The organism is Roseibaca sp. Y0-43 (assembly GCF_020667835.1).
Classification (GTDB): domain Bacteria; phylum Pseudomonadota; class Alphaproteobacteria; order Rhodobacterales; family Rhodobacteraceae; genus Roseinatronobacter.
Genome location: NZ_JAFMPR010000007.1, coordinates 1 through 57,001 on the forward strand (window position 1 = coordinate 1; position 57,001 = coordinate 57,001).

Consider the following 57,001-nt stretch of genomic DNA (forward strand, 5'->3'; position numbering starts at 1 on the left):
GAAGCAGAGGAGGCGTTCTATGCAAACCTGAACACACTCGATATGGTCGCCTGAAAAATGAACAAATCACCCTCCGGTAAACCCGGGGCGGTTCAGTTTGCGTTTCATAAGCCCATGATAAGATGGGCGGATGAGCCGCGTCAGGGACAACCCTAGAAGGTTTGCAGGGTTTTGGATCGGCCTGTGCTGGATCGAGATACCCGTGTGGTCTTCGGCGTCCGTGGGTATCGCTGGGGTAGCAGGAGCGGTGTGCTTGAATGCTCCGGCGCGAGACGGGTCGAGACGATCTGCCAAGCGCAAAGCTCAAGGTTTTCAACCGGCTACGTTATGGGTTGAGCGATCCTGAGACAGCGTGCGCGGATCAACAGACCAATTGAAAATCCTCGTGTCGGTGGTTCGATTCCGCCCACGGGCACCACTTTTGAACTCACGACAATTGCAAGCTGACGTTGTTTTTCGACCATGTCCAGCTAGTGGTTGGCGCAAATTGTCCGGCTGGCCGTGCAGCGAGGCAACAGGCGAGGTTGTCTAGGCCGGGCGCTTAGATAGATACCTCTGCCAGCAGTTTGTCGCGCGTAACCTCTGATGAGGGCGCGGACAGGCGCACTTCGCCCCGGTTGATGGCGACGAAGTCATCGGCCAGGTCATAGGCGAAATCGAAGAACTGCTCGACCAGCACAATGGCGATCTCGCCTTCGTCGCGCAGCAGTTTGATGACCTCGCCGATCTGCTTGATGATATTGGGCTGGATGCCTTCTGTCGGCTCGTCCAGCAAAAGCACGCGGGGGCGGGCGATCAGCGCGCGGGCGATGGCCAGTTGCTGTTGCTGCCCGCCCGACAGATCGCCCCCGCGGCGCGTGCTCATCTGCTGTAGCACGGGGAACAAGTCGTAAATGCGCGGGGGGATGTGGTGCTGGTCGCGGGGCAGGCAGGCAAAGCCGGTTTGCAGGTTCTCGGTCACGGTCAGAAGCGGAAATATCTCGCGCCCCTGGGGGACATAGGCAATGCCCGCGCGCGCGGCCTGCGCGGCGCTCAGATGGTCGAGGGGGCGGCCATCCAGCGTGATCGTGCCGCCCGAATAGGGGTGACGGCCGGCAAGCGCCTTCAGCAGGCTGGTCTTGCCTACGCCATTCGTGCCCATGACCGCCGTGACAGCCCCCGGACGGGCCACAAGGTCGATACCGTAGAGGATTTGGCTGGCACCGTAATGCAGGGTCAGGTTCTCGACTTTCAGCATGGTTTACCGCCCCAGATAGACATCGATCACCTGTTGGTTCTGCGTGACATGGTCGAGACTTCCCTCGGCCAGAACCGACCCTTCATGCAGCACCGTCACCTTGCAGTTCAGGCGACGAATGAATTCCATGTCATGCTCGATCACCACGACCGCGCGGGTTTGGGCCGCGCGGGTCAGCAATTCGGTGGTATGTTCACGCTCTGCCGGGGTCATGCCGGCGGCGGGTTCGTCGACCAGCAAGAGGCGCGGGTCTTGCGCCAGAAGCATCCCGATTTCCAGCCATTGCTTTTGGCCGTGGCTCAGGTCGCCCGCGCGGCGCGGCAGATGGTCCGAGAGGCCGATTTCCTCGGCCAGTTCGGCAATCCGGGCGCGGGCGTGGCGGTTGGGCTTGTAGAACAGCACATCGAACGGCCCCCGCTTGTTGCGCAGCGCCATGGCCAAGTTTTCGCGCACAGTCTGGTCTTCGAACACGGTGGGTTTCTGGAACTTGCGGCCAATGCCCGCGCGGGCGATCGCGGATTCGGACATGCCCAGCAGGTTCATCGACGTCTCGCCCCAAAGCACGCGCCCCTCATCGGGCTTGGTCTTGCCGGTGACGATATCCATGAAAGTTGTCTTGCCCGCGCCATTGGGGCCGATGACCGCGCGCAGCTCCGGCTCTCCGATAGAGATGGACAGGTTGTTGATGGCACGGAACCCGTCGAACGTGACCGACACGCCAGAGACTTCGAGAAGCGCGCTCATGGTTTCCTCACAAGGTAGTCGAACAAGCCGCCAATGCCCTTGGGGAAGAACAGCGTGACCGCCACAAAGCCAAGGCCCAGCAGCACCAGCCACCAGTCGGTCCAGACGATCTCGTAAAACCCAAGGTCGATATTCGGCGCGCCGCCGCCGGTGAACCAGCTTGACAGCAGGCTGACCGTGGCCGCGCCGATGACCGCGCCGTAAAGCCGCCCACGCCCGCCGATGGCGACCCAGACGGCAAGGTAGATGGACGTGATCGGCGCGATTTCGGCGGGGTTAATGATGCCCGCCTGCGGGTAATAGAGCGCCCCCGCGATGGCAGAGACAATGGCCGTCACGGTGAACACCACCAGCTTGTAGCTTTCGACATGGTAGCCAAGGAAGCGCACGCGGCTTTCATTGTCGCGGATGGCGCGCACCACCGACCCGAACTTGCCCGACACAAGCCACGCGAACAGCAGGTAGCCCAAACCAAGTGCCAGGGCAGAGGCCCAGAAGAACCACAGCGCAATGGTCGATTGCGGCAGGTGCAATAGGCCTGGGATGTTCTGCAAACCCGACAGGCCATTGTTGCCGCGCAGCCCCGTGTCGTTCTGGAACAGGTAAAGCGACAGCGCCAGTGTCATGGCTTGGGTCAGGATCGACAGGTAAACGCCGGTTACGCGCGAGCGGAAGGCCAGCCAGCCAAAGACCAGCGCCAGCAGGCCCGGCACCAGCACGATCATCAGCAATTGCAGCGTCAGGCTGTGGGCAAAGCCCCAGATGAACGGCAACTCGGTGCTGCCCACCACGCTGAAAATCTGCGTGGCTATGGCGTCGCGTACCTCGCCCTCGGTGGCCGGGATGGGCGCGTTGGCCAGGGATTCGCGGACGATGCCCTCTGTGCGAGCATACATCAGCCACATGCCGATGCCGTAGCCGCCCAGCCCGAAAAAGGCAAAATGCCCAAGGCTGAGGATGCCGCAATAGCCCCAGACCACGTCCATCGCGACCGCGATCAGGCACAGGCACAGCGTCATGCCCAGCACCTTCAGAAATGAGGTCGAGACGATGCCCGCGCCGAACCCTTCGGAAAGCGCCGTGACGATCAGCGTGAAGACGGTGAGCAAGCCCAGAAAGCGCAAGACGGACGGGTTTTCTGACAGGAAGCCTTTGCGCGGGGCGAGGGTGACTTTCGCCATTGTGTCAGTCCTTTGCCAAAGCCAAGGTGTAATAGGTGCTGTTTGCATCTTCGGTATAGCTGCCGAAGGGCGGGCAGGTGACGAAACCGAAGCGCTCATACAGGGCACGCGCCGGGGCAAAGGCGGCGTTCGACCCGGTTTCCAGCGAAAGACTGCTCAGCCCGATCTCGTGCGCCTTGGCAATGATGGCCTGCAACAGCGCCCGCCCCACGCCCGCGCCGCGCGCGGTGGCAAGCGTGTGCATGGATTTCACCTCTCCCGCCATGTCGCTCAGGCGTTGCAGCGCACCAATGCCCAGCAAACTGTCGCCCCGCCACGCGCCCCACAGGGTGACAGACGGATCGTCCAGCTTTGCGCCGGTGAAATAGTGGCACGATCCGGCGGGCGTCACCGCCTCGCAATACCCTGCATGGCTGCGGATAAGGGCGGCCACCTCTGGCACGTTCGGATGGGTGATACGGATGTCGAGCGTCATGACTTCAATCTCCCGCCGCGCGGCCTTTGAGAGCGACAATGCCCTTGGGCCGGAACTGGATGAACAAGATCACGAACAGTACCATATAGGTTTGTGCGGCCAAGGTATTCGATGGGTTGAACCATTCGATCCCCTTTTGCAGAAAGCCGATGAGCGACGCGCCCGCAAGCGTGCCCCAGACATTGCCCACGCCGCCCACAACGACCGTCATGAAACTTTGCACGATGTAATTCGACCCCATTTCGGACGTGACCTGTGCATAAAGCCCGATGGCCACACCCGCGATGCCCGCAATCCCCGACCCAAGCCCGAAGGTCAGCATGTTGATGCGGTCGGGGTTGATGCCCATGCTCGCGGCCATTCCGGGGTTTTGCGTGACCGCGCGCACTTCCAGCCCCAGCCGGGTGCGCTTCAGGATATACAGCAAAAGGCCCAGAAAGATCAGCGCCAGCACGAAGATCGCCACGCGAATCGTGCTGATACCCACAATGTCGTTGAAGGTGATCGCCCCGCCCAGCCAGTCGGGCGCGGTCAGTGGGCGCGCCTGCGTGCCGAAGATGTTCTTGGCCAATTGTTGCAGCGCGATGGAAATGCCGAAGGTCGCCAGAAGCGTTTCCAGCGGGCGGGTGTAAAGATGGCGGATAACAGAGCGCTCCATCGCGACACCCGCGCCGAAGGTCACGAGGAAGGCCAAGGGCAGCGCGACCAGCAGGCTGATCGTGTAATCGGGGATGAAAAGCTGCACGACATAGCCCGTATAGGCCCCCATCATGATGAACTCGCCATGCGCCATGTTGATGACGCCCATCACCCCGAAGGTGATGGCAAGCCCAATGGCGGCCAGGAAGAAGATCGACGCCAGCGATAGCCCGTCCAGCACCAGATCGGCCACCTGATAGGCCGCAATCGCCTGAGAAGTGCTGTCAAGCGCGGCCTGCGCGGCGGCGGTGATCTCGGGGTCATCCAGAACGTAGCTCTCGTAGAAGACATGCGCGGCCACGGCCTGCGCGGCTTCATCCGGGGCAGCGCGGGGCGGCACGGTGCCCGCGGCTTCCAGCGCCTCATAGGCCTCTATCCGGGCGGCGGGGTCGCTCAGCCGCCCGATGGGCACACCGCCCACGCGGCCATCGACGATATTCTGCGCCAGAACCTCGCGCAGCATGGCCGGGGTCTGGGCGGGTTCGGCCAGACCGGCGGCGACCAGTTGGTCATAAGCCTCGGCCTCGGTCAGGTCGGTGCCGACCTCTAGCACGCGGGCGATATTCGCGCCCTCGGGCAGGGTGGGCGCGACTTCGGTCTGCGTGGCCGTCAGGCGCGCCAGCACGCCCCGCGCTTCGATGCTGATATCGCCGCCAAGCGCCTCGATCGCGGCCAGTTGCACGGCGCGGTCCTCGGAGAACTGCGCTTGCAGAAGCAATAACAGCCGTTCCTTGCGCGTGGCGAGCGTGGCGTCCTCTTCGCGCGCGATGCTGTCTTGCAGGGGCGCGATCTGGCTGGCATCGGGGCTGCGGCTGATCGCGTCAAGGGCGGCGGCACGGCGCACGCGCTCGGGCGCGTTCAACTCCAGCGGCACGAGGGCCGCGGCAATCACGCGCTGCACGCCCGAATTGGTGCGAATCTGTGTCACGTCACGGCTGGACACTTCGGCCACCGTCGCGCCGCTGTCGATGTCGATCAGGCGGACAAGGTCGCCTGCATCCTCGGCGTAAAAGAACAGCCCGTCTTCTGGCCGTTGCACGACCTCGCGGGCGCTGTAGCGGCGCAGGAATTCGCCGATATTGGGCTGCCCGCCCTCGATCAGGGCGGTCACGACGCTTTCGATGGTTCGCCGTGATGGGCTGGCCAGTTCCTCGGCAAACGCTTGCAGCGCGGGTTGCAGCGCGTCTTGGGCGCGGGCCGGGCCGGGCAGGGCGGCAAAGGCCAGCGCCACACAGGCCAGCGCGCGGAATATCAGGGTGCGAAGGGGCATTTCAGGTCCAGTCACAGGCAGGACGAAACCGGGCGCGCGAGCCATCTGCCGCGCGCCCGCACATGCTTAGTAGTTCGAGGTCAGCTGGACGCAGGTCGAGGTCTGCGTGTTATACATGCCGCATTCCAGCTCTTGCCAATCGCTGGTCAGCACAGAGCTTTCCGGCAGGTAGTCGGTCCAGGCATCGCCCGGCACTTCCTCGGTCTGGCTGATGATGTCGAACTGGCCATCCTCGCGGATTTCGCCGATCAGCACGGGCTTCGACAGGTGGTGATTGGGGTTCATCACGGCGGTGCCGCCGGTCAGGTTGGGAAATTCCTGCCCCCACATCGCGGCGCGCACGGCGTCCACATCGGTGGTGCCGGCTTCGGTCACGGCGTTCACCCACATGTTGAAGCCGATGTAATGCGCTTCCATCGGGTCGTTGGTCACACGCTCGGTCGTGCCGATGAAATCATGCCATGCGGCGATGAAGGCTTCGTTTTCGGGCGTATCGGCGGACATGAAGTAGTTCCACGCGGCCAGATGGCCCGCCAGCGGCCCGGTATCCAGACCCGACAACTCTTCTTCCCCGACCGAGAAGGCAACGACCGGGATGTCATCGGCGCTGACGCCTTGCGCGGCCAATTCGGTGTAGAAGCCCACATTGGCATCGCCATTGATGGTCGAGATCACGCCCACCTGCTTGCCGCCCGCACCCAGCGCCACCACGTCCGACACGATGGTCGACCAGTCGGAATGGCCGAAGGGCGTGTAGTTCACGAAGATGTCCTCGGCGGCAATGCCCTTGGACAGAAGGTAGGATTCAAGGATCGCGTTCGTGGTGCGCGGATAGACATAGTCGGTGCCCAGAAGCGCGAAGCTTTCGACGCCAAGTTCCTCAAGGAAGTAATCCACCGCAGGGATCGCCTGCTGGTTCGGGGCGGCACCCGTGTAGAACACGTTGCGCGAGGATTCCTCGCCTTCATACTGCACCGGGTAGAACATCAGCCCGTTCAGCTCTTCCAGCACCGGCAGCGCCGATTTGCGGCTGACAGAGGTCCATGACCCGAATATCACATCTACCTCGTCGACCGTCAGTAGCTGGCGCGTCAGTTCCGCGAAAAGCGGCCAATCCGATGCCGGGTCGACAACCACGGCTTCGATCTGGCAGCCCAGCAGGCCACCGGCGGCATTCTGCTGCTCGATCAGCATCAGCATCACGTCGCGTAGGGTAGTTTCGGAAATGGCCATGCTGCCCGACAGCGAATGCAGCACGCCGACCTTGATCGGCTCGGCGCAGTCCTGCGCAAGGGCGGGTGCGGCAACAAGGGCAGTGCTGGCAGCAAGGGCAGAAAGCAGAGTTCTGGGTGTCATTTATAAAGCGCTCCTATGTCCGTGCCGTGCGGTCTGTACGACCTGTTTCCACTCGATTGCACTGGGACACACACGGCAGAAGGTTTTTGTCGGCCTGTTGGTCCGGTCGCCCGGTCGCCCGGATGCGGGGGCAACAACCCCGCCAAGGCACCTTGAGCAGAGGACAGCTATGCAAAGCTGCCAAGCGGCGCGCTGGCTTGCGCCCCTGCGACTGGGACAGATCGCGCGGCGGTGGCGAAAAAAGATGCGTTGCGATGAATTTCTTTGCAGTTGCAGAAGCATCGCGCGCTGCAATGCCGCATCAGGCAGCGGTCAAGCCCCCGAATCCGGCTTTGGCCTGAGTCTTGTTCGTGGAACAGCCGAATGACGGACGCGGTTCTCTTTGTTTCCCCCTCGCTTTTCCATTTCCGATTTTTCTTGCAACACGTTGGTCCAGCGGCTTTCTTAGGCACAGGTGCCAGTTCAACAACATGTCAAAACGGAGCTTCCATGCGGTGCATGTCCTTATTGCGTTGTCTGGTAACGACGAGGCCGATGGCTGTGATTGCGCCAATTTTTCTAGGGACACGCTTGCCCTCGGCGCTTTCTTCCGTGTGCACCTGCCTGACGCTGATCTGCTTCACTTTAGCGCCCGCAGCGGCGCAAGACCGCGATCCGATGCTGATTTACCAGCAGGATGGCGCAACCTTGCGCGGCCATCTTCAATTCGGCCTGAATGCCGTTGCAGAGCGCAATCTCTACTGGGATCTTGCGGCAACGACCGCGCCAGCAAGCGGCTTCGACCCCGACACGAATTGGCTGGAGGCCTATATCAAGCCCGGTATCAGCTTCGAATACAAACTTGATGCCGGGTCTACCCTCTATGGCAAGCTTTCGGCCGTGTCGTCCTACACGCTGGGGACAGATGCGTTCGATACCGGCAATACCGGTGCCTCGACCTTGGAAGAGGCATTTATAGGCCTGAAGGGAGAGTTGGCGAACGGCCTGTCCTATGACTTTTCCTTGGGGCGTCGCGAATTGGTGCTGGGAACCGGAATGCTGATTGCAAATGGCGCGACCAGCGGTTTCGAGCGGGGCGCACTGAAATTCGGCCCGCGCAAGGCGTGGGAGATGTCCGCGATTGCGCGTCTGTCACTTGGCAACGTGACCGGCACGGCGTTCTATCTGGACCCGAACGAATTGCCGTCTACAGATGGGCAGAACGAGTTGGCTGGGGTCGACCTGCGCTACGATCATCCCGATGGTGGCTTCCTCGGGGCGACCTATGTCGACGTGTTGCGGTCGAACTCGTCTTATCCCAGTGCGGCACCGGGCGGGGTCGGGCCGCCTACGGTCACGCCCGGCGCGCGCGAAGACACCAAGACCATTGGCCTTTATGCCAAGACCAGCCCGATGGGCGGTGCCCTGGCCAACTGGACCTTCACGGGTGACATCGCGTTTCAGTGGAATGACAGGATCGATCTGAGGGCATGGGCCGGGCGCGTGACCGCCGCCTATAGCTTTGCCAACATGCCATGGTCCCCGAATCTGACGCTTGGCTACCAGACCTTTTCGGGCGACGATCCGAACACGCCGCAACTGGAGCGGTTCGATCCGCTTTACTATCAAGGCAGCCCAAGCGCTTGGGCGACAGGGTCCAAGTCGGCCTCGACCTTCATCAATTCCAACGTGAATGCCGTTACGCTGGCGCTGCGGGTAAAGCCCACACAACAGGACACCTGGACATTGCGCTACGCGCATATCCGGGCCAACGAGCTAAACAGCCCGGTCCAGTTCGGGCAGGCGACCCGTGTCACCATCAACGGGAACGTGGTGTCCGGCGTCACGGATGCCCATCTCGCCGATGACCTGTTTCTGGAATACAGCCGCGTCATCAATCGCAACACCTTTCTGACGGCCGGGGTCTCTGTCTCGTTTCCCGGCGCGGGTATCGACAATGTCATCGGTCGGCAGGCAGGGCCATGGACGGGAGGATTCGTAAATGTCGTCTTCAATTTCTAGGCTGACCGCACTGACCCTTGGCGCATGTCTTGCGACCGGACTGGCGGGCGCGGCCGGCGCACAGACAGCACCGCTAAGTGCGCAAGACTCCGACCCGACTGTTTTGGGCTGGATGCAAGGCTTCCCGCCGCCTGCGGACAAGTTGATTACCCAGCCGGACAGCAATTATTTCAGTTTTCCGAAACTGCGCTGGTCGGTCTGCCACCTTCGCGAATTCCTGCCGACGGAAGAAATTAGCCGTGGTTTGGGCGCGCCAGTGCCGCTGGAGTATCCAAGCCCCGCTGAATTCGCGGAGCTGCGCGCGCAGATAGACGCGCTGACCTTCCTGCCGATGAATTCAGACACAGAGATGACTTGGGAAGAGTCGCTCTACGCCAATTATACCGACGGTATGCTGATCCTGCATGAAGGGAAGGTCGTCTATGAGCGCTATTTCGGCTGTCTGGAAGAAGATGGCAAACACGCGATCATGTCGATGACCAAGTCGATCACCGGCTTGCTGGCAGAGATCCTTGTTGTCGAGGGCGCGCTGGACGACACACTCCTCGTGCGCGACCTAATTCCGGAAATCGGGGACAGCGCCTTCGCGACCGCCACGGTCCGGCAGGTGATGGATATGACGACGGGCGTGAAGTATTCAGAGGATTACTCTGACCCGAATGCGGATATCTGGCTGTATTCCCGCGCCGCCAGCCCGCTGCCGAAGCCCGCCGACTACGACGGTCCGGATGGCTATTGGGAATACCTTCAGCAGGTGCAGCCAGATGGCAATCACGGCGACGCATTTCACTACAAAACCATCAATTCCGACATGCTGGGCTGGATCATCAGCCGTGTGACAGGCCAGTCGGTGACAGAGCTTGCCTCTGAGCGGCTTTGGCGGTCCATGGGCGCGGAAATGGACGCATATCAGACCGTAGACGGCAAAGGCGTGCCCTTTGCCGGTGGTGGTGTCACCGCGGGCCTGCGAGACTTGGGGCGACTGGGCCAGCTTATGCTGAATGGCGGCGCAATCAACGGCGAGCGCCTGTTCCCGCAACAGGTTGTGGACAAGATCGCGGCTGGTGGCGATCCGGCGAAATTCGGCGGGTTCGCAACCATTCCGAATGGCAGCTACACCAGCCAGTGGTGGGTGTTCCACAATGACAACGGCGCATTCGCGGCACGGGGGGTGCATGGGCAGACGATCTATGTCGACCCGACGGCACAGATGGTTCTTGTGCGTTTGGCCTCTTTCCCGCGGGCACAGAACGGGTTTATAGACCCGACATCGCTGCCGGCCTACCAAGCGGTCGCCGACTACCTGATGTCACGCTGACGCGCAGGGGCCAAGAACATCCCGTTCGGGTGGACCCTGCTTTGGTCAGGGCAGGGCATATGCCCGTTCTACGCGCAGAAATGCGTGTCACCGGGCGCTGGACAGATCGTAGGCTCTAGACGTTTGTCCAAGCGCGCGCCATTCTCGGGCCTGTGAGGGCGGGCGCAGACCCGTCGCACGCCCCAGCCGGGGCTCCAACATATTCGGGAGAAACTCGCGTGACCAAACTGAAACTAGCGGTATCTTTTGCAGCCCTTGCGGCGGCGACACCCGCGCTGGCCGAAGGTGAACTGCGTCTGTTCATCTGGTCGGATTACATCACCGACGCCGCCATCGAACGCTTCGAGGCAGAGACCGGCATCGACGTGACGGTCGATGTCTATGACAGCAACGAAACGCTGGAAGCACGGCTGCTGGCCGGCTCTACCGGGTTCGACATCGTGGTTCCCACGGGCAATTTCATGGCCCGCCAGATCGCGGCAGGTGTGCACCAGCCGCTGAACAAGGACATGCTGCCGAACCTGTCGAACATGGACCCGGCATTGATGGAGCGCTCTGCCCGGTTCGATGCGGGCAACGAGCATTCCACCATTTACATGTGGGGCACGACCGGGATCGGCTACAATATCGACGCGATCGCCGAACGTCTGGGCGCGGATTACGAGGTCAATAGCTGGGATCTGGTCTTTAACCCGGAAACCGCGGCCAAAGTGGCCGATTGCGGCATCAGCTTCCTTGATTCCGCCGACGAGATGCTGCCCCCCGCGCTGGCCTATCTGGGCCTGAACCCGGAATCGCGCGAAACCGCCGATCTGGAAGCGGCGGCGGAACTGCTGGGGTCGGTGCGCGAGCATGTGCGCTATTTCCACTCGTCGCAATATATTTCCGACCTCGCCAATGGCGAAACCTGTGTCGCGGTCGGCTTTTCGGGCGACGTGTTCCAAGCTGCCGCCCGCGCCGAAGAAGCAGGGCAGGGCGTGAATGTCTGGTATGCCATCCCGCAGGAAGGCGCGCAGGTCTGGTTCGACATGCTGGTGATCCCGGCAGACGCGCCGAACGTGGAAAACGCGCATCGTTTCATCAACTACCTGATGGAACCCGACGTGATCGCAGAGATCACCAACTATGTCTGGTATGCGAATGCCAACCGCCCGTCCTGGCCGCTGGTGGACGAAGAAATCACCTCTGACCCGGCGATCTTCCCCACCGAAGAGGTGATGGCGAAGCTCTTCACCTCTGTCACTGCCGATTCGCGTACCGACCGGACGATGACGCGTCTGTGGACCACCGTTCGCACCGGCCAATAACCGCAAATAGCCCCGCCCGGCACTCCGGGCGGGGCCATTTCTGAAAGGCACGCCATGTCCAGCCAAGCCCAACCCGCTGTGGCCGCAGACCTGCGCCCGTGGACCGACCCCGATGCGACGCCCTTCATCTCGGTCAAGGGCGTGTCGAAGCGCTTCGGCACGTTCACCGCCGTCAGCGACGTGTCGCTCGACATCTACCGGGGCGAGGTGTTTTGCCTGTTGGGCGGGTCCGGTTGTGGCAAGACCACGCTCTTGCGTATGTTGGCAGGGTTTGAGTCCCCCACCGAGGGCAAGATCCTGATCGACGGCAAGGACATGGCCAATGTGCCCGCGGACCGTCGCCCCACCAACATGATGTTCCAGTCCTACGCGCTGTTTCCGCATATGAGCGTCGAAAAGAACGTAGCCTACGGGCTGCTGCGCGAAGGCAAATCCAAACCCGAAGCCATGGATCGCGTGGCCCAGATGCTGAAGCTGGTCAAGCTGGAACCCTATGCCAAGCGTAAGCCGCATCAATTGTCGGGCGGCCAGCGCCAGCGGGTCGCGCTTGCGCGCGCGCTGGTCAAGCAACCCAAGGTGCTGCTGCTCGACGAACCCTTGGGTGCCTTGGACAAGAAACTGCGCGAGGAAACCCAGTTCGAACTGATCCGCATTCAGGAAACGCTGGGTGTGACCTTCATTGTCGTGACCCATGACCAGGAAGAGGCGATGACGCTCGCCACCCGCATCGGCGTCATGACCGAGGGTGAAATCCGCCAGATCGGTGAACCGCGCGAGATTTACGAATCCCCCAACAGCCGCTTTGTTGCCGATTTCATCGGCTCGGTGAACCTGTTCGAGGGCACGGTCGCCTCCCTGAACGGGGCGCAGGCCGTGGTCGATACGGCAGACCTTGGGCCCGTCACCACCACCGCGCCAGAGGGGGTGAGCGTGGGCCAGACCGTGACCTTGGCCATCCGCCCCGAACGCTTTGCGCTGACACGCGCAGCACCCGCCGAGGGCACGCCCAACACCTGCCGCGCGATGGTGCGCGATATGGGCTATGGCGGGCATATCAGCAGCTATCGGCTGAAATTGGGGAATGGGCGCATCGTCTCTGCCACGCAATCGAACCGGCTGCGCGACGAAGACCCGATCATGTGGGACGAGGAAATCAGCATCACCTTCCCGCCCCCCGTCGTCCGGGTGCTGACGCGATGAGCGCGGGCGCGCTGGACAGGGCCGGGGCAGGGCGCTTCGCGCTGCCCTTGCCACTCAAGATCACGTTCGGGCTGCTGGTCCTGCTGGCGGCGGCGGGCGCGGTGTTGTTGCCGCAGAACGCAGCCCTTCTGCTGGGCGGCCTGGTCGCGGCGGTGTTGGTGGCCTTTGGCTTGGGCCGCGCGGCGGGCATCAGTGACCGCTGGCTGGTCATCGCCATTCCCATGCTGTGGCTGTTCGTCTTTTTCCTTGTGCCGTTTCTGGTCCTAGGCCGGATCAGCCTGTCAGAGGCGATGATCGCGCGCCCGCCCTATTCGCCCTTGTTCGAGCAAGGCGCGGATGGCTGGGAATACGCCGGCAGCTTCGGCAATTACCAGTTCCTCGCCGAGGACCCGCTCTATGCCAGCGCCTATATCTCGTCGATCCGCATCGCCGCGACTTCAACGCTTCTGGCGCTGCTCATCGGCTATCCGCTGGCCTATTTCATCGCCCGCTCGCCAGAGCCGCGCCGGTCGATCCTGCTGCTTCTGGTGATCCTGCCCTTCTGGACATCGTTCCTGCTGCGTGTCTACGCGTGGATCGGGCTGTTGCGCCGCGATGGGGTTATCAACGGGTTCCTGATGTGGACGGGGATCATCGACCAGCCCTTGGTCATGCTCCAGACCGATTTCGCGGTCTATCTGGGCATCGTCTATACCTATCTGCCTTTCATGATCCTGCCGCTTTACGCCAATCTCGTGAAGCTGGACGGCGCGCTGCTGGAAGCGGCATCCGACCTTGGTGCATCGCCCATCTTGACCTTTTTCACGGTCACGCTGCCCTTGTCGCTGCCGGGCATCATCGCGGGGTCGATGCTGGTCTTCATCCCCGCCATCGGCGAATTCGTGATCCCGGCATTGCTGGGCGGCCCCGATACGCTGATGATCGGCCGTGTGCTGTGGGATGAGTTCTTCTCGGCCCGCGACTGGCCCGTCGCCTCTGCGGTGGCGATCGTCATGCTCTTTCTGGTCGTGGTGCCCATCATGTGGCTGCAATCGGTGCAGAACCGGCAAGAGGGCGCGCAATGAGAGGGTCTTGGTTCCTGCCTGCCGCCAGCTTTCTGGGCTTTGCGTTCCTCTATATCCCCATCCTGTCGTTGATTATCTACTCGTTCAACGACAGCCAGTTGGTCACGGTCTGGGGCGGGTTTTCGACGCGCTGGTATGGCGAGTTGCTGAATGACGCGCAAATCCTTGGCGCGGCATGGATCAGCCTGAAAGTGGGCGTGTTATCCGCGACCATCGCGACCGTGATCGGCACATTGGCCGCCTTCGTGCTGACCCGCTTTGGCCGCTTCCGGGGGCGTCTGCTGATGACCGGCATGGTCACGGCCCCGCTGGTCATGCCCGAAGTGCTGATCGGCCTGTCGCTGCTCTTGTTGTTCGTGTCGATGGAATTGGCGCTGGGCTGGCCGTCAGAGCGTGGCATGGTCACTGTCGTGATCGCGCATTCGACCTTTTGCGCGGCCTATGTGGCGGTCATCGCGCAATCGCGCCTGCGCGATATGGATGACAGTCTGGAAGAGGCCGCCCGCGATCTGGGCGCGGGCCCGGTGCGGGTGTTTTTCGACATTACCCTGCCGGTGATCGCGCCCGCGCTGGTGTCGGGCTGGCTGTTGGCCTTCACCCTGTCGCTGGATGATCTGGTCATCGCGTCTTTCGTATCCGGCCCCGGCGCTTCAACCCTGCCGATGGTGATCTTTTCCAAGGTGCGGCTGGGCGTCAGCCCCGATGTGAACGCGCTGGCGACGCTTATTATCCTGATCGTCGCCGTCGCGGTCAGCGTGGCGGGCTGGGTGCTTTATCGGCAGTCAAAGCGCGGGTAATCACCCCGCGCGTTTGATGCCCGCAAACCGCGCCCGCGCGCGCGGGTCTTTGTCGAACAGCGCGGCAAGCTGTTCGGTCATGGCACCCGCAAGCTGTTCGACATCGGTAATCGTGACCGCGCGATTATAGTAGCGCGTCACGTCATGGCCGATGCCGATGGCCAAAAGCTCCACCGCCCGACGCTTTTCGACCATGGCGATCACGTCGCGCAAATGACGTTCCAGGTAGTTGGCGGGGTTCACCGATAGCGTGCTGTCATCGACCGGCGCCCCGTCCGAGATGACCATCAGGATTTTCCGCGCCTCGGGCCGTGCCAGCATCCGCTTATGCGCCCATTCCAGCGCCTCGCCGTCGATATTTTCCTTCAGCAAACCCTCTTTCATCATCAGCCCAAGGTTCGGGCGCACGCGCCGCCAAGGTGCGTCGGCTTGCTTGTAGATGATATGGCGCAGATCGTTCAGCCGGCCCGGTTGCAGGCTGCGGCCCTCGGCCAGCCATTTCTCGCGCGACAGGCCACCCTTCCACGCGCGGGTGGTGAAGCCAAGGATTTCGACCTTGACGTTGCAGCGCTCCAGCGTGCGGGCCAGCACATCGGCGCAGATCGCAGCAATCGAGATCGGCCGCCCGCGCATGGACCCGGAATTGTCCAGCAGCAGCGTAACCACGGTGTCGCGGAATTCGGTGTCTTTTTCCTGCTTGAAGGACAGGGGCGTGGTGGGGTTGGCCACCACGCGCGCCAGGCGCCCGGCATCGAGCGTTCCCTCTTCCAGATCGAACAGCCACGACCGGTTTTGCTGCGCTTGCAAGCGACGTTGCAGCTTGTTGGCCAGCCGCGACACGGCCCCTTTCAGCGGTTCCAACTGCTGGTCCAGATAGGCGCGCAGGCGTTCCAACTCGGCTGCTTCGGCCAAATCCTCGGCACGGATTTCCTCGTCATGGGCGGTGGTGAAGACCTTGTAATCCGCGCTTGCCTCGGAATGCGGCGGGGGTGGCGGCGGGTCCATGGGCGCTTCGCCCTCGGGCAGTTCCGCCTCGTCCGACATCTCGTCCTCGGCATCGTCATCGACGGCCATATCGGCTTGCGCCGCGTCCTGCGATTGGCCGTCCTCATCGGCGCTGTCGTCGTCGTTGCTGTCGTCCTCGCCTTGGCTGTCGGGGTTTTCCGGCTCTTCGGGCTGGTCTTCGCTGTCGTCCTCGGTGCCCTCGTCCTCGTCGCCAGTGTCGTCGGGGTCGTCGCCCAACTGGTCGCCAAAGCCCAGATCCTCGATCATGCGGCGGGTGAAGCGGGCAAAGGCGCCTTGGTCGGCCAGCACATCGTCCAGCCCTTCCAGCGTGCTGCCCGCGCGCTCTTCGATAAAGCCGCGCCACAGATCCAGCACATGATCGGCCCCCTCGGGCAGATCGCGGCCCGTGGCCAGTTGGCGGATCATGTAGCTGGCCGCGACGGGCAGCGGCGCATCCTGACGGTCGCGGATCTGCGCATAGCCCTTGCGCCGCGCGTCATGGGCGATGCGCGCGTCTATGTTTCCCGCCGTGCCCGGCATGTGCTGCGCGCCCACGGCTTCGCAGCGGGCATCTTCCATCGCCTGATACAGCTCGCGCGCCATCTCGCCCTGCGGCATGTAGCGGGCATGGGTCTTTGCGTCGTGAAAGCGGCGGCGCAGGGCCAGGCTGTCGGCGGTGCCGCGCGCCAGAAGCACCTCGTCGCGGGTCATGCGGCGGGTCACTTGCGGCAGGCGCATCGCATCGCCCGACAGACCCGGCGGATCGACCGAATAGGTGACGGTCATGTCACGGGCATCGGCCAGCGTGCGGGCGGTTTCCGACAAGGCTTTCTTGAACGGGTCGGCCGGGTTGTCGGAAGGCTTGCTCATGCGTCACCAAGGCGTGGGAAATCACTGTCCCCAACAGATAGACCAGCGCCCCCCGAAAGAAAAGCGCAGACCCCGCGCGGGCGCACATCGACTGTGCGCAAACCGGCCTTTCCGGGCACGCGGCCGCGGACAATATGCGCTTATACAAAACCCCACACCGGAGAGCACACCATGACCACCACCCCCCGCATTGGCGTCATCCTTGGCACCACCCGCGACAGCCGTTTCGGGCTGGCCCCCGCAGAATGGATCGTGGCCCGCGCGAAAGCGCGCGGCGATTGGCAGGTCGACCTAATCGACCTGAAAGACCATCCGCTGCCCCTGTTCAACGAAATGGCGTCGAACGCATGGATGCCCAGCCAGGACGCCGCCGCCGTGAAATGGCAAGAGACGCTGGCGCAGTATGACGGGTTCATCTTCGTCACCCCCGAATACAACCGCTCGATCACCGGCGCTCTGAAGAACGCGTTGGACCAAGCCTATAACGAATGGAACCGCAAGGCGTTCGGCATTGTCAGCTATGGCTCTGTCGGGGGCACCCGCGCGGCCGAACACCTGCGCACCATCGGGATAGAGCTGCAAATGGCCTCGACCCGGTCGGCGGTTCATATTGGCGGCGGCGATTTCTTCAGCGTGCATCCGCTGGGCGGCGACCCCAAACCGATCGAGACGCTGGAAGCCAGCATCGGCGCATCCGCCGACGCCATGCTGTCGGAACTGGATTGGTGGACCCGCGCAACCATGGCCGCGCGCGCGGTAGAGGGACAGCGCGAAGCCGCCTGATGTCGCTATCAAGAAGACCCCCGTCACCGGTCTGGTGGCGGGGGGCACTGTTTTGTCTGGCGAGCGGGTCAGAAACGCGGAGACGGGGCCACGCAATTCACGCCGCTATGCTCTGAGCAGCCAAGCATGATGCCGGTCATGCCGCCGCTGTCATTGCCGAAGCCGAAGGTGCCAGCGGCTTCTTCCGCATTCGGACCGTAAAAGGCGCCGTCCAATTCGCCCCAAGCCTGCGAGCCGTTATAGGAAAAGCCGGTGTCTTCGGTGTTGTAGAACCGGCCATCAGGGCCGATCACCGCATCTTCGAAGCCCGCGGTCAGCTCTACATAGGTGTCGCGGCTTTCGTCGTAGATATGGCCGTTGAAATCGCCCGACAGGCTGCCCGCGTTGAAATCGGCGTTCAGGTCCATCGACCCGTTCGCGCGGCCTTCGTATGTGACACCGTTGCGGGTTACGCCGGCGCCTGCCTGAAAGCGGCCAGAGTAATTCACATCATCGCCCGGCAGTTGGACGAATTCGTCCTCTGACATGCCGGGGCCAGAATGGATGGCGACAAAGCTGTTCTGGTCGCCATTCGGGCCATGCCCCTCGATGGCGAAAGAGCCGGCATAGGCATAGGTGCCGCTCAGCTCATTTACCAGATAGGCGCGCTCGGCATTCGCGACCTCGCATTCGGGCACGGTGGCACCGCCGCCCGCGCGGGAGCAGTTCACCGACACACCGGTCAGATCGCCATTGTGGAAGTTCACGCCAGCCCCGTTCGCGCGCATCGGTGCGCCGCGTCCACGGTAGCTGTTGTAATACATTGTCGCCTCGACCCCTGCGGCGACATCGCCATCGCCAGCCAGAACACCGCCGGAATTGCCTTGGCCCGATTGCGGCAGGGTGTTCGGCGGGTTCCCGGTGCTGGGGGTTGTGCCGGGCTCGGAGCTTGGTTCGGTGCCGATGGGGCCGCCACTGCCTGCCGGGGCAAATTCGGCACCGCCACAAGCGGAGAGAAGGGCGATGACGCACAGGGCCGGGGCAAGATGAAAGCGCATGTTAGGCAATCCTCAATTAACCATCTTGCGCAAGTGATGCCCTCGCATTGGGGCCGGTTCACGAAATAAATATGGCCAGAAAAAGGAATTGTTCGCAGGCCCGCAACGATAGAACAGGGGCCGGTCAGTCTTCCAATTCCGGGTGCCAATAGCGTTGCATCACCAGGTAGGTGAAGGACGCCGACCACGTAATCAGCAGGAACCCGTTGAGAGAGGCCATGGCCACGACCAGGCGCAGGGGGCCGGTCGGGTAGACCTCGCCAATGCCAAGGGTGGTGTAGCTGGTCATGGCGAAATAGATCAGGTCTGTCGCGGTGCCGGTGAACAGCCCCTCTATGCCGCCAAGCGTGGGAAAGCGCAGGATCAGCCCGAAGGCCGCCGCGTAGATCAGGATCTCGACCAGATGCGCGGCAAGACAGCCAAGGATAACCAGAAGCACCTTGATCCGCGGCTGAATGCGACTGCCTGCCATGGCGCGGCCCAACTGGCGCAAGGCTTCGTAATGCACCGCGACCGTGGTCAGGATCAGCGCCAGCCCGATGGCCCCCGCCAGCGCCGGCATCATCGCGTTAGCCCAAGCTCATGCTGGCCGCCGATTCCGGCAGTTCCTCGTCGAAACAACGCTGGTAGAACTCGGCGACGGTCTGGCGCTCCAACTCGTCGCATTTGTTCAGGAAGGACAGGCGGAACGCGTATCCGATGGACCGGAAGATGCGGGCATTCTCGGCCCAGTTGATGACGGTGCGGGGCGACATGACGGTCGACAGATCGCCATTCATAAATGCCGTGCGCGTCATGTCCGCGACCGTCACCATCTGGCTGATTTCCTTGCGGCCCGCAGCGGTGTTGTAAGCCGGATTCTTCGCCAGCACGATGGCCGCTTCGGCATCGTGGCTGAGATAGTTCAGCGTGGCCACCAGCGACCAGCGGTCCATCTGCGCTTGGTTGATCTGCTGCGTGCCGTGATACAGGCCCGTCGTGTCGCCCAGACCTACGGTGTTCGCGGTCGCGAACAGCCGGAAAGACGGGTGCGGCGTGATGATCTCGTTCTGGTCCAGCAGTGTCAGCTTGCCGTCATGTTCCAGCACGCGCTGGATGACGAACATCACATCGGGGCGGCCCGCATCGTATTCGTCGAACACGATTGCCACCGGGTTGCGCAGCGCCCAAGGCAGGATGCCGTCCTGGAATTCCGTGACCTGAACGCCGTCGCGCAGCTTGATCGCGTCCTTGCCGATCAGGTCGATCCGGCTGATATGGCTGTCAAGGTTCACCCGCACCGAAGGCCAGTTCAACCGCGCGGCCACCTGTTCGATATGGGTGGATTTGCCGGTGCCGTGGTAGCCCTGGATCATGACGCGCCGGTTATAGGCAAAGCCTGCCAGGATCGCGAGCGTCGTATCGGGGTCGAACTTGTAGGTCGGGTCCATCGCGGGCACGCGGTCGGTCGCCTCGGCAAAGCCCTTGACGGTCATGTCACTGTCAATTCCGAACACGTCGCGGACGGAAATCTCTTCGGTGGGCTTCATCGGGTTGGTCATGCCTGTGGTCCTGCTTGTCTCTGGCGGCGGTGGGGTGCGGACATCACCGGGCCGCAGCTTGTGCCGTGTGTGTAACATATGGCGCCAAGGTTCAAGGGGAAGCCCTAATCCAAGGCGACCATCAACCGCTCCAGCCCGTGAAAATGGTAGATATTCGCCATGCGCGGCGGCTCTGTCAGGCTCAGGCGCGGCAATCTGGCGCAAAGCGCGCTCAGGGCGTGGCGAAGCTCCAGCCGGGCAAGGGGCGCGCCAAGGCAGAAATGCAGCCCCGCGCCAAAGCCTGCATGGGGTTTGGCCGGGCGGTCTGGGGTGAACAGATGCGCATCCTCCCAATGGCGCGGGCAGCGATTGGCCGCGCCGAGCAGGCAGGCGATTTGCGCCCCACGCGGGATGGTCACGCCCATCACGTCGATGTCGTCATAGGCCCAACGGGTGAACAGATGCAGGGCAGGGTCAAAGCGCAAACATTCCTCTATCAGCGCGTCGGTGATGGGGGCGGGCCACAGCCCATGTTCCAGCAGCGTTTTCACCGCCAGCCCAAGGCTGTGCACTGTCGCCTCGTGCCCCGCGTTCAGCAAAAGGATGCAGGTCGAGATCATCTCGTCCGTGCTCAGCTTTTGCCCGTCCTCTTCCGCCGCGATTAGATGGGTTATCAGGTCATCGGCAGGATTGGCGCGGCGCGCGTCAATATAGCCGCGCAGGAAATCGGTGAACTCGGTCGCGGCAAGGCTTGCGGCGTCTTCCATCGCGCGGCTGCGCCCGGCCTGATACATGCCGACCATCGCATTCGACCAGCGCAAAAGGTCAGGGGCCATGGATTCGGGCACCCCCAGCAGACGCGCGATGATGATGACGGGCAGGGGCTGGGCAAAGTGTTCCAGCAGATCGAACGGGCCGCGCGGCAGCCTGTCGATCAACTCATGCGCCAGCGCGTCGATCTGGGGGCCAAGCGCCGCGATCCGACGCGAGGTGAACGCCCGCAGAACCAGCGCGCGCAGCCGCGTGTGGCGCGGGGGTTCCAACTCCAGCATGGAATGCGCCTCGACCGCGTAGAACGGGGCCAGATGCGGCGCGATCTCGGGTGGGGTCAGCGGCACCCGCCCGAAGCGACGGTCGCGCAGCACCGCGTTGGTGGCGGCAAAGCTTGTGGTGCAGATCAGGCCGTAATCCTGCCAATGGACCAGCGACCCGAGTGCCCGCATCCGGTCGTAAGCGGAATAGGGATCTTGCACAAATCGAACATCTGTCGGATTTTGCGCAAAAACCGGCAAGCCCTCAAGTTCCACGTTCAAGCCTTTGAAATCGCGTCGATGATCCGTGCCCAAGACCGGATGCCTCGGTGGAAGCTGTCCAGATCATACTTTTCATTTGGCGAGTGTATGGCGTCATCATCCTTGGCAAAGCCGATCAGCATGGAATCCATGCCCAAGATCGTTTTGAAGTATCCCGCGATCGGGATCGACCCGCCAGAGCCGATGAACGCCGCAGGCTTCGGCCATTCCGCGCTGAGTGCCTGACGCGCCGCCTCGAATGCCGGGTGGTCGGTGGCCATGACCGACGCCCCGGACGCGCCATGTTCGGCAAATTCGGCGCGGCAATCGCCGGGCAGGCGGTCTTGCACGAACTCGCGGAATGCCGCGCGTATCTTGTGCGGGTCTTGGCCGCCCACCAGCCGGAAGCTGACCTTGGCGCTGGCCTGCGCGGGCAGCACGGTCTTGAACCCCGCGCCGGTATAGCCAGAGATCATGCCGTTGATCTCGCAAGTCGGGCGCGCCCAGATCATTTCCAGCGCGGTGCGGTCCTGTTCACCCGCGGGCAGACGCAGGCCCACCTTGCCAAGGAAGGCTTCGGCATCGAACCCCAAACCCGCCCATTGCGCACGAATATCCTGTCCCAACTCTGGCACATCGTCGTAAAAGCCGGGTAGGGTGACACGGCCCTGATCGTCATGCAGATCGGCCAAAATACGCGCCAGCACGCGGGCGGGGTTCATCGCGGCGCCGCCGAACATGCCCGAATGCAGGTCGCGGTCGGCGGCATGGATCGTCACCTCTTCGCCCAGCAGCCCGCGCAGCATGGTGGTGATGGCGGGGGTCTCGGCGTCATACATCGTCGTGTCGCAGATCAGCGCGACATCGGCCTTCAGTGCCTCGGCATGCTCTTTCATGTAGGGCACAAGCGAGGGCGAGCCGCTTTCCTCTTCCCCTTCCAGAAAGAAGGTCAGTTGCACCGGCAGGCTGCCATGCACCGCAAGCCACGCGCGGCAGGCTTCCACGAAGGTCATAAGCTGGCCCTTGTCGTCTGACGCGCCGCGCGCGCGGATCACTTTTCCGCGCGGCGTGTCCTGCACTTCGGGGTCGAACGGGTCGCGGTGCCACAGGTTCAGCGGGTCGACGGGTTGCACATCGTAATGCCCGTAGAACAGCAGATGCGGGCCTGCCTGCGCGCCGCCCGTGGCAACAACCATCGGGTGGCCTGTGGTTGGGTCTTTGCGGGCCGAAAAACCCATTGCGGCCAAGTCCTTGACCAGCCAGTCGGCGGCGGCTTCGACATCTGCCTTATGCGCCGGATCGGTCGAGATGGACGGGATGCGCAGCAGGTCTGACAACCGATCCAACGCCTGCGGCAGGTCGGCGTCGATCCGGGACAGGACAGGGGCGAGGGGGTCGGTCATCACATGCTCCGCTTTTTGCGATTTTGACGAAGGGTAACACCTGCCTTGGGGGTGTCCAGACCCCGCGCGCGGGCTATAACCCCGCCCAGCAACTGGATTCGAGTTTGGAGTGAGCGCGTATGAAAACCCCGAGCATGATCGCAATCGCGGCGGCACTGATGGCCGCACCGCTTCAGGCGCAGGATGTGCCGCGCGAAACCTACACGCTGGACGGGGTGCAGATTGCGCTGTCGCTGCACAGCTTCCTGTCGCCAGAGGGCGTGGCGATGCTGCGTCTGGTCGGGCAGAATCGCGATGCGCTGGCGCTGTTCGTGCCCGATGGCGCGCGGTTCGCGGCCATGGCGCTCGCGCCAGAGGACGGCTTGGTCAAGGACGGGCTGTTGGCGGAATCGGCGGTTGCGGTTGCCGATCTTCCCTCGCTGGACGAGGCGCGCGCGGCGGCGCTGGACGGCTGCAACGCCGCCAGAAGCGGTGGCCCGGATTGCGTTATCGCCTTGGAAATCCAGCCAGAATAGACGGCGCGACGATTCGGCGCGCCGGTATGCGGCGGTATTCGGTATCCTTCGGCTTAGACTTGATCTAAGTCATGGGAAGTTCGCAAATTGCATGGGAATTGTGCAGTCAGGGTAATTTGGTTTGCATGAACCAAGAATATCTATAAAAGCGAATATACCGAGCCGATGCCAGGGAGTGGGTAGTGAACTACGAAGCCGCAATCGATGCCGCCCTTAACCAGCTTCATGTAGAGGGGCGTTATCGCACCTTCATCGACATCGAACGGCAAAAGGACCATTTCCCCAAGGCTGTCTGGAACCGCCCCGATGGTACCAAGCAAGACATCGTGGTGTGGTGCGGCAACGACTATCTTGGCATGGGGCAGAACCCGGCGGTTCTGAGCGCGATGCATGAAGCGCTGGACGCGACCGGTGCAGGTTCTGGCGGCACGCGCAACATTTCCGGCACGACGGCCTATCACAAGCGTCTGGAAGCATCGCTTGCCGATCTGCACCAGAAGGAAGCGGCGCTGCTGTTCACCTCGGCCTATATCGCCAATGACGCCACGCTTTCGACCCTGCCCAAGCTGTTTCCGGGCCTGATTATCTATTCGGACGCGTTGAACCACGCCTCGATGATCGAGGGCGTGCGCCGCAATGGCGGGGCCAAGCGCATCTTCCGCCACAATGATCTGGCCCATCTGCGCGAGCTGCTGGCCGCCGACGACCCTGCCGCGCCCAAGCTGATCGCCTTCGAATCGATCTATTCGATGGATGGCGATTTTGGCCCGATCAAAGAGATTTGCGACCTTGCCGATGAATTCGGCGCGCTGACCTATATTGATGAGGTGCACGCGGTGGGCATGTATGGCCCGCGCGGCGCTGGCGTGGCCGAGCGTGACGGGCTGATGGACCGTATCGACATCATCAACGGAACGCTCGCCAAAGCCTATGGCGTGATGGGCGGCTATATCGCGGCATCGGCCAAAATGTGTGACGCGATCCGCTCTTACGCGCCGGGCTTCATCTTCACCACCTCGCTGCCGCCGGCGATCGCGGCGGGGGCAGCGGCCTCTGTCGAGTATCTGAAGACCGGGCAGTATCTGCGTGATAAACAACAGGAAAATGCCCGCATCCTGAAAATGCGGCTGCGCGGGTTGGGCCTGCCGATCATCGACCATGGCAGCCATATCGTGCCGGTCCATGTGGGCGACCCGGTGCATTGCAAGAAGATCTCGGACATGCTGCTCAGCGAATACGGGATCTATGTGCAGCCGATCAACTTCCCGACCGTGCCGCGCGGGACCGAACGCCTGCGGTTCACGCCCTCTCCGGTGCATGATCCGAAGATGATCGACCGTCTGGTTCACGCGATGGACGGGCTTTGGGCGCATTGTGCGCTGAATCGTGCCGAAATGTCTGCCTGACGCTTGTTATCACTTCAAATCGAAGTGAAACCCCTTATACTGCAAAATCATAGCGGCCCATCAGAGGTCGGGTTTGTGTGCAAGTTGGGGCTCAGGTGAGCAATCAAGCGGTCAAAGGGCGGGCAATGGACTGGTTTGGCGGTAAATCCAAAGACATGCCGGTAGATGATACCCAGCAACCGGGCTTCGATGATTTCGAAGTGCGGCTGGGTGACATCATTCGCGGCGAACGCGCGACAATGGGCAAGTCGCTGCTGGATGTGCAGCGCGAATTGCATATTCGCGCGACCTACATCGCGGCAATCGAAGCGGGCGACCTGTCTGCATTCGAAGCGCCGAGCTTCGTGGCAGGTTATGTGCGTTCCTACGCGCGCTATCTGGGGATGGACCCGGATTGGTGCTACCAGCGCTTCTGTGCTGAAACGAATTTCGCCATCAACCCCGATCTGGAACGCAGCCCCGTGTCGCGCCCCCGTGCAGAGCTGGGCGGCACAGGAGAGTTGTCTCAGGGCTTGCTGTCGCGCACCCGTCTGGCCGAGGGGCCAGAGCCGTTCTGGCGCAGCATGGATTACGGCGCGGTCGGCTCTGTCGCGGTGGTTCTTGCGCTTGTCATCGGTCTGGGCTTTGGCGGTTGGACCGTGTTGAAAGAGGTGCAGCGCGTGCAACTCGCACCCGCCGACCAGTCGCCAGAGGTGATGGCGGAACTGGACCCGGTGATCGCCAATGCCGCGCCGCGTGTCGATACCGCTGATGCGGGCGCGCTTTTGCCCGCCGCGCGCTTGGCCGAAGACCCCATCGCGCAAACCGCGTTGCCGGGCGATGCTGCCCCGGCGCAGGGCGTGGTGCGCAGCTACCAGCCCGAAGCGCTGGACGCGCCCATCATGGTATCGCGCGACGGCCCGATCGGCGCCATTCGCATGGTGCAGGATGAAGCGACACCCACCGAGATTGACGAGGCCATCGGTCTTGCCCTGAACGACGCGGGCAGCGCCCCGCAAATTCAGGTGCTGCGCGATGGTCCGCCGCAGGTCGAAGTGCTGGCCGTGCGCCCAAGCTGGATCCGCGTGCGCGCCGCCGATGGCACCGTGCTGTTCGAAAAGGTTCTGGACGCGGGCGAGCGCTACACCGTGCCGCAAACCGAAGAACCGGCTGTCTTGCGCGCGGGCAATTCGGGGTCCGTCTACCTGCTGGTCGATGGACAGCCTTACGGTCCAACCGCGCCGGGTGCACAAGTCGTGGACCGCATTGCCCTGACGCCAGAGGCCGTGACCGAAAGCTTCACGACCGCCGATCTGTCGGGCGACCAAGACCTGCGCAATTTCGTGAACGTGGCCGAAGCGCAGCAATAACGCACGCTGATTGGCTCTAACCTACAGAGGGGCGTTGCTTGTCGCAGCGCCCCTCTTGGTTTATGTCTTTGGGCAAACCCGCATGGCACAAGGCTTGCATGATGGACCACAACCATATCCGCCCCTGGCGTAATATCGAGCGCCGCAAATCCCGTCAGATCATGGTCGGGAAAGTGCCGGTGGGCGGCGGCGCGCCGATCAGCGTGCAGACCATGACCAACACCGATTCAGGCGATGCGGCGGCAACGATCAAGCAGGTGCTGGCCTGTGCCGAAGCCGGGGCTGACATCGTCCGCGTGTCGGTGCCTGACACCGACGCCAGCCGCGCGCTGCGCGAGGTGGTGCGTGAAAGCCCGGTGCCCATCGTGGCCGACATTCATTTCCACTACAAACGCGCGATCGAGGCCGCAGAGGCCGGTGCCGCTTGCCTGCGTATCAACCCCGGCAATATCGGTGACGCATCGCGCGTGCGCGAGGTCATCAAGGCCGCGCGCGATCATGGCTGTTCCATCCGCATCGGGGTGAATGCGGGATCTTTGGAGCGGCACTTGCTGGAAAAATACGGCGAGCCGTGCCCGGATGCGATGATCGAGTCGGGCCTCGACCATATCCGCATCTTGCAGGACAATGATTTCCACGAGTTCAAGATCAGCGTGAAAGCCTCGGACGTGTTCCTGGCCTCTGCCGCCTATATGGGGTTGGCCGAGGCGACGGATGCGCCGATCCATCTGGGGATTACCGAAGCAGGCGGCATGATTTCCGGCACCGTGAAATCCGCCATCGGCCTTGGCAACCTACTGTGGATGGGGATCGGCGACACGATCCGCGTGTCGCTGTCGGCCGACCCGGTGGAAGAGGTGAAGATCGGCTACGAGATTTTGAAATCTCTGGGTCTGCGGCACCGCGGCGTGAACATCATTTCCTGCCCGTCCTGCGCGCGGCAGGGGTTTGATGTCATCAAGACCGTCTCGGTGCTGGAAGAGCGCCTTGCCCATATCAAGACCCCGATGAGCCTGTCGATCATCGGCTGCGTGGTGAACGGGCCGGGCGAGGCGCTGATGACCGATGTGGGCTTTACCGGCGGCGGGGCCGGGTCGGGTATGGTCTATCTGGCGGGCAAGCAAAGCCACAAGATGAGCAACGACCAGATGGTCGACCATATCGTGGAACAGGTCGAAAAGAAGGCGGCCGAGATCGAGGCGGCGCGCGCTGCTGCCGAGGCTGCCGAATAGTCTGACGATGTTTGATCCAACGGAAAAAGGGCGGCCCGCTGGGCCGCCCTTTTAAGTCTATTCCCAGGGAAAGGGCGCGCTGGCGCGCGGCCCCTTCATTTCAGCAGCGATTTGACCTTCGCGACCACATCTTCCGCCGTGATCCCGAGCTCTTTGTAAAGCGTGGGGGCCGGGGCGGATGCGCCGAAATCATGCATCCCGATGAAGCCCGATTTCTCGCGCCGACCGCGCTCGCCATAAAGCCAGCGGTCCCAGCCAAAGCGGATCGCGGCCTCGATCGCGACACGCACCGGGCCTGCGGGCAGAACCTTGCGCCGATAGGCCTCTGGCTGCTCTTCGAACAGCTCCCAGCAGGGCATGGACACAACGCGCGTGCCGATCCCTTCGGCGTGCAACATCTCGCGCGCATTCATGGCGATTTCCACCTCGGAGCCGGTCGCCATCAGGATGGCCTGGCGCTTGCCGATCGCATCGGCCAGCACGTAAGCGCCTTGGGCGGTCAGGTTCTTGACCTTGTGCTCGGTGCGGTAGGTGGGCAGGTTTTGCCGTGTCAGCGCCAGAACCGACGGCGTGCGGGCGTTGGTCAGCGCGAGTTCCCACGCCTCGGCGGTTTCCACCGTGTCGCAGGGGCGGAAGACGTTCGTGTTCGGCGTCGCGCGCAGCATGGCCAGATGTTCGACCGGCTGGTGCGTCGGGCCATCTTCGCCCAACCCGATGCTGTCATGCGTCATGACATAGGTCACGGGCACGCCCATCAACGCCGACAGACGCATCGCGCCGCGCGCGTAATCGGTAAAGCACAGGAAAGTGCCGCCATAGGGTTTCAGCCCCCCATGCAGCGCCAGCCCGTTCATCGCCGCCGCCATGCCATGCTCTCGGATACCGTAATAGACATAGCGGCCCTTGCGGTCGTCAGCCGAGAACACGCCCAACCCTGCTGTCTTGGTATTGTTGGACCCGGTCAAGTCGGCAGAGCCGCCGATGGTTTCGGGGCAAACGCTGTTGACCACTTCCAGAACCATCTCCGAGGATTTGCGGGTGGCAACCGAAGGCGCGCTTTCCGAGATCTGCTTTTTGAAGGCGCGGATTGCGCTTTCCAGCTTTTTGGCGGGTGCACCCGTCATGCGGCGAGTGAATTCGGCCTGCTTGGCGGCGGAAAGGGCGGCGAAGCGGGTTTTCCACTCTTCATGGGCTTTCGCCCCGCGCGACCCGATGGCGCGCCACGCGTCCAGAACATCGGCCGGAATCTCGAACGGGCCATGTTCCCAGCCATAGGCGGCCTTGGTCGCGGCGATCTCTGCATCGCCCAATGGCGAGCCATGCGCGCCAGAGGTGTCGGCCTTTTTCGGGCTGCCAAAGCCGATGACGGTCTTGCAGTCGATCAAAACAGGGCGGTCGCTGCCCTTGGCTTCGGTCAGCGCGCGGTCGATATCGGCCGCGTCATGCCCGTCGCAGGACAGCACTTTCCAGCCAGCGGCAGCGAAACGCGCGCGCTGGTCGGTGCGGTCTGACAGCGATACCCGCCCGTCGATGGTAATGTCGTTATTGTCCCACAGCACGATCAAGCGGCCCAGCTTCTGGTGGCCCGCCAGACCGATTGCTTCGTGGCTGATCCCCTCCATCAGGCAGCCATCGCCCGCGATGACATAGGTGTAATGGTCGACCACCTTCGGCCCGAATTCGGCCCGCAGCTTTTCTTCGGCCATGGCAAAGCCCACGGCGTTGGAGATGCCCTGACCCAAGGGGCCGGTCGTGGTTTCCACACCGTCAACATGGCCATATTCCGGGTGGCCGGCAGTGATCGCGCCCCATTGGCGGAAATTCTTGATCTGATCGAGCGTCATCTGCTGGTAGCCGGTCAGGTACAAGAGCGCGTAAATCAGCATCGACCCGTGACCTGCCGACAGGATGAACCGGTCGCGGTCGGCCCAGTCGGGGGCGCTTGCGTCGAATTTCAGGTGCTTCTCGAACAACACGGTCGCCACATCGGCCATGCCCATCGGCATCCCCGGATGGCCGGAATTGGCGGCTTGCACGGCATCCATGGCCAAAGCACGGATGGCGGTGGCCTTTTTCCAATGGTCGGGATCGGCGGTTTTCAGGGCAGCAATATCCACGTCTGGTCTTCCTCGGCTGGACAGGGCGATGTTAGCGGTATCAATCCGCGACGGCGATCATACGGGCTTGCGCCTTGAGTGCAACCAAGAGCGGCCCGAAACCGCGTGTCGCCTGCCTCTGAACTTGGCCCAAGGTTGGAAAGCCAAAAGTTTGGGGGTAGGCTTGTGCGGCGTGGGTTGCCATACCCTGCATGGAATGATTCGGCCATGTGAAAGCGCTATTTGGGAAAGAGCAGGCATGACGGATATAAAACAGATGGAAAGCCGGCTGGCACGCGCGCTGGACCGGATTTCGGCGGCGGCGGGCAAATTGTCGGCCGCACCCGCAGCCCCGGCGGGCGACGGCGATAGCGCTGCGCTCCAAGCCGCGCTGGAGGCAGAGCGCGCCAAGACCGCGCAACTGACAGAGCGGGTGAATGCCGTGCGCCAGCGTCAGGACAGCTCTGTCGCCTCGCTCGAGCGGCGGCTGGCGCGGATGACCGAACAGCTTGATTTGCAAAGCCTGGAGATGCTGCGCCTGAAGAAAGCCAATTCCAAGCTGATCGAAGCCAATCGCCAATTGCGCGAAGGGGTCGAGGCGCAGGTCGTCGAACCCAGCGCCATCAACCGCTCGCTCGTGGCGGAACTGGAAGCCTTGCGCGCCGAGCGCGCCGCCGAACTGGCCGAGATGGAAGATGTCTTGGGCGAATTGAAGCCACTGATGGGGGCAGGGGGGCGCGATGCCTGAACAAGTAATCACGATCGGCAACAAGGATTTCGAAGTCGCCTGTCAGCCCGGTGAAGAGCAGTTCCTGCTGGCAGCCGCCGCCATGCTGGATGCCGAGGCGCGCACATTGCTGGAGCAGATCGGGCGCGTGCCGGCCGAGCGGATGTTGTTGATGTCGGGGCTGATGCTGGCCGACAAGACCGCAGCGGTCGAGGACAAGCTGAAAGAGGCCGAGGCGCAGATCGACTCCATGCGCGAGGAAATCTCGCGCCTGCACGCGCGCCCGGCGCAAAAGGTCGAGGTGCCGGTGGTGCCGCAGGACCTGACCGACGCTTTGTCGGAACTGGCCGCGCGCGCCGAAGCGGTGGCCGAGGATATGGAAAGCCGCGCCTCAGCGTAAGGCGCGGCGCAGGGCGGGCACGAGTTCCGGGTGGTTGTAGATGTCGTTATGGCCCGCGTTCAGGCGGGTCATGGAGGCGTTTGGAAGGGTATCGGCCAGTGCGTTCGAGCGCGGGGCCGGGATCACCTCGTCGCGCGTGGCGATGAACAGGGTGACGGGCGCTTGATTGGCCTGCATGTCCTGTGCGGCGGGCATGTCGTGCCGGAACAGCCAGCGCACGGGCAGGAAGGGCAGGCTGTCTGATGCCACCTTGGCCAGACTGTCGAAAGGCGTGACGAGGATGACGCGGTCCAGCCGCCGCGCGCCCGCCAGATGGGCCGCCACGCCGCTGCCGATGCTGAACCCCACCGCCGCCACCGGGCCAGTCAGGCTGTCATGGATCGCCAGCGCATCGGCCATCAGCGCTTGGGCCGAAGCGCTGCCGGTCGAGGGCGCATAGCCCCGGTAATGATAAACGACCACATCCTGTGCGGGCGCGATTTGGTGCAGGAACAGCGCCATCGCCTCTGCATTCCACGCGTTGCCGGGAAAGCCAAGGATCGTGGGGCGCGCAGGGTCGCGGCCCGGAATGCGCACGCCATGCAGGGTTGCGTCGCCCAGATTCAGCGTCAGGCGTTCGGTTTGGTTGGGCAGCGCGGGGGGCGGGCCGACCATCTGGCGCGGGAAAACAAGCGATTGTTGAAAAAATGCAAGTGCCGCCACGAAAGCGACATAGAGAACCGCGCCAGCGATCAAGATTTTCATCAGCAATGACAATTGATTATGCCCAACTCTGTGGCGCAGGGCGCGCGACAGCCAATGCCGCCAAAAATCGCGAATCTTTAAGCCGTGTCGTCCTCTGCACGGCCTCGGAACCCGGTTGCGACGACGTATTTCTCTGACGAATCCGACCGGCTGGCAGGCGGTTTCACATTGGCGACCTTTCGGAAATTCTGCTTCAGAAGTTGCTGCAACTCGCCCTCGGCCCCACCGGCCAGAACCTTGGCAACGAAGGTGCCGCCCTCTTCCAGCACGTCGAAGGCGAAATAGGCCGCCGCCTCACATAGCGCCATGATGCGCAAATGATCGGTCTGCTTGTGACCAGAAGAGGCCGCCGCCATGTCCGACATGACCACATCGGCGCTGCCGCCCAGCCAGTCCTTGACCTTGGCGTCGGCACCATCTTCGAGGAAATCCAGCACATGGGCCGTGGCACCGGCCAAGGGTTCCACCTCTTGCAGGTCCACGCCCAGCACGGTGCCCACGCGTTTGCCCTTTTTCTCGCCCAAGGCATTCACGCGCACCACGGCCACTTGTAGCCAGCCGCCCGGCGCACAGCCCAGATCGACCACCCGCGCGCCGGGCACAAGGAAGCGATACTTGTCGTCCAGTTCCAACAGCTTGTAGGCCGCGCGCCCCCGGTAGCCATCGCGCCGCGCGGCGGCGACATAGGGGTCGTTCAACTGCCGTTCCAGCCAACGGGTCGAGGACAGCTTGCGCCCGCGCGCGGTCTTGACCTTGACCTTCAGGTCACGTTGCCCGCGCCCGGATGTGTTCTTGCCCGTCATGTCTCAACTCTCAATTCTGGGTCAGGTCCAGCGCGCCATCGCCGCTCATCTGCGCGTAAAGCAGCCCCTCGCGCAAGCCGCGATCGGCAACCGACATGCGTTCCGTCGGCCAAACCCGCATCAGCGCGGTCAGAATGGCCGCGCCCGACATGATCTGGGTGTGCCGCTCGCGCCCGATGCGCGGGTCTTGCCGCCGCCCGATGGGGCCGAGCGCAAGGTATTCGCGGATCACGCTATCGACCTGCCCTGAGTTCATCACCAGCCCGTCGACCTTGTTGCGGTCATAGCGCTTCAGCCGCAGGTAGCTGGCCGCGACAGTGGTAATGGTGCCGGAGGTGCCGATGATCTGGAACGCCTTGTGCGGCGTCGCATCGGCGTAGGGGGTGAAGGCCTCTAGCTGCTCTTCGAAATACCAGCTCATCAGCGCGAAGCGCGCGGCGTCGTCATCGACATCGGCGAAATAGTCTTTCAGCGTGGCCACGCCCAAGGGCACGCTGATCCAGTCGACCACGCGCGGCTTGCCGGGCAGGCTCTCGCGGTTGAAGGCACCTTGATACATGGACAAGATAGCGTTGCGTCGCTCGTCCGGGGCCACGCGCGACAAGTCGATCCAGACCAGTTCGGTGGACCCGCCGCCAATGTCGATGACTAGCAATTGCTCTGTATCCTGCGCCACGAGCGAGGCACAGGACACAACAGCCAGCCGCGCCTCTTCCTCTGCGGTGATGATGTCCAGCTTCAGCCCGGTTTCGCGCTGCGCACGGCGAATGAAATCGCGGCTGTTGCGCGCGCGGCGGCACGCTTCGGTCGCGACCAGCCGCATTTTTCGCACATCATGGCGTTCCAGCTTGGACCGGCAGATGCGCAAGGCTTGCAACGTGCGTTGCATGGGTTTGTGCGACAGCAGGCCAGAGCTTTCCAGCCCCGTGCCCAGTTCGACGGCTTTGGAAAAGCTGTCCACGACTTCGAATTGCCCGCCCTTGGGGCGCGCAATGAGCATGCGACAACTATTCGTGCCCAGATCCAGGGCCGCGTAGAGCGGCGCAGATCCGGGGTGGCGCGGGGCCTTTGACGATGTCCGGGCCGCGCCGCTTGGCGGGCCTTCTGGTGTCGGGGGCGTGCCCGCGCCTGCGGGACGCTGGGGCGTCATCTATCGCCCTCCAATTCATGTTAGGCTCAAGGTAGTCCAGCGCCGCCCCTCGCGCAAGGCTTAGCTTGGGTCGCCCCTGCCGGGTGCAAGGTCGGATTTGGCACGGGCCGTCTTGGCCATCCGCGCTAACAAGGGGGCATGAATGCGAAAAAGGGCAGGGCATGGCACAGCTTGTGATCGTCTATTGGCGCGACATTCCGGCGCAGGTTATCGCGGGGCAGGGCCGTCGCGCGCGCAAGCTGCAACTGTCCGAGCGGTTCGAGCAAGCCATCGACCGCTGCGCCATGAAGGTGGGCGCGAAAGATGCCGACGCTTACCTGGCCGATTGGCGCAAGGCCGACCCGGTCGAGGTCGCTGGCAGCGATGAAGAGGTCGCAAGCGCCACCGCTGCCCGGCTGGAACAAGAGTATGACGCAGACAGGCTGCGCGCGCTGATCGCCAATGATGGTTGGGCATAGGCGCTCAAGGTGGCACGGCTTTCGCTTGGGAGGATGCTGATGGGACTGTTGAATTTCCGCCGCCCGGTAGAGATGGCGCCGCCCGTGACGGGCGCGGTCGCCGCGCTGATGCGGGGCTTTTCACTGGAAGTCATGCCGCGCACGGCTGAAAAGATCGCGGATTTCCGCGCGCTTCTGCCCTTGGGCACGCGCGTTTATGTTGCCCATATAGACGGCACGCCCATTGCCGAGATGGTCGCCACCGCTGCGCGCCTTCATGCCGAGGGCATGGCGCCCATGCCGCATTTCCCCGCGCGCATTATCCACAACCGGGCAGAGCTGGCCGATTGGGTTACGCGCTACCGCGATGTGGGTGTGCGTCAGGCGCTTATGCTGGGCGGCGGTGTTGCGACGCCCGCAGGTGTGTATGACAATTCCATGCAATTGCTGGAGACGGGCCTGTTCGACGGGTTCGACCGCCTGCATGTCGCGGGCCACCCCGAAGGCAACCGCGATATCGAACCCGCAGGGCAGGACCGCGTGGTCATGGACGCGCTGCGCTGGAAGCAGGAATTCGCACGCAGCACGGGCGTGGAGATGGCCATTGTCACCCAATTCGCCTTCGAGGCCGCGCCGATCATCGCTTGGGGCAACCGCCTGCGCGAGGAAGGCATCACCTTGCCCGTGCATCTGGGCGTGGCGGGACCGGCGAAGCTGCAAACGCTGATAAAATTCGCCGTGGCTTGCGGGGTTGGGCCGTCTTTGCGCGTGCTGCAAAAACGCGCGAAGGATGTCTCTAAGCTGCTGTTGCCGTTCGAGCCGACAGAGCTGGTGCAGGCCTTGGCCGCCCACAAGTCTGCGCATCCCGATTTCGCGGTCGACAAGCTGCATGTCTTCCCGCTGGGCGGCATCAAGGCCAGCACCGACTGGACCGCAACCCATGGCGGCGCGGCTGCGCGCCCTGCCATCTAACCCTTTGCGATTGGACCGAGCATGACCCGCACCGTCATCGAATCCGCCACCAAAACCGTTGTCATCGGCTTTGACGAGCCGTTTTGCGTCATCGGCGAGCGCATCAACCCCACGGGCCGCAAGAAGCTGGCGGCAGAGCTGGAGGCGGGCGATTTCACCACCGTCGAGCGTGACGCGCTGGAGCAGGTCGCCTGCGGGGCCAATGTGCTGGACATCAATTCGGGCGCGGTGTTTTCCAACAAGATGGCCGAAGATCCGCGCTATGCCGATAACAACTTTGTCGAGCCGCCCTTGATGCGCGATCTGTGCGCGCGGGTGCAGGCGCTGGTGGACGTGCCCTTGTGCATCGACTCTTCCGTGCCCGCCGCGTTGCTGGCCGGGTTGGAGACCTGTAACGGCCGGCCCTTGTTGAATTCGGTGACGGGTGAAGAGGAACGGCTGGAAGCGATCCTGCCGCTGGTCAAGAAATTCAACGTGCCCGTGGTGGCCATTTCCAACGATCACACGGGCATTTCCGAAGACCCCGATGTGCGTTTTGCCGTGGCCAAGAAGATCGTCGAGCGCGCTGCCGATTACGGCATTCCCGCGCATGACATCGTTGTGGACCCGCTGGTCATGCCCATCGGGGCCATGGCGACGGCGGGGCATCAGGTGTTCACGCTGGTGCGGCGCTTGCGCGACGAGTTGGGCGTGAACACGACCTGCGGCGCGTCGAATATCAGCTTCGGGCTGCCGAACCGGCACGGGATCAACGCGGCGTTTCTGCCCATGGCGATCGGCGCGGGTATGACCAGCGCCATCATGAACCCGGTGCGCGCGCAGGAAATGGAAGCGATCCGCGCGGCGAACCTGCTGATGAACCATGACGCGAATGGCGGCGCATGGATCGGGCTGACCAAGGTGATGGACGCGATGGGCGAGGGTGTCAGCTTCGCCGACGCTTCGCGCGCGGCGATGGACGCGGGCGCGCGCACCGGCGGGCGGCGCGGCGGGCGGCGCGCGCGGGGTTAAGCCACCCTCTGGATTGTAAAAAAACCGCCCGGACATGTCCGGGCGGTTTCTTGATGTCTGGGGCAGGGCGTCGGTCAGCTTGCGCTGGCCGCGCCTTTCTTGCTGTCGGCATAGATCAGCAGCGGTTTCGCGTCAGAGGTGACGGCCTCTTCGTTCACGACCACTTCGCTGACATTGTCCATCCCCGGCAGGTCGAACATCGTGTCCAGCAGGATGTCTTCCATGATCGAGCGCAGCCCGCGCGCGCCGGTCTTGCGTTCGATGGCGCGTTTGGCGATGGCGCGCAGCGCTTCATCCGTAAATGTCAGGTCGGTGCCTTCGATGTCGAACAGTTTCTGATACTGCTTGACCAGCGCATTCTTGGGTTCGGTCAGGATCGTGACCAGCGCATCCTCGTCCAGATCGGTCAAGGTTGCGGTCACGGGCAGACGGCCCACGAATTCCGGGATCAGGCCGAATTTCAGCAGGTCTTCGGGTTCCAGCTGTTTCAGGCGCTCGCCCACGGTGGTCTGGCTTTCATCCTTCACATCGGCCCCAAAGCCGATGGCAGACCCTTTGCCGCGCTGCGCGATGATCCGGTCCAGACCCGCAAACGCGCCGCCACAGATGAACAGGATGTTCGTCGTGTCCACTTGCAGGAATTCCTGTTGCGGATGCTTGCGCCCGCCCTGCGGCGGCACAGAGGCGACGGTGCCTTCCATCAGCTTCAAGAGCGCCTGCTGCACGCCCTCGCCCGACACGTCGCGGGTGATGGACGGGTTGTCGGACTTGCGGGTTATCTTGTCGACCTCGTCGATATAGACGATCCCGCGCTGCGCGCGCTCGACATTGTATTCGCTGGCTTGCAACAGCTTGAGGATGATGTTCTCCACATCCTCGCCCACATAGCCCGCTTCGGTCAGCGTGGTGGCGTCGGCCATGGTAAAGGGCACATCCAGAATGCGCGCCAGCGTTTGCGCCAGCAGCGTCTTGCCGCAGCCCGTCGGGCCGATCAGCAGAATGTTCGACTTGGACAGTTCCACCTCGCCGGCTTTGCCGGAATGGTTCAGCCGCTTGTAATGGTTGTGCACGGCCACGGACAGCACGCGCTTGGCCTGTTCCTGCCCGATGACGTAATCGTCCAGCACGTTGCAGATGTCGCGGGGCGTGGGCACGCCATCGGTGGTTTTCAGCCCGCCCGATTTCGTTTCCTCGCGGATGATGTCCATGCACAGTTCGACACATTCATCGCAGATGAACACCGTCGGGCCCGCGATCAGCTTGCGGACCTCGTGCTGGCTTTTGCCGCAGAACGAGCAGTAAAGCGTGTTCTTGCTGTCTGTTTCGGAAGTCGGCATCACTCACCTCTGCGGTCTGGTCTGCGATAGGGATCTTGGGTCGAGCCGTTGACCGGCCTTCTAGCTGGCAAGCCTAGGTCACTCGCACGGCAGGGACAATGCAAAACTGCATTGCCCCCGATGTTTGCGCGCAAGGCCGAGTGCGCCTTGGGCATCAGCCCTCTGCGGCGTCGGCGCGCGAGGTCACGATCTCGTCGATATGGCCCCAGTCCTTGGCTTCTTCCGGGGTCATCCACTTGTCGCGGTCCAGTGCCTGTTGCACGGTTTCATAGCTTTGGCCGGTATGGCGCATGTAAAGCTGGTAGAAGCGTTCGCGCGTCTGTTCGATATGGCGCGACTGGATCAGGATGTCCGCCGCCGTGCCCTGGCTGCCGCCAGAGGGCTGGTGCACCAGGAATTCCGAGTTCGGCAGCGAGAAGCGCATCCCCTTTTGGCCACCCAGTGCGATCACGGACCCCATGGACGCGGCCAGTCCGCAGACAAGCGTGGACACGGGCGGTTTGATATATTGCATCGTGTCATAAATGCTCATCCCCGCGATGACGGATCCGCCCGGGGAGTTGATATACATCGAAATCTCTTTCGAGGGGTTTTCCGCTTCCAGATGCAGAAGCTGCGCCACGATCAGCGACGCCATGCCGTCATGCACCGGGCCGTTCACGAAGATGATGCGTTCCTTCAGCAGGCGCGAGAAAATGTCATACGCGCGCTCGCCCCGGCTGGTCTGTTCCACAACCATCGGGACAAGGTTCATATAGGTTTGGACTGGATCGTTCATTGCGCCTGCTTTCCTCTTGGCCCTGTCAGGGTCGGTGATACCGTCTATTGGTTGATTGAATCTTAGTGCTGCGTCGGGCGGGTCGCAAGGGGCGCTGGCCAAGTTTGACCCGGCGCAACACTGCGCTACCCGGCCGCGTCGAAAATCGCGTCGATCATGGCCTGGTTGCCGCGCGAAAACTCCAGCGGGCAGGCGAAAGGCGCGCCTGTTGCGGCGCTGGCGGCGAAATTCTCCAGCATCAGCGCATATTGGTCGACATTGTTGAAGCGCTGCATGTGCAACACGCCGCCTGACAGCCATTCGACCCGCGCATCGCCATAGACATGGCCATTGAAGGGCGCCGACAGTTCGATCCAGCCGTCTTGGCCGTGAAAGACCATGTGCTGGCGGCGCGTCTGCATCATGCCGCAGTAAAACGACATGGTGAAATCCGGGAAATCGGCCCAGACACGGGCGAAGATATCGACCCCGTTTTGCAGCCGGATATCGGACCGCAGCCGCGTGGGTTCGGCACCCGTGGCCATGCGCGCGGTGATGCACGGGTAGACCCCCACATCGCGCAAACCGCCGCCGCCCTTGGCCGGGTCATGGCGGATATTGCCCAAGTCGCGATTGGTATAGGTGAAGCAGCCCTCGACATGTTCCAGCCGCCCGATCACGCCTTGTGCCAGCAGGTCACGCACAAGGGTCCATTGCGGGTGGTGGGCGACCATGAACGCCTCTGCGATCAGCTTGCCCGTCGCGTCGCGTGCGGCAATCAGGTGGTCGATCTGCTCGGCCCGCAGCGCGATGGGCTTCTCGCATAGCACATGTTTGCCTGCCTGCGCGGCACGGATGGACCAGTCCACGTGCATGTCATTGGGCAAGGGAATATAGACCGCGTCCACATCCGGGTCGGCCAGCAGCGCGTCGTAGCTGTCATGCACCCGCAAACCGGGGGCAAGCGCCTGAAAGGGGCCAGCCTTGGCCGGGTCGCGCGTGGCGAGGGCGACAAGCTCTGCCCCGCGCGCCAGTTGCATGGCCGGTGCCAGATCGGTGCGCGCGATCTTCGCGGCCCCCAGAATTCCCCAACGCATGACATGCCTCCCGCTACGTTGGCGCTACCATAGCGGGGCCAAACGCCTGCGCAAGGGCGGGGCAGACCATTGACGCTTGCGCGCCTGCCGGATAGGGCAAGTCGCAAGACAAAGGATGGCCGCAGATGAACCTGTTTACCGAATTTCACGCCTGTGTTCTGGACAAGCTTGCCGCGCTGACCGCCAAGGGCGCGCTGCCCGAGGGGCTGGATTTCGCCAATGTCACGGTCGAACCCCCACGCGACGCGGCCCATGGCGATCTGGCAACGAATGCCGCGATGGTTCTGGCCAAGCCCGCGGGCCTGAAGCCCCGCGATATTGCCGAAGCCTTGGCCGCTGAATTGGCCACCGATCCGCGCATTGCCAGCGCCGAGGTGGCAGGGCCGGGCTTTCTGAACATGCGGCTGGAAAACGCGGTTTGGGCCGATGTGTTGGGCAATGTGCTGACCCAGGGCGCGGAATTCGGACGCTCTACCATGGGGCAGGGCACCCGTGTGAACGTGGAATTCGTCAGTGCCAACCCGACGGGGCCGATGCATGTCGGCCATACGCGGGGCGCGGTTGTGGGCGACGCGCTGTCGAACCTCTTGGCCTATGCGGGCTATGACGTGACGCGCGAATATTACATCAACGATGGCGGCGCGCAGGTCGATGTGCTGGCACGCTCTGCCTATGAACGTTACCGCGAGGCGCATGGCCTGTCCCCCGAGATTGCCGAGGGGCTTTACCCCGGCGAATATTTGATCGAGGTGGGTGAAGCGCTGAAAGCCGAATTCGGCGACCGCTTTCTTGACAAGCCCGAATCCGACTGGCTGGAGACAATCCGCAATTTCGCGACCGAGCGCATGATGGCCATGATCCGCGAGGATCTGGCCGCGCTGGGCGTGACGATGGATGTCTATTCCTCCGAGAAGGCGCTTTACGGCACCGGAGAGATCGAGCGCGCGATCGACAGTCTGCGCGCCAAGGGGCTGATCTATCGCGGCACGCTGGAGCCGCCCAAGGGCAAGACCCCCGAAGATTGGGAGCCGCGCGAGCAGACGCTCTTCAAATCTACCGCTTATGGCGATGACGTGGACCGCCCGATCATGAAATCGGATGGAAGCTGGACCTATTTCGCCCCCGACATTGCCTATCATTCCAACAAGGTGAACCGGGGCTTCGATCTGCTGATCGACATTTTCGGCGCCGATCATGGCGGCTATGTCAAACGTATGAAAGCGGCGGTTGCGGCACTGTCCGAAGAGCGCGTGCCGCTGGAAATTCGGCTGATCCAGTTGGTGAAGCTTTATAAAAACGGCGAGCCGTTCAAAATGTCGAAACGTGCGGGTACGTTCGTGACCCTGCGCGATGTGGTCGACGAGGTGGGCGCGGATGTCACCCGTTTCGTGATGCTGACGCGCAAGAATGACGCCACGCTGGATTTCGACTTTGACAAGGTGCTGGAACAGTCGCGCGACAACCCGGTCTGGTATGTGCAATATGCCAGCGCCCGCGTGCAATCGGTGTTGCGCAAGGCCGAAGATATGGGCGTAAGCGCCGACACGCCCGCCGATCTGTCCACGTTGACACATGACGCCGAACTGGGCTTGATCCGAAAGCTGGCCGAGTGGCCGCGCCTGGTCGAACTGGCCGCGCGCGTGCACGAGCCGCACCGCGTGGCTGGCTACCTGTCGGAACTGGCTGCCGAATTCCATGCCTTCTGGAACCGGGGCAATGACACGCCCGAGCTGCGCTTCGTGCAAGAGGGCGATCCGGCCACAACGGCGGCCAAAACGGCGCTGGCGCGCGCGACAGGGATTGTCATCGCCAACGGGCTGGCTATCTTGGGCGTGGCCGCGATGAGCGAGATGCGCTGAAAAGGCTGCATTTTTCGCGGGACGAAACCGCCCATGCATGTTATGCTGGGCGGACAAATCGAGAATAAGCGCAAAAACGCGCATAATATGGCAATGTCGAGCAGACGCTTGCCACCATGAATTCAGACGACGGGCAGGGGCACTCCCTTGCCGCGCATGAGGCAGGTATGGGTGACGGCAGATATTTCACTGCGCATGGGGCCTATCCGCAAGGCGGGTATCGGCCTGAAGAGGGCGTTCGGGAACCGGCGCATGCAGCGGGCTACCATGACGGGGCGGCTTGGGCCGCGCCGCAATGGCCCGCGCAGGCGCCCACGCATCCCGACCTGACGGGCGGTTACGCGCATCAGCCCTCGGCCCCGCAGGCACATGGCGGCTGGCCGCAGCCGACGGCCGGGCCGCGCCCCGGCCCGCGTGCAGAGCCGCGCTTGTCGGCGGCCCCGCAAGCTGCACCGACCCAGCCTCAGCCTCAGCCGCACTCTGCCTATGCCAGCGCTGCACAAGCGCCGGGATATGTCGCGCAGCCCTATGGCTACGCCGCCGATGAGGCCGCGACGCAGGTCTATGGTTCCGCTCAGCACTACACCCAAAGCTGTGCCTATGATGCGCAGATGCCGCCCCAGCGCCCCAGCCTGCCGCCCCTGTCCATGGGGGGCATGGCGCGCGGTTTCGGTGCAGTCATGTCGCTTGTGCTGATGGTCGGCGGGGGCGTCTGGACATGGCAGATGATGCAGCGCGATGTCTCTGGCGTGCCAGTTGTCCGCGCGCTCGAAGGTCCGCTGCGCGTGGCCCCCGACGATCCCGGCGGGGTGCAGGCCGCGCATCAGGGCTTGTCGGTGAACGAGCTTGCCGCCGATGGCGAAAGCGGCCTGCCCAATGAGATCGTGCTGGCCCCGCAACCGCTGGATCTGGACAGCGACCTGTCGCGCCCCGCCCAGACACAAATGCCCGTGGCGCAGCCGGAAACCTTGATCGAGGTCGGCCTGCCCGTGCCCGCGGGGGACACCGCATTGGCCGATGCGGCCCCCCTCGGCTTTGTCACGCCGAACCGCTCGGCCGTCACCCGCTCGCCCCGCCCGGTGGGGCGCTCGTCCCAAGTGGCTGGTGCGCCGCAACAACCCGGTTCGGGTGCCGCCGTCCCAAGCGATAGCGCCGCCGATGCCGCCTTGGCCGCCGCCGTGGCCAATTCCGTCGCCGCCGACCTGTCGCGCGGCAGCGGCATCGACGTGGACCCGGCCAGCATCGGCCCCGGCACGCGCCTTGTGCAACTGGGTGCCTATGACAGCGCAGCAGAGGCCCGCGCAGCCTGGGACACGCTGGCGCAACGTTTCAGCCCGCTTCTGGACGACCGGGGCCGCGTGATCGAGGCCGCGCATAGCGGCGGGTCGGTTTTCTACCGGCTGCGCGCGCATGGCTTTACCGATGAACGCGATGCGCGGCGGTTCTGCGCGGCGCTGATCGACCAGCGGCTGGATTGTATCCCCGTGCTGATCCGATGACCGCGCGCGCGGTCATCTTCGGCTGCGAAGGCTTGCGGCTGACGCCCGAGGAGAAGCGCTTTTTCGGACAGGTCCAGCCATGGGGCGCGATCCTGTTCGCCCGCAATATCGACATGCCCGAACAGGTGCGCGCCCTGACCGCCGACTGGCGCGAGGCCGTGGGCCGCGACCTGCCCATCCTGATCGACCAGGAAGGCGGGCGCGTGCAGCGCATGGGGCCGCCGCATTGGCGCGGCTGGCTGCCCGCGCTCGAGCAATGCGCTAGGGCCACGGACCCCGCGCGGGCGATGTATCTGCGCGGACGGTTGATTGCCGATGACCTGCGCGCCGTGGGCGTGGATGTGAACTGTGCCCCCTTGGCCGACATCGCTCGCGCCGAGACCCATGCGATCCTGCGCAACCGCTGCTATGGCGAAACGCGCGCCGATGTGGTCGCCCGCGCCCGCGCCATGGCCGAGGGGCTGATGGCGGGCGGGGTGCTGCCGGTGGTGAAACACATGCCGGGCCACGGGCTTGGGACGCTGGACAGCCATCTGGATTTACCGGTAGTCGACGCCGATGCAGACACGCTTCGCAAGCAGGATTTCGCGGCCTTTCGCGCGCTTTCGGACCTGCCCTTGGCGATGAGCGCGCATATCGTCTTTGCCGCCTTCGATGCGCAGCACCCGGCCACGACATCCCTCATAATGCAACGCCTGATCCGCGAAGAGATCGGCTTTGACGGCGCGTTGATGACGGATGATCTGTCGATGCAGGCGCTCAAGGGCAGCTTGGACCAGCGCGCGACCGCCGCTTTGCAGGCAGGCTGCGATCTGGTCTTGCATTGCAACGGCGTCATGGCCCAGATGCAGCAGGTGGCCCCGGTCTGTCCGGCGCTGGATGGCACGGCGCGCGCCCGCTGCGACCGCGCGCTGGCGCAGCGCCGCTTCGCGGACGGGGCCGATATAGCCGCGCTGGAGCATGAATTTGCCCAGCTATTGCAAGGAAACGTGGCATGAGCCTGGAAGCTTGGGACGAATTGCGCACCGCGTTGCACGTGGCCCGCTCTGGCACCGTCAGCGGAGCCGCGCAGCATCTGGGCGTGCATCATGCCACCGTCATCCGCCATATTGACGCGCTGGAGGACCGGCTGGGCGTGAAACTGTTCCAGCGCCACGCCAAGGGCTACACCCTGACCGAAGCGGGCCGGATGCTGACCGACAGCGCTGCCGAGGCAGAGGCGCGGTTCGACAACCTCGCCTCGCGGCTGAGCATGTTGCAAAGCGGGATCGAAGGCGAGCTATGCGTGACCACGCTGCCGGAACTGTCCGAACTGGTGCTGCCCGTGCTGATGGACCTGCGCGCAAGCCACCCCAAGCTGCTGCCCTGCCTGCGGGTCGAGGTGCGACTTGCCCGGCTGGAATATGGCGAGGCGCATCTGGCCATTCGCGCCGGCAGCCGCCCGCAGGAACCCGACAATGTGGTGCAGCCGCTGGGCAGCTTGCAGACCGCGCTTTATGCCTCCGAAAGCTATGTCGAACAGCATGGCCTACCAGAAACCGATGCCGACCTTGCCCGGCATGACGTCCTGACGGTCGAGCCGGGCCAATCCCGCGCCCCGTTCGACCTTTGGATGGAAGCGCACGCCCCGCGCGTCAGCCTGCACAGCAACGACCGCGCCACACTCAACGCCGCGCTGCGGGCGGGGCAGGGGATAGGTTTTCGGCCCGTGGGTTTCGGCGAGGACGGGCTGGTGCAAGTCATGCCGCCGCGCCCGGAGTGGACGTCGGATCTATGGCTTGTCACCCATGTCGACCTGCACCGCAGCCCGAAGGTGCAAGCCGCCGCCGCCGCGCTGAAAGACCGCTTCGCCGCCGTCACCACGCAAATATCGGGCGATGCGACGAAAACCTGATTTTCCGGTTGCGGCGACCCGCGCGCTTGATTAGACGGGTCGGCGGAGACGTGGCCGAGTGGTCGAAGGCGCTCCCCTGCTAAGGGAGTAGGCGGGAAACCGTCTCGAGGGTTCGAATCCCTTCGTCTCCGCCATTACAGATTGATTTTATTTGATAAAATCGAACCTCTGCCAATCCACCCACGAACTACCCACAGCCTGAAAGGGCCTTGGAATGGCCGAAACCTTCGATCTGGACGACTTCGAGAACCCGCCCCCGCCGCCGCGATATCTGTACAAATACCTCTCCGCAGAGCGTGTCGGCAACGTCTTGGAGGGTGGAACGGTGCGTTTCACGCCTCTTATGAACACGAACGATATCTTTGAGGTACGTTCGACGTTCGAAAAGCTCGCAGGCCCTAAGTTCATTGCGATGCTATCGGAGCAGATGGACAATACAGTATCCGAGGCAAACGTGCGCGATATGATCGCGGAGGAACTAAAGAAATATGGGCTCGGTTTCCTTCCCCCAGACGATGCAATAAAACTTGTCGAGCAACAGACGGGCCAGAACCTTCTTACGACGCTGCGCAATCAGATGCAGTCTTCCGTTGATACTATGCTTGTCCCAACGTTCAACGACCCAAAGAAAATTGAAGATCTACTCGAAAAGTTGGGCCGTGAATTGCTTTGTTTTTCGCTGTCCGAGCGTATGGATGTGGCTCCGATGTGGGCACACTACGCCGACAACAATAGCGGTTTTGTAGTCGCCTTTGACACCGCGCACGAATGGTTGCAGCGTAGAAAGGACGGACAGAAAACCCGCTTGCAAAAGGTGACTTACTTCGACGGTAAGGTTGAAGAACCCTTGGCAGATATTCAAGCCGCTCTCATTTCAAAAACTACGGCATGGGCTTACGAACGCGAGTGGCGGCTATATGTGAAAAAGGATCAGGTCGATAGAATCGTTGGTGATCCCGCCGACCCAATTCATCTAGTGGACTTTCCGCCCGACGCCGTTGACCGCGTGATTTTGGGGCCGAAGACGCGCGAGGAAACTGCTGAGAGAATACGCAATGCTTTGGCCGCAAGGTATCCGAATGCCCGGCTTGTTCGTGCCTTGCCGAACCGTGCGAACCATACCTACGACGAAGTGTCAGAATGAAAAGAAACCCCGGTTGCGACGGTGAACGCAAACCGGGGTCAGTTGCCCTCGGCTCCTAGGGAAGGGTCGTCAGGCAGCGGTATAGGACGCGCGGCAAAGCTGTTGTGCCCGACTACGGTCCTTGCGTATATCTTTGCTTGCCGCGTTTCACAGCACGGATTGCCCCAATAGCAGGGCGTTGGGCGGCGAGGGTTTCGCCGCCCGTCCCGTCAGCGCAGTGCCGCTTCGATATTGCCGCCGTCCACGGTCATCACATGCGCCGTGGTGCGCTCAGAAAGTGCAAGCGCCACGAAGGCATCGGCGACGTGGCGGGCTTCCACCTCTGATTTCAACAGATTGCCGCCCAGATAGGTTGCCACATCGACACCGCGCGCCGCCGCGCGGTCCGCGATCATCTCGGGCGTCAGCAGGCCCGAGCGGATGCGGTCGGCATTGATGCCATTGACCCGGATACCCTCGGCCCCAAGTTCCAGCGCAAGCTGGCGCAGCAGGAAGAAGGTGGCCGCCTTGGGCAGACCATAGGCGGCAAAGCCCTTGCCGGGGTTCACCGCCTGTTTCGAGACGTTGAACAGGATCTGCCCGCCGCGCCCCTGCTTGCGGAATACCGCGATGGCCGCCTGCGAGAAGGCGACATGTGCGAAGAAGTTCAGCTCGAACGCCGCGCGCAAGGTCTGGTCCGGCAGTGTGGCAAGCTCGTGGTTGATCGCGGCGCCTGCGTTATTGACCAACAGGTCCAGCCCGCCGAACCGCGCGACGCAGGCGTCCACCGCCGCTTGGCCCGCGCCGGGTTGCGTGATGTCCAGCGCGATGCCGCCGTGATCCGGCCCAAGCGTGGCCAATGCGCTGTCGAGCGCGTCCTGGCTCAGATCGACCAGAAAGACCGTCGCGCCCTTGGCCTTGAACGCTTGGGCGGTCGCCAGCCCGATGGCCCCGGCACCGCCCGTTATCAGCACGACCCGGCCCCGCAGCGCGGGCGCGGCGCCTTTGCCAAGCTTGGCCTGTTCCAGCGACCAGTATTCCATGTCGAAGAGGTCCGCTTCCTCGATCGGGAAGAAGCCCCCGGCCGCTTCGGCGTCGATCATCACGCGGGTGTTCTGCTCTCCCAGATCGGCTGCGATCCGTGCGGCCTTGGCATCGGTGCCGATGCCCACAAGGCCCAGACCCTCTATCCAGGCTAGGTTCGGCAGGGGCGAGAGCATGATCTTGGCACCCCCGTAGCGCGGGGCCTGGCGGTCGAAATAGGCGGTATAGGCATCTTTGAACGCGGCGACCTTGGCGGCGATGGCATCGGGACCGGCGGCAATATCGGCAGCGGTCAGGTGCAGGGGGCGGCCCTTGATGCGGATCACGTGGTCAGGGGTGGCCACGCCACGGGTGGCAAGCGTGGCAAGGTCGTCGCGCATCAGGAAGCTGCGGATCGCATCATTGTCGCGCGTGTCGAACACCGGCATGGCCGCGCCTTCGGGCAGATGCGCGCCGATTGCGCCGCGCAGCGCCGAGAGGGTCGCGGCGCGCGGCGCGTCGGGCAGGGCGGCGGCGGGCTTTAGCGGTGCGGGGCGGCGGTCAGCGAACCAGTCCGCCACAAGGTTGGTATGCGCGACGATCCTGTCATAGGACGATTTTGCATCGGGTCCCCATGCGAAATGCCCGTGCTTGAGCAGCAACAGCCCTTCTGCATCCGGGTTGGCGTCAAACGCGGCGGCGGCGCGCTTGGCCAGCTCGAATCCCGGCATGACATAGGGCACCAGCGTCAGCTTGTCGCCGAACAGCTCTCGGGTGACGGCATCGACCTCTGGCAGGTCGGCAAGTGCCAGCATGGCCGTGGCATGGGTGTGGTCGACATAGGTATGGGGCAGGTAGGCGTGCAGCAGCGTCTCGACCGAGGGGTTGGGCGCGGTCGAGTCCAGCAGGTTCGAGCGCTGCACATTGACCATGTCCTCGTCGGACAGCGCATCCAGGCTGCGCAACCGCATCAGCGGGGCCATGCGGACCGCGGGCATCCCGCGCGCTTCCATCGTTTCCAGATCCCAGCCCGACCCCTTGATGTGCAGCACCTCGACCTCGTCGCCGTAAACGTCGCGCGCGGTCAGCTTGACAGAGGTGTTGCCGCCGCCATGCTGCACAAGGTCGGCATCCGCTCCGATCAGACGCGAGCTATAGACCCGCAGCGCCAATTCGCGCGCGCCCGCATCATCCCCGGCGGCATCCTGAAAGCGCCGCGCATCTGCGTCTCGCCATCTGTTCACGATCATCTTAAACTCCCTTGCAGCGTGACGCCCGGCATGGCCCCACTTGATTTGTCGGGATACTTATACAAAAGTCATGTAGGGTTGTCATAAATAAAATATTGGAAGCGGGATGGCAGGGACAAAACGTCGCTCGAAAGGCCGGATCAGCGGCGAGAACGTCGTGATCGAGGTGTCGTGGCTTTATTATCAGGAAGGGCTTAACCAGAAGGACATCGCCGACAAGCTGGCGATTTCGCGCGCGACGGTGGTGAATTACCTGCAAGAGGCGCGCGAGAAGGGCATGGTCAACATTTCCCTGACCGCACCCGCCTTCACCACCCATCGCGCGGCGGTCGAACTGGTCGAGAAATTCGGCCTGACCTCTGCCTATATCATGCCCGATGAAGATGCGGACATGGAAGAGATGTTCACCCGTGTCGTGCGTGGGGCGGCGTCGTGGTTGCCTGAATTGCTGGTGCCGGGCGACCGTATCGGGGTGGCCTGGGGAAAAACCATGTATGACATGGCCGAGGCGATGGAGCGCCAGCGCATCGACGATCTGGCGGTGCTTCAGCTGATCGGGTCGATGGCCACGCCCTATGGTTTCACCGCAGAGGCCTGCTCGACCCGGCTGGGCCAAAAGCTGGGGGCAGAGATCCTGAACCTTCATGCCCCCGCGATCCTGTCGAATGCCAAGCTGGCGGATGAATTGCGCCAAGAGCCGATCATCCACCGTCAGCTTGACCGCCTTGGAAGCTGCAACAAATTCGTGTTTTCCGTCGGCACGGTCGAGCGCGACAGCCATATCGTCGGCTCTGGCCTTGCCACGCAGGACGACCTTGCGTGGTATCTGGAACAGGGCGCGCGCGGCGTGATCTGCGGCCGCTTCGTCGATGCCGAGGGCCATGCCATTCACGGCCCGCTTGACGACCGCATGATCGGCATTCCGCTGGAACATCTGGTCGGGCTGGAAATGGGCATTCTGGTCACGCCGGGGCCGGACAAGATCGACGCGTCGCTGGCCGCGATCCGGGGCGGCTATGTCACCCATATGGTCACAAGCCTGTCGGTGGCTGACGCGCTGCTGGCGGCGGGATAAGGGCACATGGCCCGGACAGACATCCGGGCCATTCCGGTCAGTGCCTAGCGCTTTGCGTGTTCGGGAAAGGCTGCGGCCATCGCGTCGGCCGTCGCCGCGACCACGCCGCGCTCGGTAATCAGCCCCGTCACCAGCTCTGCCGGGGTCACGTCAAAGGCGGGGTTGCGACCGGGCGTGCCGTCGGGCGAAATCTGCACCGAGATGATCTTGCCCTCGGGGTCTTTGCCCTGAACATGCGTCACCTCTTCATCGGTCCGCTCTTCGATCGGAATTTCCCGCACGCCGTCCCACACCGTCCAGTCGATCGTGGGCGAGGGCAGGGCGACATAGAAGGGCACATCATTGGCCTTGGCCGCCAGCGCTTTCAGATAGGTTCCGATCTTGTTGGCGACATCGCCGCGCGCGGTGGTGCGGTCGGTGCCGACGATGACAAGATCGACCTCGCCATGCTGCATCAGGTGGCCACCGGCATTGTCCACGATCAACTGGTGGCTGACCCCGGCTGAATTCAGCTCCCATGCCGTCAACAAGGCGCCCTGGTTGCGGGGGCGGGTTTCATCGACATAGACATGCACGTCGATCCCGGCCTCTACCGCGTGGTAGATGGGCGAGGTGGCGGTGCCCCAATCGACCGTCGCGGGCCAGCCGGCATTGCAATGGGTCAGGATATTCACCCGCCCGCCATTCTTGCGCTTGGCGATCTCGCGGATCAGCTCGATACCATACACCCCGATCATGCGGTTGGTCTCGACATCCTCGTCGCAGATTTCCGCCGCGCGCCGAAAGGCGGCTTCCGCGCGCTCTTCGGGGGCGAGCGGTTTCAGCACGCGCGTCATCTCGTCCAGCGCCCATTTCAGGTTGATCGCCGTCGGGCGGGTGGCGTGCAGCAGGTCGTAGGTTTCCCCAAGCGACGCATCGGACGGGTCCGCCGCCATCTGAACCGCCATGCCATAGGCTGCGGTTGCGCCGATCAGCGGCGCGCCCCGGACCCACATCTCGAAAATCGCGTCGGCGAAATCCTTGCGGTCCTTCAGCTCTACGATGCGCAGCTCATGCGGCAGCCAGCGCTGGTCGATAATCATCACCCGGCCATCGGCGTCACGCCAGATAGAGCGATAGGGTTTGCCGTTGATCTTCACAGGTATTCCTCCTTGTTGACCTGTCGGGCAAGGTCAACGACCTGCGCCATCGAGGTGATCTTCTCGCGGCCCACGGCCAGCATGCGCCCCATCATCAGCGCGCGCGCTTCCAGCCGGGCGCGGGTCGCGTCATCCGCGATGGATTCGAAATCGGCATTATGCGCGAGGCCAAGGATCCGCCGGTGCATCTCTATCCCGCAAAAGCCCAGCGTATCGCGCCAGATCGCGGCCAGCCGCTCAATCCGGGCCTGTTCGGCGCCACGGGCATGGCCTTGATCCTCGAACAGGCTGGCCTGATACAGGATGCCGTGGCGCTCGCTGCGCCACAGGCGCGTGAACTCGGCTTCGAAAGCGGCCCAGATGTCGGCGGTGACGGTCAGGATCCAGCTCTGGTAATCGTCGCGCGCGCCCTCTGTTGCGGCATGGCCGGGCTGGGCGAAATAGGCGTGCAGGAAATTGGCCAGCAACATCCCCACATCGAAACCGATGGGGCCGTATGTGGCGAATTCGGGGTCGATGACCTTGGTTTCGGTGTCCGTCACCATCACCGACCCGGTGTGCAGATCGCCATGCAGCATGGTCTCGGCATTCGACGCGAAGGCCCATTTCATATGCTGCGCCGCCACTTTCAGGTCGATATCGTCGCGCAAGATCTTGACGACCGGGTCTAGTCCGGGCGTGTGGCGGTTCAATTCGGCCTCGAAATACGGGTCCGAGAAGACAAGGTTCTCGGTGATGTCGCAAAGCTCGACATTGCCTAGGAACAGCGCCGCATCGGCTTTGCGCTGCGCGGTCGGCATCGCCAGGTCAGAGCCACGGAACAGCGTGCGCGCACAGAATTTGCCAAGCGTGTCGGCCAGCCCTTCGACCCGGCCGCCGTCGATCAGCACCTTGCGCAAGATGACATGCGGCGACAGGAATTCCATCGCGATGATCGCCTGCGCCTCGTCGAAATGATAGACTTGCGGCACCGATCCGGGATCGCGGGCCTCTTGCCGGATCAGCGCGTTATATTCAAAGAAGGCGCGTTTCAGGGGCAGGGGCCAGCTATCGCCGACCAGCCGAACATAGGGCAAGGCCTGCTTCACGATGACGCTGCCTTTCGGCCCGTCCACGATGAAGACAAGGTTCAGATTGCCGTCCCCGACCTCGCGCACCTGCCATTGGGCCGGGTCGCCCAGATGCGAGCGGATCGATTCGACCGACCCCAGTCGGCCGGCCAGCGTTTCAGGGCTTAACGCCTCGTATTCTTGATTGGACACGGGTCTCCTCCCCAGAAAATCCTGCGTGGTTTTGTGGTTGAACGCCCCCGTCCGGGGCCGCTTTCAAGATGCAGGATTTCGCGTTTTCACCCAATTGTCAAATTATATTGACATTTGAAAGTTTTGGGGGCTAGCTTCGGTCCAACGGGAGGAATTCAGACGTGAGTGAGCAGGCGATCCGCCTAGAGGGGCTGCAAAAGGCCTTTGGCAAGAATCGGGTATTGCGCGGGATCGACATGCAGATTCCGCGTGGCAAGGTCACTGTGCTGATGGGGGCCAACGGGGCCGGGAAATCGACCTTAGTCAAGGTTCTGTGCGGGGTCCATCGCGCCGATGGCGGCAAGGTCATGCTGGGCGACACGCTTTTTGCCCCCGAAACCCCGTCCGAGGCGCTACGCTCGGGCGTGGTGACGGTGCATCAGAACATCAATGACGGCGTTGTGCCCGATCTGGATGTCACCTCGAACCTGCTGCTGGATACGCTGGCCTCTGGCGGAAGCACCTTTTTGAACCGGGCGCAGATGCGGGCGAAGGCGCACGAGATCGCGGCCAATGTCGGGCTGGAGATTGACGTGACCCTGCCGGTGGCGGGCCTGTCGCTGGCGGATCGTCAATTGGTGGCCATCGCGCGGGCCATGGCGCATGACCCGCAAGTGTTGATTCTGGATGAGCCGACCTCGTCGCTGTCTGCGGCTGAAACCAAGCGGCTGTTCGAAATGGTCGAACGGCTGCGCGATCAAGGGGTTGCGATCCTCTACATCTCGCACCGGATGTCCGATATCCGGCGGCTGGCCGACCGCATCCTGTCGATGCGCGACGGCCAGATCGTTCAGCAATTCGAAGACAAGCCGCTCGATTACGAAGGCGCGGTGCGCGCGATGCTGGGCCATGAGATCACAGAGGTCGATATCCGCATTCCCACGCCCGGCAAGCCGGTGCTGGAATTGCGCGACCTTGTCCTGCAAGAGGGCGCCGCCCCCTTCTCGATAGAGGCGCGCGAGAACGAGGTCATCGCGGTGGCGGGTCTTGTTGGGTCCGGCAAATCGGCGCTGGCATCGGTCCTCTTCGGTCTGACCCAGGCGAAATCGGGCGAGATCATGCTGGACGGCCAACCGCACCGCCCGCGCAGCGCCGCAGACGCTATTGCCGCCGGGGTCTATATGTGCCCCAAGGACCGGCTGGTGAATGCCGTGGTCAAGGATTTTGACATCACCCGCAACATCACGCTGCCCTTCACCAAGCGGCACGCGCGCGGCGGCGGGTTCCTGTCCTTCCGCTCGGAACGCGCCAAGGCGAAACACATGATCGCCGAGATGGGCGTCGTCTGCCAAGGCGCGGGCGATGGCATCCTGACCCTGTCGGGCGGCAACCAGCAAAAGGTCATGGTCGCCCGCTGGATGGCAGAGGCCAGCCGGGTGCTGATCCTCGATGAGCCGTTTCAAGGCGTCGACATTCAGGCGCGGCGTGACATCGGCCACAAGATACGCGAAACCGCACACACCCGCACGACGATCGTGTTCGTCGCCGAACTCGACGAGGCCATAGAGGTCGCCGACCGCATCATGGTGATGAGCGAGCATTCGATTGTCGGCGATCACCGCAATGAAAACATCGACGTCGCCGCGATCATGGCCGAAGTGGTCCATGCCGCCGACGCGCGCAGCGCAGCAGGATTTTAACGAGATGCAAAAAAGCGCCACCCTTCTGGATTTCGCCATCAAATACGGCTTCCTTGCCCTGATGGCGGGACTGGTCATCTTCTTCAGCGTCACCGCCGAAGGCTTCATGTCGCCCTTCTCTGCGGTGTTCATCCTGCAATCGGTGGCCATTACCGGCATCCTGGCGCTGGGCGTGACCTCTACGCTGGTGGTCGACGGGTTCGACCTGTCCATCGGTGCGGTCGCCACCTCTGCGCTGATGCTGTCGGCCTATGTCATGGTCGTGTGGGAGTTGAGCGCGTTCTGGGCCGTGGCCCTTAGCCTGACGATGGGCGCGATGGTCGGCGCGGTGAACGGGGTTCTGGTGGTGAAATTCAAGGTGCCCGACCTGCTGGCCACGCTGGGCATGATGTTCCTGCTTCTGGGCGCGCAACGTATCCCGACAGAGGGGCGTTCTGTGTCGACCGGGATGGCGTTGCCCGATGGCACTATTGCCAATGGCACCTTCTCGGAAAGCTTCTTGATGCTGGGCCGCTACCGGATTGCCGATCTGGTGCCGCTGTCGGTGGTGTTCCTGATCGCCGCCGCGGTGCTGATCTGGGTGTTTTTGGAACTGACGCGCCACGGTCGGCTGATGTATGCCATCGGGTCGAATGCGCAGGCGGCCAGCCTCGCCGGGACCAATGTGAACCGCTACAAGATCCTTGCCTACATGATTTCCGGCACCATGGCCGCGCTGGGCGGCGTGCTGCTGGCGGCGCGTCTGGGCCGGGGGGACGTGGCATCGGGCAACAACCTGTTGCTGGATGCGGTCGCGGCGGCCCTGATCGGCTTTGCCGTTCTGGGGGCGGGCAAGCCGAACGCTTTCGGCACCGCCATTGGCGCGCTGTTCGTGGGGATCCTCTTGCAGGGTCTGACGATGCTGAACGCGCCTTATTACACGCAAGACTTCATCAAGGGCGCGGTGCTTGTCGTCGCCCTGGTGTTCACCTTCGCGCTTTCCGGCCGCACCGGCCGGGGCAAGGCGTGAAATTGGTCCAATAGGGAGAAGAGGGAGGAAACCATGATCTCTAGACGCGTATTTACCAGCCTGCTCGGGGCCGTCGCCATGATGCCGGCGGTCGGCTTCGCCGCCGATATGCCGGCGCCGTTCGACAATCCCGGCGAGGTGAAAGTGGCGCTGGTACGCTACCTGTCCACCGGCGATTTCTTTCAGGCCTACCTGTCGGGCGTGGAAAAGCAGGCCGAGGCGATCGGCGTTGACCTGCGGGTCTTCGACAGCCGCCAGGATGCCGCACTTCAGGCCGATATGGTCGATCAGGCCATCGCGCTTGGCGTGGACGGTATCATCATCCAGCACGGGCTGACGGAATCGATGCAGGCCGCTGCGCAGCGCGCGGTTGACGCAGGCATCAAGGTCGTCGCCTTCGACGTGGATGTCGAGAATGACGCCATCCCGCAGATCGAGCAATCCGACCGCGACTTGGCCCGCCTTGCGCTGGAAGCCGCGCTGGCAGACAACGGCAACGAGTTCGTTGCGGGTTACGTCTATGTGCCGGGCATCGCCCCGCTTGACCGTCGCGACGAAACCTGGGTTCAGGTCAAGGCAGACAATCCGGGTATCAACGAAGTGGCCATGTTCGGCACGCTCGACAACCCGATTGCCAATTCCGTGGCCAACCAGGCGCGCGCGGTGCTGTCCGCGAACCCGAACATCACCGTCATGTTCGCGCCCTATGACGAATTCGCCAAGGGTGTGAAGATCGCGGTGGATGAAGCGGGCATGACCGATCAGGTCTCGATCTACTCGGCCGACGTCTCGACCGCTGACATCGCGGCGATGCGCGAGCCGGGTTCGTCTTGGAAGGCAACGGCTGCCACCAACCCCGCCGTGGTGGGTGAAGTGTCGGTCCGCGCGCTGGCAATGCTGCTGGCGGGTGAAAACCCCGGCGACAGCGTGATCGTGCCGCCGACCCTGATTACCCAGACCATGCTGAACGAGCTGGACATCACCAATATGGAAGATCTGGGCGCGAAGATGCCCGCATTTGCCCATGCCGATGTCGCGGTCCCGGACTGGATGCCGCTGCCGGCCCGCTGATCGGCTGCGCCTTGAACACGACAAGGGGCCGGGGCAAGTTGCCCTGGCCCATTTGCTTGGAGGAAGACCCATGCTCAAAGGAATAGACCCAAGGATGCCCGCCGCGCTGCTGGATGTGCTGATGCGGATGGGGCACGGCGATGAAATCGCGGTGGTGGATGCGAATTTCCCCTCGCATTCCACCGCTGCGGATACGGTCACAGGTCAGGTCATCGAACTGCCTGGCTTCACCGCGCCAGAGGCGATTGCGCTTGTCACATCGCTGATGCCGCTCGATGCTTTCGTGCCCGAGGGCGCGTTCTGGATGCAGCGCGACGGCGCGGGCGATGTCCCGGACGAGGTTCATTCCGAAGCGCTGAAGGTCATGATGGCCGAAATGCCGGATGGCGGCGCGGTCGGGTCACTCGAACGGCAGAAGTTTTACAAGCGTGCGCGCCAAGGCTTCGCGGTGCTGCGCACGACAGAGCCGCGCCCCTTCGGCTGTTTCATCCTGCGCAAGGGCGTGATTTTCTGACGCCGCAAGTGCTGCTTGCCATGCCGGGGGCATGGGCCCCCGGTCATGCCGTCAGCGGGCAGAGGCGTCAATCGCGGCGCGCATCGCGGCAATGCCTTCGCCGATCTGCTCGCCAAGGCGCAGAAGCGACCCGCCCAGCAGATAGACCACGTCATCGCCATACATCTCGACCATGTCCGCCGCGCGCGCGACACTCATGCCGCCGCCGGGGCTTGGCAACATGGGCTTGCCGGGGCCAGAGGGGTCGCGGCACGCGTCCGCAATGGCGCGGCACTCGTCGGGGGTAAAGCCGAAGCGGCCGCCGACATTGGGAAAGACCGAAATATCGGACCCCGCCAGCCGTTGCAGCGTGCCGAACATCATCCCATGTGAAAACCCGGTATCCTCGGACAAGACATAGGGGCCAAAGAAGGACGGGTGCGTCATCACCGGCAGATCAAGGCTGTTGTCGCGCGCGATGCGGTTGACCACGCCAAAGCCCAGAAGCCCCGGCATGACCAGCAGCCCATCGGCCCCGGCTTGCTTGGCGAAGTGAATATTCGCCTCCAGATCCTGCGGGCGACCGGCCAGCGACGGAAAGTAAAGTGCGCGACCGCCGGTTTCCGCATTCGCCCGCTGCACGGCGGCGCTGACCTTTTCGACCCGTTCGCGGAAGGGGGCCATGCTTTGGTCGGTGATCCCGTGATCTTCCTTGACCACATCCGCCCCGGCCTTTGCGCAAAGATAGGCGATCCGAGCCAGCGCGTCGGCATCCAGCCCTTGTGGCTTGAGCACCGGCGCAATCAGCCCGCCGCGCGCGCGCCCGGCGCGGTCGCGAATGCCCGCGATTCCGAAGCGCGGGCCGGGATGGCGCGCCAGCATGTCGGCCCCCGGATCAATCGCGATGACCTTCAACCCCTTCTGGATAGAGGAATTGCCGAAGATCACGTTCAGGAATTGCGTGAACTCATGCCCCGCGCCGTCGGGCGAATAAGAGATCGTCGCGCGAAAGCGGCCCGCGCCCTCGGGGCCGATTTCCTCGATCTGGCCGACGATCTGATCGGCGATATAGCCCGGCGGCACCACGTCCAGCGGCACCTCGACGGTCTGCTCAAGTGCTATCCCCTCGGCGCGGGCGCGGGCCTCTGCCAGATCGGCGGCAAAGATGCGGTAGGTGACGGCGAAGCGCTGCATTACAGCGCCTCTGCCTTGACGTTGGAATGGACCGCGTCGACCCGCACGGCGTCCAGCGCATTCTCGTCAATGCCGGTTTCAACCCCCATCAACCGTTCTATCCCGCGCACCAGCGCAATCGCGTCCAGCCCGTAATAGCGCATCAGATAGGGCCGAGAGCCGCCATGCGCATAGGTGTCTTGCAGCCCCAGCCGGATCAGCTTCTTGCCCAGCCCCGCCTCTGCCATCGCCTCTGCCACCATGGACCCGATGCCCCCGGCGACGACGTGGTTTTCCAGCGTGACCACGCCATGTTTGACGCTTGCGGCATGGGCGATGATCGCCTCGGCATCGAAGGGCTTGAGCGTGGACAGGTGCAAATGGCGCACCGAGACACCCGCCGCATCCAGCGCGCCGCGCGCGCGGATCGCTTCTTCGGTGGTGATCCCGGCGGTGACGACCATCACATCCGTGCCCTCGGACAGAACGCGCAATTCGCCCAAGCGCAGCGGCGTGTCGAACAGGCGCGGGACAGAGCCGCGCAGCACGCGGCAATAGACCGGCCCGTCAATCGAGTCGGCCACCTCGACAATGCTCTCGACCTCTGTCGCGTCGCCGGTTTCAAGCACGGTCATGTTGGGAATGGCGCGCATGACAGAGATGTCTTCGATGGCCTGATGGGTCATGCCACCGGGTGTGGTGATGCCGGGCAGAAACCCCATCAGCCGGACCTTGCGGCGCGGATAGGCGACAGAGGCCATCAGCTGGTCATAGGGCCGCCGGTACAGAAACACCGCGAAGGTGTGAATGAAGGGCCGAAACCCGGCAAGCCCCATGCCGCCCGCGAAAGACAGCATGTT

At 63.2% G+C, this 57,001-nt stretch carries 50 protein-coding genes and 1 tRNA gene (1 of these 51 cut by a window edge); 27 read left to right on the forward strand and 24 right to left on the reverse strand.

All coding sequences use genetic code 11. From position 1 onward, the window contains the following. Nucleotides 1–541: 541 nt before the first annotated feature. The 6 genes from urtE to urtA form a co-directional block, all read right to left on the reverse strand. Nucleotides 542–1,237, reverse strand: coding sequence for an urea ABC transporter ATP-binding subunit UrtE (gene urtE / locus J1C52_RS10170; protein WP_227427834.1), 696 nt, complete (start codon nt 1,235–1,237; stop codon nt 542–544). Nucleotides 1,238–1,240: 3 nt separating this feature from the next. Then, nucleotides 1,241–1,981 (reverse strand): urea ABC transporter ATP-binding protein UrtD, encoded by a 741-nt coding sequence (gene urtD, locus J1C52_RS10175; RefSeq protein WP_227427835.1) that lies wholly within the window; start codon nt 1,979–1,981, stop codon nt 1,241–1,243. Further along, nucleotides 1,978–3,162 (reverse strand): urea ABC transporter permease subunit UrtC, encoded by a 1,185-nt coding sequence (gene urtC / locus J1C52_RS10180; RefSeq protein WP_227427836.1) that lies wholly within the window; start codon nt 3,160–3,162, stop codon nt 1,978–1,980. The genes urtD and urtC overlap by 4 nt, the downstream gene beginning before the upstream one ends. 4 nt (nt 3,163–3,166) lie before the next feature. Beyond that, complete coding sequence (locus J1C52_RS10185; protein WP_227427837.1) at nt 3,167–3,637, reverse strand: GNAT family N-acetyltransferase; 471 nt, start codon at nt 3,635–3,637, stop codon at nt 3,167–3,169. Nucleotides 3,638–3,641: 4 nt separating this feature from the next. After that, nucleotides 3,642–5,606: an urea ABC transporter permease subunit UrtB gene (urtB, locus tag J1C52_RS10190; protein ID WP_227427838.1), complete on the reverse strand. Its 1,965-nt coding sequence runs from the start codon at nt 5,604–5,606 to the stop codon at nt 3,642–3,644. Between the two features lie 66 nt (nt 5,607–5,672). Beyond that, the gene (urtA, locus tag J1C52_RS10195; protein WP_227427839.1) at nt 5,673–6,962 is read right to left on the reverse strand and encodes an urea ABC transporter substrate-binding protein; all 1,290 of its coding nucleotides are present in this window, start codon (nt 6,960–6,962) and stop codon (nt 5,673–5,675) included. Nucleotides 6,963–7,532: 570 nt separating this feature from the next. Here urtA and J1C52_RS10200 point away from each other — a divergent pair. The 6 genes from J1C52_RS10200 (at nt 7,533) to J1C52_RS10225 (ending at nt 14,649) form a co-directional block, all read left to right on the forward strand. After that, entirely contained in the window at nt 7,533–8,963 is a 1,431-nt protein-coding gene (locus J1C52_RS10200) for an alginate export family protein (protein WP_227427840.1), read from the forward strand. Next, nucleotides 8,944–10,281, forward strand: a complete 1,338-nt coding sequence (locus J1C52_RS10205) for a serine hydrolase domain-containing protein (RefSeq protein WP_227427841.1) — start codon at nt 8,944–8,946, stop codon at nt 10,279–10,281. The genes J1C52_RS10200 and J1C52_RS10205 overlap by 20 nt, the downstream gene beginning before the upstream one ends. Nucleotides 10,282–10,499: 218 nt before the next feature. Further along, nucleotides 10,500–11,588: a polyamine ABC transporter substrate-binding protein gene (locus J1C52_RS10210; protein ID WP_227427842.1), complete on the forward strand. Its 1,089-nt coding sequence runs from the start codon at nt 10,500–10,502 to the stop codon at nt 11,586–11,588. A 54-nt stretch (nt 11,589–11,642) separates the two neighbouring features. Further along, a complete protein-coding gene (locus J1C52_RS10215) occupies nt 11,643–12,788 on the forward strand; it encodes an ABC transporter ATP-binding protein (RefSeq protein WP_227427843.1) in 1,146 nt (381 codons plus the stop codon). Between the two features lie 221 nt (nt 12,789–13,009). Next, nucleotides 13,010–13,852: an ABC transporter permease subunit gene (locus tag J1C52_RS10220; protein WP_227427961.1), complete on the forward strand. Its 843-nt coding sequence runs from the start codon at nt 13,010–13,012 to the stop codon at nt 13,850–13,852. Further along, a complete protein-coding gene (locus J1C52_RS10225) occupies nt 13,849–14,649 on the forward strand; it encodes an ABC transporter permease subunit (protein ID WP_227427844.1) in 801 nt (266 codons plus the stop codon). Before J1C52_RS10220 ends, J1C52_RS10225 begins: the two co-directional genes overlap by 4 nt. Here the strand turns inward: J1C52_RS10225 and cobT are convergent, their stop codons facing one another. Then, the gene (gene cobT / locus J1C52_RS10230) at nt 14,650–16,524 is read right to left on the reverse strand and encodes a cobaltochelatase subunit CobT (RefSeq protein WP_227427845.1); all 1,875 of its coding nucleotides are present in this window, start codon (nt 16,522–16,524) and stop codon (nt 14,650–14,652) included. It abuts the gene before it with no gap. A 171-nt stretch (nt 16,525–16,695) separates the two neighbouring features. Here cobT and J1C52_RS10235 point away from each other — a divergent pair, with 171 nt between their 5' ends. Then, the gene (locus J1C52_RS10235) at nt 16,696–17,307 is read left to right on the forward strand and encodes an NADPH-dependent FMN reductase (RefSeq protein WP_227427846.1); all 612 of its coding nucleotides are present in this window, start codon (nt 16,696–16,698) and stop codon (nt 17,305–17,307) included. A gap of 68 nt (nt 17,308–17,375) precedes the next feature. Here the strand turns inward: J1C52_RS10235 and J1C52_RS10240 are convergent, their stop codons facing one another. The 5 genes from J1C52_RS10240 to J1C52_RS10260 all read right to left on the reverse strand — a co-directional run bounded on the left by J1C52_RS10240 (nt 17,376) and on the right by J1C52_RS10260 (nt 22,559). Beyond that, the gene (locus J1C52_RS10240; RefSeq protein WP_227427847.1) at nt 17,376–18,344 is read right to left on the reverse strand and encodes a transferrin-binding protein-like solute binding protein; all 969 of its coding nucleotides are present in this window, start codon (nt 18,342–18,344) and stop codon (nt 17,376–17,378) included. 124 nt (nt 18,345–18,468) lie between these two features. Then, complete coding sequence (locus J1C52_RS10245) at nt 18,469–18,909, reverse strand: ion channel (protein ID WP_227427848.1); 441 nt, start codon at nt 18,907–18,909, stop codon at nt 18,469–18,471. A gap of 4 nt (nt 18,910–18,913) precedes the next feature. After that, nucleotides 18,914–19,885 (reverse strand): cobaltochelatase subunit CobS, encoded by a 972-nt coding sequence (gene cobS / locus J1C52_RS10250; RefSeq protein ID WP_227427849.1) that lies wholly within the window; start codon nt 19,883–19,885, stop codon nt 18,914–18,916. Between the two features lie 104 nt (nt 19,886–19,989). After that, entirely contained in the window at nt 19,990–21,156 is a 1,167-nt protein-coding gene (locus J1C52_RS10255) for a cytochrome P450 (protein ID WP_227427962.1), read from the reverse strand. Nucleotides 21,157–21,173: 17 nt separating this feature from the next. Beyond that, the gene (locus tag J1C52_RS10260) at nt 21,174–22,559 is read right to left on the reverse strand and encodes a M20/M25/M40 family metallo-hydrolase (RefSeq protein ID WP_227427850.1); all 1,386 of its coding nucleotides are present in this window, start codon (nt 22,557–22,559) and stop codon (nt 21,174–21,176) included. Between the two features lie 119 nt (nt 22,560–22,678). On the opposite strand from J1C52_RS10260, the gene J1C52_RS10265 reads away from it, so the two are divergent. The 4 genes from J1C52_RS10265 to ispG all read left to right on the forward strand — a co-directional run bounded on the left by J1C52_RS10265 (nt 22,679) and on the right by ispG (nt 27,061). Then, entirely contained in the window at nt 22,679–23,074 is a 396-nt protein-coding gene (locus J1C52_RS10265) for a hypothetical protein (RefSeq protein WP_227427851.1), read from the forward strand. Nucleotides 23,075–23,256: 182 nt separating this feature from the next. Then, nucleotides 23,257–24,480, forward strand: a complete 1,224-nt coding sequence (hemA, locus tag J1C52_RS10270; protein ID WP_227427852.1) for a 5-aminolevulinate synthase — start codon at nt 23,257–23,259, stop codon at nt 24,478–24,480. Between the two features lie 125 nt (nt 24,481–24,605). Continuing rightward, nucleotides 24,606–25,829 (forward strand): helix-turn-helix domain-containing protein, encoded by a 1,224-nt coding sequence (locus tag J1C52_RS10275; RefSeq protein WP_227427853.1) that lies wholly within the window; start codon nt 24,606–24,608, stop codon nt 25,827–25,829. A 101-nt stretch (nt 25,830–25,930) separates the two neighbouring features. Further along, on the forward strand, nt 25,931–27,061 hold the full coding sequence (gene ispG, locus J1C52_RS10280) for a flavodoxin-dependent (E)-4-hydroxy-3-methylbut-2-enyl-diphosphate synthase (protein WP_227427963.1): 1,131 nt from the start codon (nt 25,931–25,933) through the stop codon (nt 27,059–27,061). A gap of 95 nt (nt 27,062–27,156) precedes the next feature. Here the strand turns inward: ispG and tkt are convergent, their stop codons facing one another. Continuing rightward, on the reverse strand, nt 27,157–29,178 hold the full coding sequence (gene tkt, locus J1C52_RS10285) for a transketolase (protein WP_227427854.1): 2,022 nt from the start codon (nt 29,176–29,178) through the stop codon (nt 27,157–27,159). Nucleotides 29,179–29,416: 238 nt separating this feature from the next. Between tkt and J1C52_RS10290 the strand changes: the two genes are divergently transcribed. Together J1C52_RS10290 and J1C52_RS10295 are read left to right on the forward strand one after the other, a co-directional pair. Continuing rightward, nucleotides 29,417–29,905, forward strand: a complete 489-nt coding sequence (locus J1C52_RS10290) for a hypothetical protein (protein WP_227427855.1) — start codon at nt 29,417–29,419, stop codon at nt 29,903–29,905. After that, a complete protein-coding gene (locus J1C52_RS10295; protein ID WP_227427856.1) occupies nt 29,898–30,284 on the forward strand; it encodes a cell division protein ZapA in 387 nt (128 codons plus the stop codon). Before J1C52_RS10290 ends, J1C52_RS10295 begins: the two co-directional genes overlap by 8 nt. Here the strand turns inward: J1C52_RS10295 and J1C52_RS10300 are convergent. The 3 genes from J1C52_RS10300 to J1C52_RS10310 all read right to left on the reverse strand — a co-directional run bounded on the left by J1C52_RS10300 (nt 30,276) and on the right by J1C52_RS10310 (nt 32,981). Continuing rightward, nucleotides 30,276–31,028 (reverse strand): alpha/beta hydrolase, encoded by a 753-nt coding sequence (locus J1C52_RS10300; RefSeq protein WP_227427857.1) that lies wholly within the window; start codon nt 31,026–31,028, stop codon nt 30,276–30,278. The two genes, J1C52_RS10295 and J1C52_RS10300, sit on opposite strands and share 9 nt — an antisense overlap. A gap of 77 nt (nt 31,029–31,105) precedes the next feature. After that, nucleotides 31,106–31,831, reverse strand: coding sequence for an RlmE family RNA methyltransferase (locus J1C52_RS10305; RefSeq protein WP_227427858.1), 726 nt, complete (start codon nt 31,829–31,831; stop codon nt 31,106–31,108). Between the two features lie 10 nt (nt 31,832–31,841). Beyond that, the gene (locus tag J1C52_RS10310) at nt 31,842–32,981 is read right to left on the reverse strand and encodes a Ppx/GppA phosphatase family protein (protein WP_370633257.1); all 1,140 of its coding nucleotides are present in this window, start codon (nt 32,979–32,981) and stop codon (nt 31,842–31,844) included. A 161-nt stretch (nt 32,982–33,142) separates the two neighbouring features. Between J1C52_RS10310 and J1C52_RS10315 the strand changes: the two genes are divergently transcribed. Genes J1C52_RS10315 through J1C52_RS10325 form a run of 3 tightly spaced genes read left to right on the forward strand, consistent with a single transcriptional unit; the run spans nt 33,143 to nt 35,401 of the window. Beyond that, on the forward strand, nt 33,143–33,439 hold the full coding sequence (locus tag J1C52_RS10315) for a virulence factor (protein ID WP_227427859.1): 297 nt from the start codon (nt 33,143–33,145) through the stop codon (nt 33,437–33,439). Between the two features lie 39 nt (nt 33,440–33,478). Further along, a complete protein-coding gene (locus J1C52_RS10320; RefSeq protein WP_227427860.1) occupies nt 33,479–34,390 on the forward strand; it encodes a methylenetetrahydrofolate reductase in 912 nt (303 codons plus the stop codon). Between the two features lie 21 nt (nt 34,391–34,411). Further along, nucleotides 34,412–35,401, forward strand: coding sequence for a methyltetrahydrofolate cobalamin methyltransferase (locus J1C52_RS10325; protein ID WP_227427861.1), 990 nt, complete (start codon nt 34,412–34,414; stop codon nt 35,399–35,401). 74 nt (nt 35,402–35,475) lie between these two features. Here J1C52_RS10325 and clpX read toward each other — a convergent pair whose 3' ends face one another. The 3 genes from clpX to J1C52_RS10340 form a co-directional block, all read right to left on the reverse strand. After that, entirely contained in the window at nt 35,476–36,738 is a 1,263-nt protein-coding gene (gene clpX / locus J1C52_RS10330) for an ATP-dependent Clp protease ATP-binding subunit ClpX (protein ID WP_227427862.1), read from the reverse strand. A 154-nt stretch (nt 36,739–36,892) separates the two neighbouring features. Then, nucleotides 36,893–37,516: an ATP-dependent Clp protease proteolytic subunit gene (locus tag J1C52_RS10335; protein ID WP_227427863.1), complete on the reverse strand. Its 624-nt coding sequence runs from the start codon at nt 37,514–37,516 to the stop codon at nt 36,893–36,895. 125 nt (nt 37,517–37,641) lie between these two features. Continuing rightward, nucleotides 37,642–38,592 carry a Gfo/Idh/MocA family protein gene (locus J1C52_RS10340; RefSeq protein WP_227427864.1) on the reverse strand — a complete coding sequence of 317 codons (951 nt, stop codon included), beginning with the start codon at nt 38,590–38,592 and terminating at the stop codon, nt 37,642–37,644. Nucleotides 38,593–38,717: 125 nt separating this feature from the next. Between J1C52_RS10340 and argS the strand changes: the two genes are divergently transcribed. The 6 genes from argS to J1C52_RS10370 all read left to right on the forward strand — a co-directional run bounded on the left by argS (nt 38,718) and on the right by J1C52_RS10370 (nt 44,988). Beyond that, the gene (gene argS / locus J1C52_RS10345; protein ID WP_227427865.1) at nt 38,718–40,451 is read left to right on the forward strand and encodes an arginine--tRNA ligase; all 1,734 of its coding nucleotides are present in this window, start codon (nt 38,718–38,720) and stop codon (nt 40,449–40,451) included. Nucleotides 40,452–40,618: 167 nt separating this feature from the next. Then, nucleotides 40,619–41,950, forward strand: a complete 1,332-nt coding sequence (locus J1C52_RS10350) for an SPOR domain-containing protein (protein WP_227427866.1) — start codon at nt 40,619–40,621, stop codon at nt 41,948–41,950. Beyond that, a complete protein-coding gene (gene nagZ / locus J1C52_RS10355) occupies nt 41,947–42,948 on the forward strand; it encodes a beta-N-acetylhexosaminidase (protein WP_227427867.1) in 1,002 nt (333 codons plus the stop codon). The genes J1C52_RS10350 and nagZ overlap by 4 nt, the downstream gene beginning before the upstream one ends. Continuing rightward, nucleotides 42,945–43,844, forward strand: a complete 900-nt coding sequence (locus J1C52_RS10360; RefSeq protein ID WP_370633258.1) for a LysR family transcriptional regulator — start codon at nt 42,945–42,947, stop codon at nt 43,842–43,844. Before nagZ ends, J1C52_RS10360 begins: the two co-directional genes overlap by 4 nt. 44 nt (nt 43,845–43,888) lie before the next feature. Further along, nucleotides 43,889–43,978, forward strand: a tRNA-Ser gene (locus J1C52_RS10365). 80 nt (nt 43,979–44,058) lie between these two features. Beyond that, entirely contained in the window at nt 44,059–44,988 is a 930-nt protein-coding gene (locus tag J1C52_RS10370; RefSeq protein WP_227427868.1) for a DUF2971 domain-containing protein, read from the forward strand. Nucleotides 44,989–45,197: 209 nt separating this feature from the next. On the opposite strand, the gene J1C52_RS10375 is transcribed toward J1C52_RS10370, so the two are convergent. Beyond that, on the reverse strand, nt 45,198–47,240 hold the full coding sequence (locus J1C52_RS10375) for a bifunctional aldolase/short-chain dehydrogenase (RefSeq protein WP_227427869.1): 2,043 nt from the start codon (nt 47,238–47,240) through the stop codon (nt 45,198–45,200). 106 nt (nt 47,241–47,346) lie between these two features. Between J1C52_RS10375 and J1C52_RS10380 the strand changes: the two genes are divergently transcribed. After that, a complete protein-coding gene (locus J1C52_RS10380) occupies nt 47,347–48,315 on the forward strand; it encodes a sugar-binding transcriptional regulator (RefSeq protein WP_227427870.1) in 969 nt (322 codons plus the stop codon). Between the two features lie 44 nt (nt 48,316–48,359). Here J1C52_RS10380 and mtnA read toward each other — a convergent pair whose 3' ends face one another. Both mtnA and mtnK read right to left on the reverse strand, forming a co-directional pair. Further along, a complete protein-coding gene (gene mtnA / locus J1C52_RS10385) occupies nt 48,360–49,454 on the reverse strand; it encodes an S-methyl-5-thioribose-1-phosphate isomerase (protein WP_227427871.1) in 1,095 nt (364 codons plus the stop codon). Further along, nucleotides 49,451–50,716 (reverse strand): S-methyl-5-thioribose kinase, encoded by a 1,266-nt coding sequence (gene mtnK / locus J1C52_RS10390; RefSeq protein ID WP_227427872.1) that lies wholly within the window; start codon nt 50,714–50,716, stop codon nt 49,451–49,453. The genes mtnA and mtnK overlap by 4 nt, the downstream gene beginning before the upstream one ends. A 161-nt stretch (nt 50,717–50,877) precedes the next feature. Between mtnK and J1C52_RS10395 the strand changes: the two genes are divergently transcribed. The 4 genes from J1C52_RS10395 (at nt 50,878) to J1C52_RS10410 (ending at nt 54,989) form a co-directional block, all read left to right on the forward strand. Then, on the forward strand, nt 50,878–52,395 hold the full coding sequence (locus tag J1C52_RS10395) for a sugar ABC transporter ATP-binding protein (protein WP_227427873.1): 1,518 nt from the start codon (nt 50,878–50,880) through the stop codon (nt 52,393–52,395). A 4-nt stretch (nt 52,396–52,399) separates the two neighbouring features. Then, complete coding sequence (locus J1C52_RS10400) at nt 52,400–53,404, forward strand: ABC transporter permease (protein ID WP_227427874.1); 1,005 nt, start codon at nt 52,400–52,402, stop codon at nt 53,402–53,404. Nucleotides 53,405–53,437: 33 nt separating this feature from the next. Next, the gene (locus J1C52_RS10405; RefSeq protein ID WP_227427875.1) at nt 53,438–54,475 is read left to right on the forward strand and encodes a substrate-binding domain-containing protein; all 1,038 of its coding nucleotides are present in this window, start codon (nt 53,438–53,440) and stop codon (nt 54,473–54,475) included. A gap of 70 nt (nt 54,476–54,545) precedes the next feature. Continuing rightward, complete coding sequence (locus tag J1C52_RS10410; RefSeq protein ID WP_227427876.1) at nt 54,546–54,989, forward strand: RbsD/FucU family protein; 444 nt, start codon at nt 54,546–54,548, stop codon at nt 54,987–54,989. Nucleotides 54,990–55,040: 51 nt separating this feature from the next. Here the strand turns inward: J1C52_RS10410 and J1C52_RS10415 are convergent, their stop codons facing one another. Beyond that, nucleotides 55,041–56,162 (reverse strand): RuBisCO large subunit C-terminal-like domain-containing protein, encoded by a 1,122-nt coding sequence (locus tag J1C52_RS10415; RefSeq protein ID WP_227427877.1) that lies wholly within the window; start codon nt 56,160–56,162, stop codon nt 55,041–55,043. Then, nucleotides 56,162–57,001, reverse strand: partial view of a transketolase family protein gene (locus J1C52_RS10420; protein WP_227427878.1) — the 3' portion only. It continues 165 nt past the right edge of the window; the window shows 840 of its 1,005 coding nt (coding positions 166–1,005); the start codon falls outside the window, past its right edge; the stop codon is at nt 56,162–56,164. Before J1C52_RS10420 ends, J1C52_RS10415 begins: the two co-directional genes overlap by 1 nt.

What these genes read in the sequence shown, in the direction of transcription:
- urtE (WP_227427834.1), bottom strand. Translation starts at nt 1,237, where the DNA reads ATGCTGAAAGTCGAGAACCTGACCCTGCATTACGGTGCCAGCCAAATC.
- urtD (WP_227427835.1), bottom strand. Translation starts at nt 1,981, where the DNA reads ATGAGCGCGCTTCTCGAAGTCTCTGGCGTGTCGGTCACGTTCGACGGG.
- urtC (WP_227427836.1), bottom strand. Translation starts at nt 3,162, where the DNA reads ATGGCGAAAGTCACCCTCGCCCCGCGCAAAGGCTTCCTGTCAGAAAAC.
- J1C52_RS10185 (WP_227427837.1), bottom strand. Translation starts at nt 3,637, where the DNA reads ATGACGCTCGACATCCGTATCACCCATCCGAACGTGCCAGAGGTGGCC.
- urtB (WP_227427838.1), bottom strand. Translation starts at nt 5,606, where the DNA reads ATGCCCCTTCGCACCCTGATATTCCGCGCGCTGGCCTGTGTGGCGCTG.
- urtA (WP_227427839.1), bottom strand. Translation starts at nt 6,962, where the DNA reads ATGACACCCAGAACTCTGCTTTCTGCCCTTGCTGCCAGCACTGCCCTT.
- J1C52_RS10205 (WP_227427841.1), top strand. Translation starts at nt 8,944, where the DNA reads ATGTCGTCTTCAATTTCTAGGCTGACCGCACTGACCCTTGGCGCATGT.
- J1C52_RS10215 (WP_227427843.1), top strand. Translation starts at nt 11,643, where the DNA reads ATGTCCAGCCAAGCCCAACCCGCTGTGGCCGCAGACCTGCGCCCGTGG.
- J1C52_RS10220 (WP_227427961.1), top strand. Translation starts at nt 13,010, where the DNA reads ATGCTGTGGCTGTTCGTCTTTTTCCTTGTGCCGTTTCTGGTCCTAGGC.
- J1C52_RS10225 (WP_227427844.1), top strand. Translation starts at nt 13,849, where the DNA reads ATGAGAGGGTCTTGGTTCCTGCCTGCCGCCAGCTTTCTGGGCTTTGCG.
- cobT (WP_227427845.1), bottom strand. Translation starts at nt 16,524, where the DNA reads ATGAGCAAGCCTTCCGACAACCCGGCCGACCCGTTCAAGAAAGCCTTG.
- J1C52_RS10235 (WP_227427846.1), top strand. Translation starts at nt 16,696, where the DNA reads ATGACCACCACCCCCCGCATTGGCGTCATCCTTGGCACCACCCGCGAC.
- J1C52_RS10240 (WP_227427847.1), bottom strand. Translation starts at nt 18,344, where the DNA reads ATGCGCTTTCATCTTGCCCCGGCCCTGTGCGTCATCGCCCTTCTCTCC.
- J1C52_RS10245 (WP_227427848.1), bottom strand. Translation starts at nt 18,909, where the DNA reads ATGATGCCGGCGCTGGCGGGGGCCATCGGGCTGGCGCTGATCCTGACC.
- cobS (WP_227427849.1), bottom strand. Translation starts at nt 19,885, where the DNA reads ATGACCAACCCGATGAAGCCCACCGAAGAGATTTCCGTCCGCGACGTG.
- J1C52_RS10260 (WP_227427850.1), bottom strand. Translation starts at nt 22,559, where the DNA reads ATGACCGACCCCCTCGCCCCTGTCCTGTCCCGGATCGACGCCGACCTG.
- J1C52_RS10265 (WP_227427851.1), top strand. Translation starts at nt 22,679, where the DNA reads ATGAAAACCCCGAGCATGATCGCAATCGCGGCGGCACTGATGGCCGCA.
- J1C52_RS10275 (WP_227427853.1), top strand. Translation starts at nt 24,606, where the DNA reads ATGGACTGGTTTGGCGGTAAATCCAAAGACATGCCGGTAGATGATACC.
- ispG (WP_227427963.1), top strand. Translation starts at nt 25,931, where the DNA reads ATGGACCACAACCATATCCGCCCCTGGCGTAATATCGAGCGCCGCAAA.
- J1C52_RS10290 (WP_227427855.1), top strand. Translation starts at nt 29,417, where the DNA reads ATGACGGATATAAAACAGATGGAAAGCCGGCTGGCACGCGCGCTGGAC.
- J1C52_RS10295 (WP_227427856.1), top strand. Translation starts at nt 29,898, where the DNA reads ATGCCTGAACAAGTAATCACGATCGGCAACAAGGATTTCGAAGTCGCC.
- J1C52_RS10300 (WP_227427857.1), bottom strand. Translation starts at nt 31,028, where the DNA reads ATGAAAATCTTGATCGCTGGCGCGGTTCTCTATGTCGCTTTCGTGGCG.
- J1C52_RS10305 (WP_227427858.1), bottom strand. Translation starts at nt 31,831, where the DNA reads ATGACGGGCAAGAACACATCCGGGCGCGGGCAACGTGACCTGAAGGTC.
- J1C52_RS10310 (WP_370633257.1), bottom strand. Translation starts at nt 32,981, where the DNA reads ATGACGCCCCAGCGTCCCGCAGGCGCGGGCACGCCCCCGACACCAGAA.
- J1C52_RS10315 (WP_227427859.1), top strand. Translation starts at nt 33,143, where the DNA reads ATGGCACAGCTTGTGATCGTCTATTGGCGCGACATTCCGGCGCAGGTT.
- J1C52_RS10320 (WP_227427860.1), top strand. Translation starts at nt 33,479, where the DNA reads ATGGGACTGTTGAATTTCCGCCGCCCGGTAGAGATGGCGCCGCCCGTG.
- J1C52_RS10325 (WP_227427861.1), top strand. Translation starts at nt 34,412, where the DNA reads ATGACCCGCACCGTCATCGAATCCGCCACCAAAACCGTTGTCATCGGC.
- clpX (WP_227427862.1), bottom strand. Translation starts at nt 36,738, where the DNA reads ATGCCGACTTCCGAAACAGACAGCAAGAACACGCTTTACTGCTCGTTC.
- J1C52_RS10335 (WP_227427863.1), bottom strand. Translation starts at nt 37,516, where the DNA reads ATGAACGATCCAGTCCAAACCTATATGAACCTTGTCCCGATGGTTGTG.
- J1C52_RS10340 (WP_227427864.1), bottom strand. Translation starts at nt 38,592, where the DNA reads ATGCGTTGGGGAATTCTGGGGGCCGCGAAGATCGCGCGCACCGATCTG.
- argS (WP_227427865.1), top strand. Translation starts at nt 38,718, where the DNA reads ATGAACCTGTTTACCGAATTTCACGCCTGTGTTCTGGACAAGCTTGCC.
- J1C52_RS10350 (WP_227427866.1), top strand. Translation starts at nt 40,619, where the DNA reads ATGGGTGACGGCAGATATTTCACTGCGCATGGGGCCTATCCGCAAGGC.
- nagZ (WP_227427867.1), top strand. Translation starts at nt 41,947, where the DNA reads ATGACCGCGCGCGCGGTCATCTTCGGCTGCGAAGGCTTGCGGCTGACG.
- J1C52_RS10360 (WP_370633258.1), top strand. Translation starts at nt 42,945, where the DNA reads ATGAGCCTGGAAGCTTGGGACGAATTGCGCACCGCGTTGCACGTGGCC.
- J1C52_RS10370 (WP_227427868.1), top strand. Translation starts at nt 44,059, where the DNA reads ATGGCCGAAACCTTCGATCTGGACGACTTCGAGAACCCGCCCCCGCCG.
- J1C52_RS10375 (WP_227427869.1), bottom strand. Translation starts at nt 47,240, where the DNA reads ATGATCGTGAACAGATGGCGAGACGCAGATGCGCGGCGCTTTCAGGAT.
- J1C52_RS10380 (WP_227427870.1), top strand. Translation starts at nt 47,347, where the DNA reads ATGGCAGGGACAAAACGTCGCTCGAAAGGCCGGATCAGCGGCGAGAAC.
- J1C52_RS10400 (WP_227427874.1), top strand. Translation starts at nt 52,400, where the DNA reads ATGCAAAAAAGCGCCACCCTTCTGGATTTCGCCATCAAATACGGCTTC.
- J1C52_RS10405 (WP_227427875.1), top strand. Translation starts at nt 53,438, where the DNA reads ATGATCTCTAGACGCGTATTTACCAGCCTGCTCGGGGCCGTCGCCATG.
- J1C52_RS10410 (WP_227427876.1), top strand. Translation starts at nt 54,546, where the DNA reads ATGCTCAAAGGAATAGACCCAAGGATGCCCGCCGCGCTGCTGGATGTG.
- J1C52_RS10415 (WP_227427877.1), bottom strand. Translation starts at nt 56,162, where the DNA reads ATGCAGCGCTTCGCCGTCACCTACCGCATCTTTGCCGCCGATCTGGCA.